General features: G+C 45.5%; 52 protein-coding genes, 3 tRNA genes and 1 riboswitch (1 of these 56 running past the window's edge). Of the genes, 19 read left to right on the top strand and 36 right to left on the bottom strand.

Annotation, left to right across the window (positions count from 1 at the left end):
- Nucleotides 1-1035, bottom strand: the 5' end (the start) of a protein-coding gene (locus H8K52_RS11825) for an Rne/Rng family ribonuclease (RefSeq protein WP_186923112.1). Its footprint begins 2034 nt before the window's first position; the window shows 1035 of its 3069 coding nt (coding positions 1-1035); its start codon is at nt 1033-1035; its stop codon lies beyond the left edge, outside the window.
- Nucleotides 1036-1723: 688 nt separating this feature from the next.
- Between H8K52_RS11825 and H8K52_RS11820 the strand changes: the two genes are divergently transcribed.
- The 6 genes from H8K52_RS11820 (at nt 1724) to ccoS (ending at nt 7004) form a co-directional block, all read left to right on the top strand.
- Nucleotides 1724-2731, top strand: a complete 1008-nt coding sequence (locus H8K52_RS11820; RefSeq protein WP_186923111.1) for an RluA family pseudouridine synthase — start codon at nt 1724-1726, stop codon at nt 2729-2731.
- A gap of 59 nt (nt 2732-2790) precedes the next feature.
- Nucleotides 2791-3450 (top strand): HAD-IIIA family hydrolase, encoded by a 660-nt coding sequence (locus tag H8K52_RS11815; protein ID WP_186923110.1) that lies wholly within the window; start codon nt 2791-2793, stop codon nt 3448-3450.
- Between the two features lie 26 nt (nt 3451-3476).
- Nucleotides 3477-3842: a Rieske (2Fe-2S) protein gene (locus H8K52_RS11810; protein WP_186923109.1), complete on the top strand. Its 366-nt coding sequence runs from the start codon at nt 3477-3479 to the stop codon at nt 3840-3842.
- Between the two features lie 446 nt (nt 3843-4288).
- A complete protein-coding gene (locus tag H8K52_RS21975) occupies nt 4289-4534 on the top strand; it encodes a heavy metal translocating P-type ATPase metal-binding domain-containing protein (protein WP_425507535.1) in 246 nt (81 codons plus the stop codon).
- Entirely contained in the window at nt 4534-6819 is a 2286-nt protein-coding gene (locus H8K52_RS11800; protein ID WP_222613764.1) for a heavy metal translocating P-type ATPase, read from the top strand. The genes H8K52_RS21975 and H8K52_RS11800 overlap by 1 nt, the downstream gene beginning before the upstream one ends.
- Nucleotides 6820-6860: 41 nt before the next feature.
- Nucleotides 6861-7004 carry a cbb3-type cytochrome oxidase assembly protein CcoS gene (ccoS, locus tag H8K52_RS11795; protein ID WP_186923106.1) on the top strand — a complete coding sequence of 48 codons (144 nt, stop codon included), beginning with the start codon at nt 6861-6863 and terminating at the stop codon, nt 7002-7004.
- A gap of 5 nt (nt 7005-7009) precedes the next feature.
- Here the strand turns inward: ccoS and mnmH are convergent, their stop codons facing one another.
- Nucleotides 7010-8080, bottom strand: coding sequence for a tRNA 2-selenouridine(34) synthase MnmH (gene mnmH / locus H8K52_RS11790; RefSeq protein WP_186923105.1), 1071 nt, complete (start codon nt 8078-8080; stop codon nt 7010-7012).
- Nucleotides 8081-8087: 7 nt separating this feature from the next.
- Nucleotides 8088-8744, bottom strand: a complete 657-nt coding sequence (locus tag H8K52_RS11785; RefSeq protein ID WP_246464473.1) for an arylesterase — start codon at nt 8742-8744, stop codon at nt 8088-8090.
- Between H8K52_RS11785 and H8K52_RS11780 the strand changes: the two genes are divergently transcribed.
- A complete protein-coding gene (locus H8K52_RS11780; protein ID WP_186923104.1) occupies nt 8743-9429 on the top strand; it encodes an ABC transporter ATP-binding protein in 687 nt (228 codons plus the stop codon). The genes H8K52_RS11785 and H8K52_RS11780 overlap by 2 nt on opposite strands.
- A 50-nt stretch (nt 9430-9479) precedes the next feature.
- Here the strand turns inward: H8K52_RS11780 and H8K52_RS11775 are convergent, their stop codons facing one another.
- The 16 genes from H8K52_RS11775 to fumC all read right to left on the bottom strand — a co-directional run bounded on the left by H8K52_RS11775 (nt 9480) and on the right by fumC (nt 24006).
- Nucleotides 9480-10277, bottom strand: coding sequence for a porin family protein (locus tag H8K52_RS11775; protein WP_186923103.1), 798 nt, complete (start codon nt 10275-10277; stop codon nt 9480-9482).
- 15 nt (nt 10278-10292) lie between these two features.
- Nucleotides 10293-10862, bottom strand: coding sequence for a DUF4337 domain-containing protein (locus H8K52_RS11770; RefSeq protein WP_186923102.1), 570 nt, complete (start codon nt 10860-10862; stop codon nt 10293-10295).
- Nucleotides 10863-10869: 7 nt separating this feature from the next.
- Entirely contained in the window at nt 10870-11364 is a 495-nt protein-coding gene (locus tag H8K52_RS11765) for a dihydrofolate reductase (RefSeq protein WP_186923101.1), read from the bottom strand.
- Nucleotides 11365-11384: 20 nt separating this feature from the next.
- The gene (locus H8K52_RS11760; RefSeq protein ID WP_186923100.1) at nt 11385-12179 is read right to left on the bottom strand and encodes a thymidylate synthase; all 795 of its coding nucleotides are present in this window, start codon (nt 12177-12179) and stop codon (nt 11385-11387) included.
- A 96-nt stretch (nt 12180-12275) separates the two neighbouring features.
- Complete coding sequence (locus H8K52_RS11755; RefSeq protein ID WP_186923099.1) at nt 12276-13883, bottom strand: sensor histidine kinase; 1608 nt, start codon at nt 13881-13883, stop codon at nt 12276-12278.
- 277 nt (nt 13884-14160) lie between these two features.
- Nucleotides 14161-14499 (bottom strand): ISC system 2Fe-2S type ferredoxin, encoded by a 339-nt coding sequence (fdx, locus tag H8K52_RS11750; protein ID WP_186923098.1) that lies wholly within the window; start codon nt 14497-14499, stop codon nt 14161-14163.
- 57 nt (nt 14500-14556) lie between these two features.
- Nucleotides 14557-16422, bottom strand: coding sequence for a Fe-S protein assembly chaperone HscA (hscA, locus tag H8K52_RS11745; protein ID WP_186923097.1), 1866 nt, complete (start codon nt 16420-16422; stop codon nt 14557-14559).
- Nucleotides 16423-16560: 138 nt separating this feature from the next.
- Nucleotides 16561-17064: a Fe-S protein assembly co-chaperone HscB gene (gene hscB, locus H8K52_RS11740; RefSeq protein WP_186923166.1), complete on the bottom strand. Its 504-nt coding sequence runs from the start codon at nt 17062-17064 to the stop codon at nt 16561-16563.
- 23 nt (nt 17065-17087) lie between these two features.
- Complete coding sequence (gene iscA, locus H8K52_RS11735) at nt 17088-17411, bottom strand: iron-sulfur cluster assembly protein IscA (protein WP_186889176.1); 324 nt, start codon at nt 17409-17411, stop codon at nt 17088-17090.
- A 49-nt stretch (nt 17412-17460) separates the two neighbouring features.
- The gene (gene iscU / locus H8K52_RS11730; protein WP_186923096.1) at nt 17461-17847 is read right to left on the bottom strand and encodes a Fe-S cluster assembly scaffold IscU; all 387 of its coding nucleotides are present in this window, start codon (nt 17845-17847) and stop codon (nt 17461-17463) included.
- 25 nt (nt 17848-17872) lie between these two features.
- Nucleotides 17873-19090: an IscS subfamily cysteine desulfurase gene (locus tag H8K52_RS11725; protein WP_281387952.1), complete on the bottom strand. Its 1218-nt coding sequence runs from the start codon at nt 19088-19090 to the stop codon at nt 17873-17875.
- Nucleotides 19091-19171: 81 nt separating this feature from the next.
- A complete protein-coding gene (gene iscR, locus H8K52_RS11720) occupies nt 19172-19654 on the bottom strand; it encodes a Fe-S cluster assembly transcriptional regulator IscR (protein WP_186923094.1) in 483 nt (160 codons plus the stop codon).
- Nucleotides 19655-19840: 186 nt separating this feature from the next.
- Nucleotides 19841-21967: a TonB-dependent siderophore receptor gene (locus H8K52_RS11715; protein WP_186923093.1), complete on the bottom strand. Its 2127-nt coding sequence runs from the start codon at nt 21965-21967 to the stop codon at nt 19841-19843.
- Between the two features lie 57 nt (nt 21968-22024).
- Nucleotides 22025-22125, bottom strand: a riboswitch (TPP riboswitch).
- A gap of 96 nt (nt 22126-22221) precedes the next feature.
- Nucleotides 22222-22297 (bottom strand) — tRNA-Asn (locus tag H8K52_RS11710).
- Between the two features lie 65 nt (nt 22298-22362).
- Nucleotides 22363-22438 (bottom strand) — tRNA-Asn (locus H8K52_RS11705).
- Between the two features lie 173 nt (nt 22439-22611).
- A complete protein-coding gene (fumC, locus tag H8K52_RS11700) occupies nt 22612-24006 on the bottom strand; it encodes a class II fumarate hydratase (protein ID WP_186923092.1) in 1395 nt (464 codons plus the stop codon).
- 178 nt (nt 24007-24184) lie between these two features.
- Between fumC and H8K52_RS11695 the strand changes: the two genes are divergently transcribed.
- The 3 genes from H8K52_RS11695 to H8K52_RS11685 all read left to right on the top strand — a co-directional run bounded on the left by H8K52_RS11695 (nt 24185) and on the right by H8K52_RS11685 (nt 26232).
- Nucleotides 24185-24343 (top strand): DUF3309 domain-containing protein, encoded by a 159-nt coding sequence (locus H8K52_RS11695; RefSeq protein ID WP_186923091.1) that lies wholly within the window; start codon nt 24185-24187, stop codon nt 24341-24343.
- A gap of 92 nt (nt 24344-24435) precedes the next feature.
- Nucleotides 24436-25008 (top strand): hypothetical protein, encoded by a 573-nt coding sequence (locus H8K52_RS11690; protein WP_186923090.1) that lies wholly within the window; start codon nt 24436-24438, stop codon nt 25006-25008.
- A 30-nt stretch (nt 25009-25038) separates the two neighbouring features.
- Entirely contained in the window at nt 25039-26232 is a 1194-nt protein-coding gene (locus tag H8K52_RS11685; protein WP_186923089.1) for an AI-2E family transporter, read from the top strand.
- 175 nt (nt 26233-26407) lie between these two features.
- On the opposite strand, the gene H8K52_RS11680 is transcribed toward H8K52_RS11685, so the two are convergent.
- The 5 genes from H8K52_RS11680 to H8K52_RS11660 all read right to left on the bottom strand — a co-directional run bounded on the left by H8K52_RS11680 (nt 26408) and on the right by H8K52_RS11660 (nt 33219).
- The gene (locus H8K52_RS11680) at nt 26408-29185 is read right to left on the bottom strand and encodes a TonB-dependent receptor (protein ID WP_186923088.1); all 2778 of its coding nucleotides are present in this window, start codon (nt 29183-29185) and stop codon (nt 26408-26410) included.
- Between the two features lie 355 nt (nt 29186-29540).
- Nucleotides 29541-30827 carry an NAD(P)/FAD-dependent oxidoreductase gene (locus H8K52_RS11675; RefSeq protein ID WP_186923087.1) on the bottom strand — a complete coding sequence of 429 codons (1287 nt, stop codon included), beginning with the start codon at nt 30825-30827 and terminating at the stop codon, nt 29541-29543.
- Nucleotides 30824-31078: a (2Fe-2S)-binding protein gene (locus H8K52_RS11670; protein ID WP_186923086.1), complete on the bottom strand. Its 255-nt coding sequence runs from the start codon at nt 31076-31078 to the stop codon at nt 30824-30826. Before H8K52_RS11670 ends, H8K52_RS11675 begins: the two co-directional genes overlap by 4 nt.
- A gap of 44 nt (nt 31079-31122) precedes the next feature.
- Entirely contained in the window at nt 31123-32253 is a 1131-nt protein-coding gene (locus tag H8K52_RS11665; RefSeq protein WP_186923085.1) for an NAD(P)/FAD-dependent oxidoreductase, read from the bottom strand.
- A 12-nt stretch (nt 32254-32265) separates the two neighbouring features.
- Entirely contained in the window at nt 32266-33219 is a 954-nt protein-coding gene (locus H8K52_RS11660) for a 4-hydroxyproline epimerase (RefSeq protein ID WP_186923084.1), read from the bottom strand.
- A 268-nt stretch (nt 33220-33487) separates the two neighbouring features.
- Between H8K52_RS11660 and ltaE the strand changes: the two genes are divergently transcribed.
- Nucleotides 33488-34507: a low-specificity L-threonine aldolase gene (gene ltaE, locus H8K52_RS11655; RefSeq protein WP_186923083.1), complete on the top strand. Its 1020-nt coding sequence runs from the start codon at nt 33488-33490 to the stop codon at nt 34505-34507.
- A 63-nt stretch (nt 34508-34570) separates the two neighbouring features.
- Here the strand turns inward: ltaE and H8K52_RS11650 are convergent, their stop codons facing one another.
- Nucleotides 34571-35722 (bottom strand): VCBS repeat-containing protein, encoded by a 1152-nt coding sequence (locus H8K52_RS11650; protein ID WP_186923082.1) that lies wholly within the window; start codon nt 35720-35722, stop codon nt 34571-34573.
- Between the two features lie 829 nt (nt 35723-36551).
- Between H8K52_RS11650 and H8K52_RS11645 the strand changes: the two genes are divergently transcribed.
- From H8K52_RS11645 to H8K52_RS11625, 5 genes are all read left to right on the top strand, one after another.
- The gene (locus tag H8K52_RS11645) at nt 36552-37178 is read left to right on the top strand and encodes a glutathione S-transferase family protein (RefSeq protein WP_186923081.1); all 627 of its coding nucleotides are present in this window, start codon (nt 36552-36554) and stop codon (nt 37176-37178) included.
- A 370-nt stretch (nt 37179-37548) separates the two neighbouring features.
- A complete protein-coding gene (locus H8K52_RS11640; protein WP_186923080.1) occupies nt 37549-38208 on the top strand; it encodes a LysE family translocator in 660 nt (219 codons plus the stop codon).
- Between the two features lie 125 nt (nt 38209-38333).
- On the top strand, nt 38334-40268 hold the full coding sequence (locus H8K52_RS11635; protein ID WP_186923079.1) for an energy transducer TonB: 1935 nt from the start codon (nt 38334-38336) through the stop codon (nt 40266-40268).
- Nucleotides 40269-40277: 9 nt separating this feature from the next.
- The gene (locus H8K52_RS11630) at nt 40278-41177 is read left to right on the top strand and encodes a TIGR01777 family oxidoreductase (protein ID WP_186923078.1); all 900 of its coding nucleotides are present in this window, start codon (nt 40278-40280) and stop codon (nt 41175-41177) included.
- Nucleotides 41178-41195: 18 nt separating this feature from the next.
- Entirely contained in the window at nt 41196-41825 is a 630-nt protein-coding gene (locus tag H8K52_RS11625; protein ID WP_343044190.1) for a tRNA-uridine aminocarboxypropyltransferase, read from the top strand.
- Between the two features lie 14 nt (nt 41826-41839).
- Here the strand turns inward: H8K52_RS11625 and H8K52_RS11620 are convergent, their stop codons facing one another.
- Both H8K52_RS11620 and H8K52_RS11615 read right to left on the bottom strand, forming a co-directional pair.
- A complete protein-coding gene (locus tag H8K52_RS11620; RefSeq protein WP_186923077.1) occupies nt 41840-43828 on the bottom strand; it encodes an OPT/YSL family transporter in 1989 nt (662 codons plus the stop codon).
- Between the two features lie 130 nt (nt 43829-43958).
- On the bottom strand, nt 43959-44312 hold the full coding sequence (locus H8K52_RS11615; protein ID WP_186923076.1) for a DUF1428 domain-containing protein: 354 nt from the start codon (nt 44310-44312) through the stop codon (nt 43959-43961).
- Nucleotides 44313-44841: 529 nt separating this feature from the next.
- Here H8K52_RS11615 and H8K52_RS11610 point away from each other — a divergent pair.
- The gene (locus tag H8K52_RS11610) at nt 44842-46035 is read left to right on the top strand and encodes an amino acid aminotransferase (protein WP_186923075.1); all 1194 of its coding nucleotides are present in this window, start codon (nt 44842-44844) and stop codon (nt 46033-46035) included.
- Nucleotides 46036-46137: 102 nt separating this feature from the next.
- Here H8K52_RS11610 and H8K52_RS11605 read toward each other — a convergent pair whose 3' ends face one another.
- Nucleotides 46138-46776, bottom strand: coding sequence for a response regulator (locus H8K52_RS11605; RefSeq protein ID WP_186923074.1), 639 nt, complete (start codon nt 46774-46776; stop codon nt 46138-46140).
- Nucleotides 46777-47019: 243 nt separating this feature from the next.
- Here H8K52_RS11605 and H8K52_RS11600 point away from each other — a divergent pair, with 243 nt between their 5' ends.
- Nucleotides 47020-48630 carry a M1 family metallopeptidase gene (locus H8K52_RS11600; RefSeq protein ID WP_186923073.1) on the top strand — a complete coding sequence of 537 codons (1611 nt, stop codon included), beginning with the start codon at nt 47020-47022 and terminating at the stop codon, nt 48628-48630.
- A gap of 81 nt (nt 48631-48711) precedes the next feature.
- Here H8K52_RS11600 and H8K52_RS11595 read toward each other — a convergent pair whose 3' ends face one another.
- The 8 genes from H8K52_RS11595 to H8K52_RS11560 form a co-directional block, all read right to left on the bottom strand.
- The gene (locus tag H8K52_RS11595) at nt 48712-50541 is read right to left on the bottom strand and encodes a M61 family metallopeptidase (protein WP_186923072.1); all 1830 of its coding nucleotides are present in this window, start codon (nt 50539-50541) and stop codon (nt 48712-48714) included.
- A gap of 676 nt (nt 50542-51217) precedes the next feature.
- Nucleotides 51218-51463 (bottom strand): hypothetical protein, encoded by a 246-nt coding sequence (locus H8K52_RS11590; RefSeq protein ID WP_186923071.1) that lies wholly within the window; start codon nt 51461-51463, stop codon nt 51218-51220.
- A 229-nt stretch (nt 51464-51692) separates the two neighbouring features.
- A complete protein-coding gene (locus H8K52_RS11585) occupies nt 51693-52190 on the bottom strand; it encodes a hypothetical protein (RefSeq protein ID WP_186923070.1) in 498 nt (165 codons plus the stop codon).
- 139 nt (nt 52191-52329) lie between these two features.
- A complete protein-coding gene (locus H8K52_RS11580; RefSeq protein WP_186923069.1) occupies nt 52330-52665 on the bottom strand; it encodes a helix-turn-helix domain-containing protein in 336 nt (111 codons plus the stop codon).
- 9 nt (nt 52666-52674) lie between these two features.
- A complete protein-coding gene (locus H8K52_RS11575; RefSeq protein WP_186923068.1) occupies nt 52675-52869 on the bottom strand; it encodes a helix-turn-helix transcriptional regulator in 195 nt (64 codons plus the stop codon).
- A 120-nt stretch (nt 52870-52989) separates the two neighbouring features.
- Nucleotides 52990-54117, bottom strand: a complete 1128-nt coding sequence (locus H8K52_RS11570; protein WP_186923067.1) for a hypothetical protein — start codon at nt 54115-54117, stop codon at nt 52990-52992.
- A gap of 100 nt (nt 54118-54217) precedes the next feature.
- Nucleotides 54218-55483, bottom strand: coding sequence for a tyrosine-type recombinase/integrase (locus H8K52_RS11565; RefSeq protein ID WP_186923066.1), 1266 nt, complete (start codon nt 55481-55483; stop codon nt 54218-54220).
- Nucleotides 55484-55649: 166 nt separating this feature from the next.
- Nucleotides 55650-55740 (bottom strand) — tRNA-Ser (locus H8K52_RS11560).
- Nucleotides 55741-55907: 167 nt separating this feature from the next.
- On the opposite strand from H8K52_RS11560, the gene murJ reads away from it, so the two are divergent.
- Nucleotides 55908-57461, top strand: coding sequence for a murein biosynthesis integral membrane protein MurJ (gene murJ, locus H8K52_RS11555; protein ID WP_186923065.1), 1554 nt, complete (start codon nt 55908-55910; stop codon nt 57459-57461).
- Nucleotides 57462-57671: the final 210 nt, after the last annotated feature.

Here is a 57671-nt window from a genome sequence, read left to right as displayed (position 1 = left end):
AAAATCGATCACGATCAAACCACCCAAGTCACGCAAACGTAATTGACGCGCAACTTCTTCAGCCGCTTCACAATTGGTGTTGAATGCCGTTGTTTCGATGTCGCCACCACGTGTTGCACGGGCGGAGTTGACGTCCACTGAAACTAACGCTTCTGTATGGTCAATTACGATCGCGCCGCCAGATGGCAAAGGCACAGTGCGTGAGTACGCTGTTTCAATCTGATGCTCAATTTGGAAGCGTGAAAACAATGGCACGTCGTCGCTGTAGCGCTTTACACGGTGCACCATGTCGGGCATCACGTGGCTCATAAACTGCTGTGCTTGTTCGTAGATGTCGTCGGTGTCAATCAGGATTTCGCCGATATCCGGTTGGAAATAATCGCGGATCGCACGGATCACCAAAGAGGATTCTTGATAAATCAGGAAAGCGCCTTGTGCAGATTTGCCAGCGCCATCAATCGCGCGCCACAGTTGCATCAGGTAGTTGAGATCCCACTGCAATTCATCGACATTGCGGCCAATACCAGCGGTACGAGCAATAACGGACATGCCTTGTGGTAAGTCCAACTTGTCCATGGTTTCGCGTAATTCTTGACGATCTTCGCCCTCAACGCGGCGGGAAACACCACCACCACGCGGGTTGTTTGGCATCAAGACCAAATAACGACCAGCCAAAGAAATAAAGGAAGTCAAAGCCGCGCCTTTATTGCCGCGTTCTTCTTTTTCTACTTGAACGATGATTTCTTGGCCTTCGCGCAAGGCATCTTTAATCGATGAATTGCGGACGTCGATACCTTCTTTGAAGTAACTGCGAGCAACTTCTTTGAAAGGTAAAAAGCCGTGACGTTCTTCGCCATAATTGACGAAACAGGCTTCTAAGGAAGGTTCGATGCGTGTAATAACACCTTTGTAGATATTCGATTTACGGAGTTCGCGTCCAGTAGTTTCGATATCGATGTCAATCAGTTTTTGCCCATTGACGATTGCTACGCGCAACTCTTCTTGCTGCGTAGCATTAAACAGCATACGTTTCATATTTTTCTCCATGGCATCTAAGCCATATTTCACTACTGCCAGCTAGGCTGAACAATCGTGACGTGCTTACATTGGATGTATGCGAGAGCGGAGAGTTTGAGGGGGCGGGAAATGCCACTGACACAAAGAAATTTAAAAAATAATCCTAAGAGCGATCAGCATAAAGCTGGAATCATTCACGGAAATCCATTAACTCTTTTGTGCGCTTGGCGCGGATGGCTTTTTACCTGGGGCGAGTGCACATGTCTCCGAATGTTCTGGCTTGCATTTCGCCATCCTTGGATACGAAACAGAGTTACATCAAGCAAATAATCATTCAGGCGATGCGCAACTTTCTAATACTTATTAGTGTCAAAGCGCTTGCTGTTCAATGTCAGGCAAAGCGTACGACTAAATCGACCGGTACTGTTAAAACCATCAACCGGCAAGCCAGCGAATTTATGTCAATTCGCATCTCTTGCCAGACTTATCCTTATATTTCAAACTTTCTGATCCAAATCGCTTTGCATGAGTCCGATTGCCACAATTGGTTGCAACCTTGACCTGCAAAAAACGATGTGCATACACATCTTTTCTATCGAATTTGCAAAATGGCGAGGCCGATAGACACGCCCCTGTGTAGAATAGTCGTCTTTCTTACACATGCTGAAGCTTTGTGAGCTCTAGCCTCAGGGATTATATATTCAAAATGAAGGACTTAGCGATAAATATGGGTGGAAACTCTCAAAAACCATCCAAAATAGCTGAAGGGCAGACCGCCTCGCAAACTTTTGCACAAGTGCAACTCATTACAATCACTGAAGAGGATGCTGGTCAGCGTATTGATAACTTTTTGTTGCGTATCTGCAAAGGTGTACCAAAAAGTCATGTTTATCGGATTTTGCGGTCTGGTGAAGTGCGTGTGAATAAAGGGCGTATTGATCAGTTGTATCGCTTGAAAGAGGGTGATGTTGTACGCGTTCCGCCGACACGAATTGCTGAAAAAGAGACGACGCATGTTCCAGGAGCGGAATTTGCGATTGTGTTTGAAGATAGTCATTTGTTAATTATTGATAAACCAGCCGGTGTTGCGGTGCATGGTGGTTCTGGCGTCAGTTTTGGTGTTATTGAGCAACTTCGTGCCTCACGCCCTGATGCCAAGTTCCTTGAATTGGTACATCGTTTAGATAGAGAAACCTCAGGAATACTGTTGTTAGCAAAGAAACGTTCGGCTTTGGTTAATCTGCATGAACAAATGCGCGATGGTGAAACGGACAAGCGCTATCTCACTTTGGTGGCGGGCGATTGGAAAAACCAAAGGCAGCACATTAAATTACCTTTACATAAATATACGACGGCAGACGGTGAACGCCGCGTGCGCGTGCAAGCCGATGGCATGGAATCGCACACCGTATTTACCTTGAAGAAAAAATATACCGATTTCGCACTGTTAGAGGCGGAACTAAAAACCGGTCGCACCCATCAGATCCGCGTGCATTTGTCTTCCAGCGGTTTTGCGATTGCAGGCGATGATAAATATGGCGATTTTGCTTTGAATCGCGCCTTGTTAAAGGCGACTGACAGTCGTGGCGCATTAAAGCGTATGTTTCTGCATGCGCATCAAATCACGTTTATCCATCCAGATAGCGGTAAACAAATGACTTTGAATGCACCCTTGCCCAAAGAATGTGAAAAATTTTTGCAAAGCTTGAGCTGATGTTGAATCAAAATTTTGACTAAGGGTTTTAAGTTTGCAGTTTAGAAAAATACGGAAATATGGCAAAAAAATTATTTGATTTTATTGTATTTGATTGGGATGGCACCTTAATGGACAGCACAGCCACGATCGTCAAATGCATACAGGCGGCCGCTAGAGATTTGCATCTTCCTGTACCTGATGACGTCGCTGCAGCGCACGTAATTGGATTAGGGCTGGGCGATGCAATGCAAGCAGTCTTGCCGGATGTCGACCCCAAGTATTATCCAAAAATGGTCGAGCGTTATCGTTATCACTATTTGGTGCGTGATCATGAACTGCCGTTATTTCCTGGTGTGAAAGAAATGTTGAGTGACTTGGCGCAGCAGGGATATTTTTTAGCGGTCGCCACTGGCAAGAGCCGTGTTGGCTTAAATCGGGCGATGAACAGTGTTAATGTGCTGTCGATGTTTGATGCTACGCGTTGTGCTGATGAAACTTTTTCAAAACCACATCCTGCCATGTTGCAAGAGTTGACCCGCGAGTTGGGGCAAGATATGCAGCGCACCTTAATGATTGGCGATACAACGCACGATTTGTTAATGGCAGCCAATGCAGGTGCAGGTGCGGTAGCGGTCGAGTATGGTGCACACGACATTGGTTTATTAGCGAGTGTTCCAACTTTGTATTCAGCAAAAAATGTCTTGGATTTGCATCAGTGGCTATCGGAAAACGCCTGATGCAAATGAGAAAAAGAGAGTGATTTATGACAGCGATATTTATTTGTAATTCGGATGAATTAGCAGAAGGTGGAAAAGGAATTCGTTTTCCATTGTTGGCTGGTAGCGATGAAGCGACTGGCTTTGTCGTGCGCTACGACGGTGGCGCCCATGGCTATCTCAATCGATGCTCGCACGTGCCGGTTGAATTGGATTGGTCGCCTGGGGAATTTTTCGAAAGCAGTGGCTTGTATATTATGTGCGCAACCCATGGTGCGATCTATGTTCCAGAAACCGGACATTGCACTGGAGGACCTTGTCGCGGTGGACGTTTGCGCAAAATACAAGTTACCGAGGTGGATGGAAAAATATGCTGGCAGCCGGATGATTACTTAACTGCAAAGCCAACGTAGTCCAATTAGGCAGGCTTTAATTTCTTTAATCTTACAAATCATTTAGATAGTTAAAATTGTCTTTCTATTGCGCTGTGACTCGTCTATATTGAAGCTGTAACTGGTTCAAACGAGGAGGTCAATATACATAAATATTTTTGTATTTCAGACGAATGGCATTTGAGCTCCGGTGTAGTTTCTTTACCGGTTATGTGCGAAGTAGAAGGTCGATTTTGTACGTTAGTTATCATGAATGCGAAGAAATCACCGAGTGAATCTTCCTCGGTTTAGAGGCTTCTAATAAGCCCCAATGCGATAAAAACGATGGCTGATTGCCATCGTTTTTCATTTGTGCTTTGCGAACAAATGATTTGTTGGTTTTAATGAATTTGCTTGCGTCAAATCAATAAAAAAAGTCTGTTGTCCGTTATCATGCGTAGAATAATCGTTTGCACTTTCATTACTCTATGCAATTAGCGCTCTCCCAATTTTATGGCAACCATATTTCGCGTTTTTTTAATCGCGAGAAATGTCTGTGCTTTCATTGTGGTGAACGTATGCGTAAAGAAGGCGCGTTGACTACAGTGTTTCAACATCAATCGCAGCCTGTGTGTTGCCACGGTTGTCTTGCCGTACTAAATGCCATCGAAAAAAATGGTTTGGTTGATGAATATTTACAATCGAAACACGTAGATCAAGGAAGTGCACTTTGATGACAACGGCCAACGTGCAGCCGTCTGCAAATGAATCGCCTGACACCGTAGAACGATTGCAAACCGAGACATTAAGTGTTGCTGGCATCCGTTGTTCTGCTTGCATTCAATTAATTGAATTTCGGGTTTCACAATTGTCTGGCGTCAATTCGTTTCGAATTAATCCTATCTCACAAAAAGCCCAACTTAGTTGGCAGCCAGATCGTTTGAGTTTAAAGAAAATTATTCAATCAATCGTTGAACTTGGTTATGCCGCATTTCCGGCGAATCAATCTTTAAGTGAGTATCAGGCAAAGGAAAAGAAGACAGCACTGTGGCGTTTGTTTGTCGCTGGTTTCGCGATGATGCAGGTGATGATGTATGCGTTTCCGGCTTATTTGGTTCCTGTGCCGGAGATTGACGGCGATTTGCCGCCTGACCTTGATCGTCTGTTAAAAATCGCCAGCTTGGTAATTACTATTCCTGTTATTGGCTTTTCTTCGTTGCCGTTTTTTCGAGGCGCGATTCGTGATTTGAAGCAGCGCTATATTGGTATGGATGTACCGGTTTCCTTAGGCATATTGCTGACTTTTTTTGCCAGCTGTTGGGCAACTTTCTTCGGTGGCGCGGTGTATTTTGATTCAGCAATCATGTTTGTTTTTTTATTGTTGGGAGCTCGTTTTATTGAGGACAACGTAAAACGAAAAACATCTGCCGCGCTCTCCGTGCTAACTCAGATTCATCCTACCATTGCCCAGAAATTAGTGGCTTATCCATCGCGTGAACAACTCATTTCCTGTCGCGCAGATGAAATTTCGGTTGGTGACTATTTATTGGTTCCCGCCGGTCAACAAGTTCCTTGTGATGGTGAAGTGGTAGAAGGCAGTAGTGAGTGTGATGAGGCCTTAATGACTGGTGAAGCAAAACCTGTTCACAAAAAAATGGGTGATCAATTGATCGCTGGGGCAGTGAATTTGCATAGCGCTGTCGTGATGCGTGCGACACAGGTTGGTAATCAAACGCAATTAGCGACTTTGATTGCCATGATGGAATCGGCGACTTTGGAAAAGCCACGTTTAGTTGCGCTCGCCGATAAACATGCTAGCCGATTTTTATTCGCAATTTTATTGATCGCGATTTTGTCGGGTATCGTTTGGGCTTTTATTGACGCCGAGCGTGCCCTTTGGATTGCGATCAGTGTCATTGTAGTCACTTGTCCTTGCGCCCTTTCTTTGGCAACGCCAGGCGTGATGTCGGCGGCAATTGGTCAATTAGCGAAGTTTGGTATGTTGCTTACTAAAGGTTCTGCGATCGAAAACCTGGCAAATCTAACGCACGTGGTTTTTGATAAGACCGGCACCTTAACCTACGGCAAATTGAAAGTGTTAAAAGCCGTCTATTTGAATTTGGATCAAACAGAAAACGACGATATTAATAGACAAAAGAAAGTTATTGCCATCATCGCGGGTATGTCCTTGCATCCAGCCTCTAGGGCAATCGCAGAGAGTTTTATTGATCCGCAATTGGCACCTATTTTTACAAGTAACGAAGTGGTTTTGATGAGTAGCCATGAACTTGCCGGTGCCGGTGTTGAGGCCACGATTGGAGCTCAAACTTATCGTTTAGGTCGTCTTGATTACGTGAAAGATTTGAATCAAAGCGATTGGCAAATACCGACTGAATATCGCAGTAAGTCTGTCTCAGTGTTTGGTGATCAGCAGAACATATTGGCTTACTTTGTGATGGAGGATAGCTTGCGCGAAGAATCAATTCGGGCTGTGCGGGAATTGCAAGATCTGGGTAAAACCGTCATTCTCTTGTCCGGTGACAGGCAAGAGGTCGTAGCGGAAGTTGCGACCCAATGTGGTATCGCCGAATTTAGAGCGGAGCTAAAGCCCGTCCAGAAGTATGCATATATTCTTCAACTGCAGCAGCAAGGGGCAATCGTCGCCATGGTTGGCGATGGTATGAATGATGGTCCCGCATTGTCTTTGGCAAATGTGTCGGTTGCCATGGGGCAGGGAGCGCCAATCTCTCAGACGCGTAGTGATTGCCTATTGATGTCGAATCGCTTAAGTGATTTCAGTTTTAGTGTGGAGTTGGCAAAAAAGGCCTATCGTTTGATACGCCAGAATTTGGCTTGGGCATTGCTTTATAATGTGATCGCGATTCCGGCAGCCGTTTTAGGTTACTTAGCGCCTTGGCATGCGGCGCTGGGAATGTCCGTTAGCTCTCTGCTTGTGGTTGTGAATGGTCTGCGACTATTAAACTTGAAGCCGGTCGACTACGATTTGTCAATTCCCTAAATTTCGGTTTCTATTTGACCTTACATTGCAAAGTTAAATGCATGGATATTCTGTACTTGCTGGTTCCTCTCAGTGTGATTCTAGTGTTTGCGATTGGTGTCATTTTTTGGTGGGCATTAAATCATCGTCAGTTTGAGGAACTAGATGAAGTTGGACAAAGTATTATCGATGACAAAGATGCTTAGTTAATTTATTCAGCCAGCTCGTCGTGAATAATTTGCTTCGCAAGCACTTCGTATGCGTTGTCTGTGATGTTTTCAATTGTGTATGATTTTGCCTGCGCAATTAAAGCGAAATTGCGGGCGATTGCTTTTTGATATGCTGGGTCATAATGCTTTTGCAGCAGTTGCTCGATCAGTTCATTGACCTGTTTGTTTTTTGCAAGTTCCGACCAGATATGGATTTGTTCTTTTCCATGAAGATCGGTCAGGCACGATAGTTGTTCGCTCAAGAGAGCGGTGTCATCAATGAAATGGCGATAGTCATCACTAAGTAGGGCAATACGATTTGTCAATGAGAGTTGTAGTTGAATGCAGGACGATCGCCGCATTTTTTCCATCATCGCGTCTGGCACCCTTAAATTCCCCACCTTCTTGCTTTCCGCTTCGACGTAAACCGGTCTATTGAAATCAAAGTGGCTCAGATGTTGCCAAATCGCGGTTTCAAAAGATTTTTGTGATGGCTGTCTATTGTTGGGTAGCTTCCCAAGTACTGAGCCACGATGATGTGCGAGTTCCTCCAAGTCGATGACTTGCGCGCCTTGCGAGCGTAATTGTTGCAGTAAGCGGCTTTTGCCAGTGCCAGTCTCTCCACATAACACCACCCATTTGGCTTGCGCTGATAATTCGGGCAGCTGTTGATTTACGAAGCGTCGGAAAGCTTTGTAGCCACCATCCAATTGAATCGCATGCCAGCCAATTTTTGCCAAAATGTGTGTCATTGAGCCGCTGCGATTACCACCACGCCAGCAGTAAATCAGCGGTTTCCATTCTTTTGGTTTATCGAGAAAAAGTTGCTCAATGTGTTTGCCGATATTTTTGGCAACCAAGGCAGCACCAAGTTTCTTCGCTTCAAATGGACTGACTTGCTTGTACATCGTGCCAACAGTGATTCTTTCCTCATTATCCAGAACTGGACAATTGATGGCACCAGGAATGTGGTCCTCTGCGAATTCGTCAGGGCTGCGAACATCAATGACACAATCGAAAGCGGAAAGGGACGGATAGGCTAGTTCAAAACTGATTAGACGCGAAGTACTCAAAATATGCTCATCTTCTTAATAATTTTTGTAATGGACCCCAAACATTTTCCAGCATGACAGGATGTGCTTCCGCGGTTAAATGAATGCGGTCGGGTTGGAAGAGTTCCGGCTTGTCAGCCACACCTTTTAGGAAAAATGGCACAAGTGCTGATTGCGTTTCTTTGGCTAATTTGGCGTACATAGAAAAAAACTTATCCGTGTAGGCTTTGCCGTAGTTAGGTGGAATTTGCATCGCGACTAACAAGGGCTTCGCTTTGCTGTCTTTGGTCATGTTGAGCATTTCGCGAAAGTTTTGTTCCGATACGTTCAGATCCAATCCACGTAGAGCATCGTTGCCACCCAACTCGATGATTACAATAGTGGGTTGATGGATTTTTAGTAATGCAGCCAAACGAGCTTTGCCGCCACTACTGGTTTCCCCACTGATGCTCGCATTGATGACACGCATGTCTATTTTTTTGCTTTCCAGCTTTTTTTCCAGCAAAGCGACCCAACCTGTCCCACGTGTGAGGCCATATTCTGCCGACAGGCTATCGCCAAGCACGAGTATAGTTTTTGATGCAGAATGGGCATAGCCTGAGGCTAGCAAAAAATAGAGTACGATAAACAGTGCGCTGAAGATGTTCAGTGTTTTCTTAAAATTTAAAAGCATAAAATTCAACATGAGCCTTTCTGATCAAAGCAATATTCCAGCAATACATGTGAAAAATCTAAGCAAGCGGGTTGCTGATGCCACTGGCGAGCTCACTATTCTACATAATATCGAATTTACGGTGGCAGCGGGGGAGACTCTGGCAATTGTTGGCGCTTCTGGATCCGGTAAATCGACTTTGCTTGGTATCTTGGCCGGTTTGGATACCCCGACAGAAGGTACTGTAGAGCTGGGAGGCGTCGATATTTTTGCATTAGATGAAGATGGTAGGGCATTGCTGCGAAAGAACCAGCTCGGGTTCGTGTTCCAATCCTTTCAGTTGTTGATGCATTTGAACGCACTCGAAAATGTCATGCTTCCGCTTGAATTGCGCGGTGACAAGGAAGCGAAACAAAAGGCGGAACAGATGCTAGCCAAAGTTGGTTTGTCTAGTCGCTTAAAACACTATCCTAAATACTTGTCGGGCGGCGAACAACAGCGGGTTGCCCTCGCGCGTGCGTTCGTCACAGAGCCTCCATTATTGTTTGCCGATGAACCGACAGGCAGCCTAGATGCCGCCACAGGCGAGTCGGTGATTCAGCTCATGTTTGAACTTAATCGCGAGCGCGGTTCGAGTCTGGTATTAGTAACGCACGATTTGTCGATCGCTGCACGTTGTGGGCGTACCATATCAATTGCTGCAGGTCGATTGATCTAGTGTAATAAGGGAAGTACGACAAAATGGCTCAATTTACCGAGCCATTTTTTTTAGAATCGATAGGTCGCAACCGAGAAAATTGTGACCGGTGTTCGTTGTGTCATGAACGGATTTTTCGCAGATGAATTGAGCATATGACGTGCGCTAATTCCGGTAGATAAAGACCAATTAGTATCAATATTCCAGTTCCAGTTTGTACCAATTCGTAATTCCGTTCGATTGAACTGATTTCCCCTTACTGATAAATAATTTTGTGACTGTTGCCAGTCAAAAGCGGTGAGCGCATTTTTTGTACTGTTGGAAGGACTGTTCCAATTCACACTAAAGACAGCAGTCAAATTGTGACGTTTTCCGAAAATCTTATTTGCTTTCGCTCCAATACTGAGTTGCGTGCCACGCTCATTGCGACTGCTATATCGAATCGACGAATTCAAAGAATAAACAGGATTAACGCGATAATTTAGAAAGGCTGCTGTCGATAAATTCGATGTAAGTTGTTGATTCGTGGAGATACTCAAGGGATCAGAATTGAATGACTCAGTTGTGCGCTCTGTGCTGAAATCGAGGCCGTAGTCTAGCTTACCTGTTGGTGAAAAATGAAGCTTGGTGGAATTTAACTGGCGAATTTGTAAGCCGCGTTTTTCCTGTTTTCCAGGAATGTATCCCATATCAAATGGCGAGCTTAGATTGAGGCTTTGAGTTCGACTAAGACTCAATGAGGGAGTCTGATATGAATAATTTAATTTGTTGGCGCTGGTGAATTGCTCAGAACTAAAATCTTGCGCCAAAACAGGTAGGCTCGCGACGGCGAACGTAGCAGAAATAACCATGCAAGCAATTTTATTCATGATGCTAAATCCTCTTTAAATATGCAGCCAAGCTAAAGCAGCGATACCCAGACCAGCGGTTGCTACGCCATATGAAGCGTATTCTAGCCATTTCTTTTTCGTTAATAAGGCAATCGCCGCTAATGAGATGGCAATTTGTACTGCGGTCATAGATTGCGCCCAACGATGATGTTGGTGTAAGGCTGCTTCCGACAACTTTTCTAATTCTACTACCTGTTTCTCAAATGCCTCGGCTTCTTTCTTGATGACTTCTTTCTCTTTTTTGTAACGTTCTATGTCTAACTTGTATTTTTCACCATCGACACCTGGAATAGACAAGGCTAGTTCCGCTAAGTTCTGCTTATTTGATTTCGATTGATAATGACTCCAGCTATTGGCAGCATCCGTCTTTGTGATCGCGGCACTGTTTTTTAACATGGCAGATTGATTTTGTGTTGCGCCGCCTTCGTAACCGATCAAGGCACCAACGGTCGCCATAATCGCAGTCATGACCGCAATTTTGCTGGAAAAATCATCATTGCTGTGTGCTGCATGCTCAAGTTCATGGTCATGTGGTCCGTGAACGTGGAATCCGTGTCCTGACATTTTCGCCCTATTTTCTTATGTAATTAACAATTGCGTAGTGTAACTGATTCGATTCTGCTACGAAATACTCTCGACTCTTTTCTTGCCAAACCGTTGGATCTATTTCGGGAAAAAATGCATCACACTGATATATCTGTTGGATTTCTGTCACAATCAGTTCCTGTGCAAACGCTAAAGCTTGCCGATAAATTTCCGCGCCACCGATCACAAAAGCGGCTTTGTCTGCAACCAAGTCTAAGGCATCTTGTATCGAGGTGACTGCTTCAACGCCTGAATGAGACCAGTCCTCATTTCGGGTAATGACGATATTTTGGCGATTTGGTAATGGGCGGCCGATGGAGTCAAAGGTTTTTCTTCCCATCACAATTGGATGACCAGAAGTGGTGCGTTTGAAGTGCGCTAAGTCTTCGGGCAAATGCCAAGGCAGTTGATTATTAATCCCGATGCCATGATTTTTATCGGTCGCAACAATGATGCTGATGTGTGATGCTGATTCAGACATATTTTAATGTAAGTATGTTTTTATACCGCAACAGGGGCTTTGATATGTGGATGGAACTCATAATTTTCAATGACAAAGTCTTCGAATTTGTAGTCAAAAATAGAGTCGGGCTTGCGCGAAATTTTTAGAGTTGGCAAAGGAAAAGTGCTGCGCAAAAGTTGTTCTTTGACTTGGTCTAGATGGTTGCTATACAAGTGGCAATCGCCACCAGTCCAAATGAAATCACCAACTTCAAGACCTGTTTGTTGCGCCACCATATGGGTCAATAAAGCGTACGAGGCAATATTGAAAGGCACGCCTAAAAAGATATCTGCACTGCGTTGATATAGTTGACAGGACAGCTTTCCATCGGCCACATAGAATTGAAAGAAAGCATGGCAAGGCGGCAATTTCATCTGAGGAATTTCTGCCACATTCCACGCAGACACGATCAAGCGACGCGAATCTGGATTGGTTTTGATTTGCTCGATCAATTGGCTAATTTGATCGATATGACCACCGTCAGGTAACGGCCAACTACGCCATTGTGAACCATATACCGGACCTAGGTCACCATTTTCATCTGCCCAATCATCCCAAATGGATACCCCATTTTCTTTGAGGTAGCCAATATTGGTCGAGCCCGCCAGAAACCAGATTAGTTCATGAATGATAGAGCGCAGATGTAATTTTTTTGTTGTCACCAAAGGAAATCCTTGGCTTAGATCGAACCGCATTTGATAGCCAAAAACAGAAAGAGTACCAGTGCCAGTACGATCGGTTTTGACAATGCCATGATCTTGTACATGACGCATGAAGTCGAGATATTGTTGCATATGCGGTGCTTTAGCTGAGGGGGGTGATGAAGCACAATGCCTTGTCGTTTGAAGCGACAAGGCATTGAATTAGGTGCAGGCTATAGTATAGCAGGCTCAGACATCAATAATTTGTCCAGAGTGTTCTGTGCTACCTGGAGCGACTAAGGGAATTGTCATTTCAAAACGAGCGCCATGATTAGGTTCGCTGGTGACTTTAATTTCACCACCAAGAACATTCGTAATAATATTGAAAGTGATACTTAGTCCCAAGCCGCTGCCACCTTTACCAAATTTGGTCGTGAAAAACGGCTCGAAGATGCGCTTAATAATATTCGGAGGAATACCCTTACCTGAGTCTTCAAAAACGATTAAGACATGGTCATTTTGGCGTCGTGCCATACAACGCATGTAGCCCTGACTCATGCCATCTAAGCCGTGCACCACCGCATTATTGACCAGATTGCTAAAAACCTGTCCAAGTGGGCCTGGATAACTGTCGAGTTCAATATCATCCGGAATATCTAGTTCTAAGTTGAATGGTGTTTTGCGTAAGCTAGAATGAAGCAAGGCCGCCAATTCTTGGAATACCACAACCAGAGTAAATTTCCTGCGCTGCGCGCTGGATTGATCTACCGCGACCTGTTTAAAGTCGCCAACCAGTTGTGCTGCTTGTTGTAAGCCGCGCATCAGTAATTTGCTTGATTCCGTTGCTGCGTCAATATAATGGGATAATTCAGAGCGACGCATATTCCCTTCAGTCATGGCTTTACTAATCTGACGAGTTTCATCGCTCAAGGTGCTGGCAACTAACAAGCAATTGCCTAAAGGTGTGTTAAGTTCGTGCGCGACACCAGCAACCATAGAACCTAAAGCTGCCATTCGTTCAATGCGGGCCAATTCATTTTGAGCACTGTTGACGCTAGCAAGCGCGGCTTCCAAGTGATGATTTGCGTTTTCTAATTCTTGCGTACGCTGGCGTACTTTTGATTCCAGCGTGCCAGAGTATTCCAATAGTTGCTGATTCTTAATCTCTAGCTCATTGAAGGATCGCTGCAGTGCTTGTCGTGTTGCTTCTAGGCTGACTGCGAGGTGACCAATTTCATCCTTGCGATCAAAGGAGATGACCTCGTTGAGTTCACCATTAGCAAGTAAATCTGACTTTTCAATCAAATCTTTAATTGGTTGAACAAGACGCCATTGCAATACGATGTAAATGCAAATAACTGATAGCAGGAAAGACGTTGCCGTCACAAAAATTGCGCGATAAAAGTTATCTTTAATTTCTCTGCGCATAATTTCTTCGGTGAAGGTCAGTTGGACCTCACCAATGACTTGTTCGCCGTGAGAAATTTGACGGGATTCGGTTCTGAATGTCCCCTGTTGTGTATCTTTTCGGGAATTGGTGATGAAAGTTTTCTTGTCGGGCAGTGTTATGACGTGAATCTCGGACACATTCGGGTTAGAGAAAACCACTTCGCTCGACAGTTTGGCGATTTCAGGCGTGATCTGCCACACAGGTTCGCTCAAGATGACAGCAAGAATTGCTGCTGAACGCAGGTGGTCATCTTCCAGTTTTTTTAGGCTATCCGCTTCGATGGTTCGAAGCTGGATCGGAATCAATACGAGAGAGGTAACGAGTAGGCCGAAAAAAACCGCAAGAACAACCGCGAGGCGTAAGGTAATGCGACTAAAAATGGAAGCAATTAAAGACGGTGGCTTCATTACTTATGCTCCTTCTTTTTTTTCCATTGGCTCAGTCGCATACGTCGTCTTTCGGTGCACAATGACTTAGACAATCAATCTGCTAAGACCTGTGTTAGTTATTGGAAGGCGGGCTTGATCTTCGTTTATACAAAGCAATTATTTCTGATGGTAGAAGGTTTTAACAATTTGCACAAGTAAGACTGTTAAACTTGTGCAAATTCTATTCAATGGCAGGGTAAAAACATACAGATTTGAGACTAATTCTTCGAATAGTGAAAATTTATTAATGCGTGAATTAGTGATTTTCGCGTGCGTGATTAATTGTGTACTTTGGAATTTCGATCGTAATGTCTTGCTCGCCCAATTTGACTTGGCAAGACAAGCGTGAAGTCGCCTCTAAACCCCAAGCAGCATCGAGTAAGTCTTCTTCGTCATCGGTAGACTCATTGAGTGAATTGAACCCCTGGCGTACGACGATATGGCAGGTGGTGCATGCGCAAGACATTTCACAAGCATGTTCGATTTCAACCTCATTTTCGACCAAGGCCTCGCACAAAGACTTTCCTTCTTCGACTTCGATTGTTTTGCCGGAAGGACAAAGTTGAGGGTGCGGTAATATCGTAATTTTTGGCATGATGGTTTCTTCTTTAGATTTTTTAATTTTTGCTTTGCAATATGGGGCTAGTCTAGTCTATTCAAATTCATTCAGATTCTTACCAGCGAGTGCACTACGCACACTTTGATCCATGCGTCGAGCGGCAAATTCTTCAGTGCCATCGGCCAGTGCTGTGATCGACGCCTTGATCGCGTCATGGTCATCACCTTGTTTTGTGGTGCGTAAATTCGTAGTCAATATCTCGATTTTTTGCAATTCTTCAGGGCTTAACAATTGCCTATCACTCGCTAACGCGGATTCAATCGCCAGCAACAATCGGTCAGCTTCGACTTGTTCTTCGCGCAAAGCACGTGCTTGCATATCCGCCTCTGAAGAGCCGAATGAGTCTTGCAGCATGCGCGCAATGTCGTCATCGGCTAAACCATAAGACGGCTTAACCACGATTGACGCTTCCACGCCCGAGCGCATTTCGCGCGCCGAAACAGACAGCAAACCATCTGCATCAACTTGATAAGTAATGCGGATGCGTGCCGCACCAGCGGCCATTGGCGGAATGCCACGCAACTCAAATTTTGCTAGGGAGCGGCAATCGCTGACGAGCTCGCGCTCACCTTGCACAACGTGAATTGCGAGTGCGGTTTGACCATCTTTGAAGGTCGTGAATTCCTGCGCGCGAGCGCAGGGAATGGTGGAATTTCGGGGAATGACCTTTTCGGACAAGCCACCCATGGTTTCTATACCCAGCGACAAAGGAATGACATCTAACAACAGCCAATCATCACCTGCGGCGCGATTGCCTGCTAACAGGTTGGCTTGAATAGCGGCGCCGAGCGCAACGACTTTATCAGGATCGATATTAGCCAGAGGTGTGGTTTCAAAGAATTCGCCAACCGCTTTGCGCACATGCGGCATGCGGGTCGCGCCACCAACCAAGACAACCCCATCAATATCATCAACGGATAACTTGGCATCGCGTAGCACTTTGCGGCAAGGGGTGATGGTCTTAATGACGAGATTCTCAGTAATTTCGGTAAAGATATTCTTGGTGATTTGCAGATGAACGACATCACCACTCGACAACTTTGCATCGATGTAAGTCGAAAGTTGCGTTGAGAGAATTTCCTTGGCTTCACGCGCTTTGACCATGAGTACGCGGGTATCGGCGTCATTCAATAAAGACAGACCAGCCTCCTGCAAAATCCAGCAGAATAAGCGATGATCAAAATCGTCACCACCAAGAGCAGAATCGCCACCCGTTGATAACACTTCGAACACACCTTTACTCATACGCAAAATGGAAATGTCGAAAGTGCCACCACCTAAATCATAGACCGCATACACACCTTCGGATCCATTGTCTAGGCCATAGGCAATCGCCGCAGCAGTCGGCTCATTCAATAGCCGTAAGACATTTAATCCCGCTAATTTGGCAGCATCTTTGGTGGCTTGACGTTGTGCGTCGTCGAAGTAAGCTGGGACGGTAATCACGGCACCGACTAAGTCGTCACCTAAGGCGTCTTCCGCTTGTTGGCGTAATGTCGCTAAAATTTGTGCTGAGACTTCAACTGGGCTTTTGATGCCAGCGACGGTTTTCAATTGCACCATGCCTGGCTCATCATGAAAATCGTAAGGCAGGTTTTCAGCATGCGGGATATCTTTTAGCCCGCGCCCCATAAATCGTTTAACGGAGACGATGGTGTTTTTCGGATCAGTCGTTTGTTCGGCTTGGGCTTTGAAACCGATGTGTGCATGACCATTCGGTAAATATCTAACCACCGACGGTAATAATGAGCGGCCTTCTTCATCGTTGAGAATTTCAGGAATACTATTGCGTACCGTGGCAACTAAGGAATTGGTCGTTCCCAAATCAATGCCAACCGCTAAGCGATGTTGGTGCGGGGCAGTGGACATGCCAGGTTCTGAAATTTGCAGTAATGCCATAATCTTGTCGTGAGGAAGACGCTAAATGTCGTCGGTTTTGGTAAATCTAAATTCTGCTTGTCTGCGCCGAAACCATGAAAACATCAATTTGGCGCCATTCGAATTTAGCAGTGCGTTTTAGAGTGCTTGCTAGATTTTTTATTCGTCAAAAACAGCAATGTCAGCTAGAAATTTTTCCAAAAACAGACAAGCGCGAATCTCTTGCGCCGCGGTTTGAAAATCAGCTTTTGAAATTGCATTACCTGCATTCGCTGTTTGGGTTTTCAAGCCAGCCTGAACCTCTTTTTCAAGCTGCATCATGGCTTTCATGTCTTTACCGTGTCGCGCATCGTCGAAGGCTTCACGCCATTCCATCTGCTGCATCAAAAAACTGACGGGCATGCTGGTATTTGATTCAGTTTGCAAGTCAACGCCATTCAAATTGCATAAATAAGTCGCACGTTTTAATGGATCTTTCAGCGTTTGATAGGCTTCGTTGGCTTGTGTCGCCCACTGCATGGCGACACGTTTTTCTGCGTCGCCAGCTTGTACAAACTTGTCTGGATGCACGCGCGATTGCACTTCGCGATATGCGGTATCGAGTTGCGAACGATCAAGCTCGAATTGCATAGGCAAATGAAACAAAGCGAAGTGATTCTGCATCGTCATCGTCAGGCTACCTTAGATTAAATTCGGAAGCTCTCGCCACAGCCACATTCGTCTTTGACGTTAGGGTTGTAGAATTTAAAGCCTTCGTTCAAGCCTTCACGTGCGAAGTCCAGTTCTGTGCCATCAATATAAGGCAGGCTCTTCGGATCGACGAACACTTTCACACCGTGGGTTTCGAAGATTTGATCTTCGTTACCGACTTCGTCTACATATTCCAATTTATACGCCATACCCGAGCAACCCGTAGTACGGACGCCGAAACGCAAGCCTATGCCTTTGCCGCGACGCTCCATATAACGGATGACGTGTTTTGCTGCTTTTTCTGTCAGAGTAATCGCCATGATCTATCCAAATTGCGCTAAAACTGCGCGAAAAATAAGTTGAATAAAATTATTCAGCGCTATGCTTGTTTTTGTAATCAAGTACTGCTGCTTTGATCGCATCTTCTGCCAAAATAGAACAGTGGATTTTGACTGGTGGCAACGCCAATTCTTCAGCGATTTCCGTGTTCTTGATACTCATCGCTTGGTCTAAAGTTTTACCTTTAACCCACTCTGTTACCAGAGAGGATGAAGCGATTGCAGAACCGCAACCATAAGTTTTGAACTTGGCGTCTTGAATTACGCCATCCGCGCCAACTTTGATTTGCAATTTCATGACGTCGCCGCATGCTGGTGCGCCGACCATGCCAGTACCGACAGTGTCATCACCTTTTTCAAATGCGCCAACGTTACGTGGATTCTCGTAGTGATCCAATACTTTTTCTGAATATGCCATGATGTTTCCCTCTTAAATTAGTTAATTAATGCGCAGCCCATTGAATTGTAGAAATGTCGATACCGTCTTTGTACATATCCCATAATGGCGACAATTCGCGCAATTTGCCGACTTTGGATTTCAAGAGTTCAATGGTGAAATCAATGTCTTCTTCTGTTGTAAAGCGACCGATGGTAAAACGAATCGAGCTATGGGCTAATTCATCGCTGCGACCCAGAGCACGTAAAACGTAGGATGGTTCCAAACTGGCAGACGTACAAGCTGAGCCTGAGGATACCGCGATGTCTTTAATCGCCATGATCAAGGATTCGCCTTCAACATAGTTGAAACTCACGTTCAAATTATGTGGAACGCGGTGATCCATGTCGCCGTTGATGTAAGTCTCTTCGATTTCGCTCAAGCCTTTTGCCAAACGATCACGCATGGCGCGAACGTGTGCTAATTCGCTAGCCATTTCTTCTTTCGCAATACGGAAGGCTTCGCCCATGCCGGCGATTTGATGCGGTGCCAATGTGCCAGAACGCAAACCGCGCTCATGACCGCCACCGTGCATTTGCGCTTCTAAACGTACGCGTGGTTTGCGACGAACATACAAAGCACCCACGCCTTTTGGACCATAGGATTTATGGGCAGAGAAGGAGACTAAATCGACTTTTACTTTTTCCAAATCAATTTCGACTTTGCCTGTTGCTTGTGCTGCGTCAGAATGGAAAATGATGCCTTTTTCACGGCACAGTTCACCGATCTCAGCGATCGGTTGAATCACGCCAATTTCGTTATTTACCCACATCACAGACACTAAAATCGTATCAGGACGGATGGCTTCTTTTAATTGCTCGATGGTGATTAAGCCATTGTCTTGTGGCTGCAAGTAAGTCGCTTCAAAGCCTTGACGCTCTAATTCACGTACGGTGTCTAATACTGCTTTGTGTTCAGTCTTAACGGTAATGATGTGTTTACCTTTGCCTTTGTAAAACTGTGCGGCACCTTTTAATGCAAGGTTATTACTTTCTGTCGCGCCAGAGGTCCAGATGATTTCACGAGAATCAGCATTCACCAAAGCGGCAACGTGACCGCGTGCCGCTTCGACTGCTGCTTCGGCATCCCAGCCATAGGCGTGACTGCGTGACGCTGGATTGCCATATTGCGCGCGTAAATAAGGAATCATTACGTCGGCAACGCGCGGATCAACTGGGGTCGTCGCTGAGTAATCCATGTAAATCGGAAAATGCGGTGCTTTCAGCGTGTCGATCAAAGCTTTTGTCAATGGTACGGATACGTGAGTAGATGCGGTAGTTGCGGCAGTCATTCAAAACTCCAAATTTTAGGAAATAGTGCGTTCGGCGTGTCCGTGGCGAACGATAACAATAGGTTTATCTTGGGCTTTTTGTTTTTGTTGGTTGACCAAGTCTTGCAGAGAAACAGAGTCTAAATAATCGACCATTTTGGCGTTTAAAGTCGCCCATAAATCATGTGTCATGCAATGGATGCCATTGTCATGATCACCGCCATGGCAATTACCTTTGCTGCCACATTGAGTCGCATCGAGTGGTTCGTCGACCGCGATAATAATGTCCGCCACAGTCACATTTTGCGCTTTGCGGGCGAGATTGTAACCACCGCCTGGGCCACGCACGGATTCGACGATTTCATGGCGACGCAGTTTGCCGAATAATTGTTCCAGATAAGACAAGGAAATATCCTGGCGTTGGCTAATGCCTGCCAGCGTGACCGGTCCATTGTCTTGACGTAAGGCAAGATCGATCATGGCTGTCACAGCAAATCGGCCTTTAGTGGTTAGACGCATGAGTCAATACTCCAAACTTGTTTAGTGATGCTTGGCGAAAGTCATGAATAAACTTTAATCCCGAGCATTTGACTCAAGTATAGCAAAGTTGAGTAATCTTGTCAGGTACTGCCTGATTTTGCAGAATTGGGAAGTGTGAGGGGCGTAGAGGCGAACTTAGTTGTTCGCCTCCATGAAAAATAACGCTTAAAAGTCGAACTGTCCCGATATTTTATAAGTACGCGGTGCGCCTGGGAATAAATAGCCTCCCAAACTTTGTGTTACATCACGCCAATAGAATTTATTGAAAGCATTGTTAACATCGAAACGGAAGGTGCTGACGACACCATTTAGTTGCGTTGTGTAGCGGGTGCCGAAATTGACCACGTTGTATCCAGGTACAGATACCTTATTGTCTGGGCTAAATGATTTGCCGCCTGAATATTGCCAAGATGCCGTCAGGTGTGTGCCATTCAAGATGCTTGGCGCGTAATCGGTGTAGACCGTGGATTTGAAGTTTGGCACGTTGGTTATACGTTTGCCTTCAATTGCTTGGTCGCCAGTATTATTTTGACGCGCATTGATTGCGGTAGCGCTGACGCCGAGTGTCCAGTCTTTGCTTAAGTTTCCTTGTGCTGATAGTTCTATTCCACGATGTTCGGCCTCGCCAGCACTAACGTAAAAATTAGCAGCATTGGTGTACTCGAAAGGTTTTGTGGTGCGGAATAATGCAGCTGAGTAGTTAAAGTCACGGCTTATTGCTGCCTTGACGCCAATTTCAAGCTGCTTCGATTTACCTGCATCGAGCATAAGATTTTCATTTTTAGTGCCGAATGGTGCAACGCCGCCATGTTCTAAGCCTTCGCTGGCGCTAACATAGGTGCTGATGACATTGTCAAGTTTAAATACCAATGCCAAGTTCGGTAGATTGTAGCTTTGTTCAAAGTCAGGGCTGCCTGCTTGCTTGCGGTCAACCTTCAGGTGACGTAAGCCTACATGTAGATCGAGCTGATTGCTCAAACTAATGATGTCTTGTGCGAAGAGTGAGGTTTCTTTATCGGTCCGATGTAAAGAAACTGGTCCAGATTTGCCATTTGTTAGCGGCACTGAAACCGGATGGAATAAGTTGCTGCTGCCAGCGTAGTCATACAAGTAGTCGCCAAAATAATCGCGACGTTGGGAGTTGCTTAAGCCGATCGCTAACTTATGTTGCACATCCCCTGTATTAAATTTGCCGTTCATCAGTATTTGTGCGCCGCGTAGTGATTTGGACTCATTTAGGCTGCGATAGTCGTACACGTCGTAATCACCATTTGCGCAGTAGCCTGGAAATAGGTTTTGCGCACTGCAACCATATGGAAAAGCCGTGTAATCATCGCGTTTGAATTCGTGATGGTTGCTGGAAATGGCGGCGATCCAATTACTGTTTAGTTGATATTCAAAGCGAAGGCCAATATTGCGATTAGTAGTATCAACTGGCTTTGCCCATTTTTGATCGTTCAACATTAAGTCGGCAGAAATACCGCGCGGCAGATCCGTGCCATTAAATAATTGAAAGCCGGGTACTGATAATTGTGATTTGTGTTGATGGTCGAGATCGATCTGGAATAGGGCAAGTGGCGTAATTTGCCAGTCAAACGCGGCGGATATGAATTGGCGTTCACCATCCGCACCTTTGACGTAAGAGCGTAATTTTTCACCTGCTACGTTGATGCGATAACCGAATTGTTTGTCATCAGATTTGCCGCCTAGATCCACTGCACCGTACAAAGTGCCACGCTCACTCGCTTCCACAGTGATGGCGCGTAGTGCGGTATTGCTCGGGCGCTTCGTAACATAATTTAAGATGCCGCCTGGTGTTGTAAAGCCGGCTTGTAAGCCGCTGACGCCTTTCAAAATTTCTAAGCGTTCTTTGTTTTCTAGGGGAATCGATGCATCACCTGGAATGGCAAAGCCATCTTTGCGATAACTCGATGCGTTATCGAGCGTAAAGCCGCGAATGGAAAACTGTTCTGCGTAGCCGATAGCGTTATAAGCCTCATTTACGCTAGTGTCGAATTTCATCGCATCGGTAGTTTGGCGGATTCGCAAATCTTGCAATTGGCTTGCAGAGAAACTGGTGATTGAGAGTGGTGTGTCTTGCAAAGGATTTTCAATAAACCCGCCGACTTTACTTGTTTCAGTTTTACCGCTGCGGCTACCGCTGATGACGACTTCTTGCAATGTTTGCTCTTTGCTTTGGGCGTAGGCTGTCGTGGAAGTAGTGAATGCCTGTGCAATTGCGATGGCAACTAAACTTAGGCGGAAATTAATGCGAAAACGTGGATTTGACATGATGCGTTCTTTTACTTGGTTAAGTCTGAACGTGCCAAGCAAAAGAGGGCGGATGAGCGGAGTCATCTTGCGCTTCCCTTCGCTGGCATTATCCAGATCAGGTTCAAGGGACTATCTCACCCGTACAGAAAATGTGTACAGGACCCCTAGCGAAGGCGAGACTGTAACATAAAACCAGTTGGAACGTTTTTGAATGGGGACGGGGATTGTGCTGAAATGAAAAAAGCCTTGTATCTCTACAAGGCTTTTTAATTTGGCTCCTCGACCTGGACTCGAACCAGGGACCTGCGGATTAACAGTCCGTCGCTCTACCAACTGAGCTATCAAGGAATAGAAGATCAACTTCTAAACTTTTTATTGCACTACATCTCTATTTCTAGAGCTACAAAATTCTGTGGCTCCTCGACCTGGACTCGAACCAGGGACCTGCGGATTAACAGTCCGTCGCTCTACCAACTGAGCTATCAAGGAACAGAGACAAACATTATAGGGAGCTTTCCTAAACTTGTCAAAAGTTTTTGCGGCAGATGCTTATTCTGGTCTGGTTTTTTTGTTGTGCAATTCAATACAATTTATACGCAAATGAAGTGCAGGCCTGCTTTTTCAGAGCTCACCTTTCATTTTTCTAAATTCTCGAATTCCACTCATGCTTTCGCTGCCAGCATGAATTGTGGGTTCATCCATAGGTCAAAGTCGGTTTCCGTCACAAACCCTAAAATTATCGCTGCTTCTCGTAAAGAGCAATCCTCATTATGTGCATACTTTGCAATTTGGGCGGACTTGTCGTAACCAATGTGGGGAGTCAGTGCTGTTACTAGCATGAGTGAATTCTTGAGTAAGTCATCGATGCGTTGTTGTCGCACTTGAATATCAATCAGACAGTGATTGCTAAAACTGCGCATCGCATCGCTGAGCAGACGTATGCTATCTAGCGTATTGAGTGCAATCAAAGGTTTATACACATTCAGCTCAAAATGCCCTTGGCTCGCAGCAAAGCCAATCGCAACATCATGTCCCAGTATTTGAGCGCATACCATACTAAGGGCTTCAATTTGAGTCGGGTTAACTTTGCCTGGCATGATAGAACTTCCAGGTTCATTCGCTGGTAATTGCAATTCTCCCAGACCCGCACGTGGGCCGCTGGCCATTAGGCGGATGTCGTTTCCAATTTTGGTCAGCGCGATTGCTAACATTTTTAGTGCTCCATGAAAAGCAACAATGGCTTCATGCCCAGCCATGGCAGCGAATAAATTGCTGGCCGGCGTGAAGGGCAGTGAAAATTTCTCTGCTAATAAATGCGCGACCCTAGTGCCAAATTCAGGATGTGTGTTTAATCCTGTGCCTACCGCAGTTCCACCGATCGCCAGGTTGTAGATGGCTGGTAGCGACTGATCTAAGCTGTTCTTGCACAATTCGATTTGTGCAGCATAGCCGCTAAATTCTTGGCCAAGTGTGATGGGTGTTGCATCTTGCAAATGGGTGCGCCCGACTTTGATCACGTCTTTAAATTCCACCGACTTGTCCTGCAAAGTTTTATGCAAATGTGCTAAAGCTGGAATCAATGTTTGGTGAGTTTGACGTGCAATTGCAATGTGCATGGCGCTAGGAAAAACATCATTTGAGGATTGGCCTAAATTGACCTCATCATTTGGATGTATTTTTTTAACGTTCTCCACTTCACCTTGCAAATCCTTGGTGGCTAAGTGGGCGATGACTTCATTGACATTCATATTGCTTTGCGTGCCAGATCCTGTTTGCCAAACCGAGAGGGGGAATTCTTGATCGAACTGGCCTTCCGCAACACTTAACGAGGCGTTTGCGATTGCTTTTGATCGGTTCTGTGAAAGGCGTTCAACAGCGTAATTGACACAAGCGGCAGCCCACTTGATGGCGGCTAAGGCATGGATGATGTCGATAGGCATACGTTGCTCACCGATGGCAAAAAAATGCAAGCTTCGCGCAGTTTGCGCTCCCCAAAGAACATGATTCGGCACTTCAATATCACCGAAGCTATCGGTCTCGGTTCGTGTTGATTGCATGTGAATACCTTTGATGTGGGGTGTTGGTGCAAGGCGCACGAGATGCGAACAGAATACTGCGATTTAAAGCAAACTGCATTGCGTATTCGGGTGCGTTTTCTGTGTGTGCTGGCGAACGGACTATCAGCTGAATCTTAGTTCTAATGTGGCTTACTTTAGTTTCTTGAGGAACGCGAATATGAGTATCGCTACTATTTTGTTGATTGTCTTAATTATTATGTTGATAGGTGCGTTTCCACGATGGCCTCATAGCCGAAACTGGGGGTACGGACCTAGCGGTGGACTTGGCTTGGTTTTTGTCATTCTGTTGGTCTTACTTTTAATGGGGCGGATTTAGTTTTTTTCTTATTGTTCGGAAAAGTAAATTCGTTTGGTTTATCTGTTTTCGCTGTTCCATGAAGTGTTTGGTTTTACGAAAGGCAATTAATTATGTCGCACATCATCGCAGGGTTTGTGCAGCAACAGGACCAAGTCGCAAAACTTATGTTGGCATTGCAAGCTGCTAAATTTGATGAAAAACGCATTAGCGCATTTTATGTAAACCCGCCCGGTCAACATGACATATTGCCTCAAGGCGGAGATCGGTTTGACTCGCCTGGAACGAAAGAGGTACTGACTGGCGTTGCGATCGGTGCGAGCGGAGGTGGTTTGCTCGGTGCAGCACTCGGCGTTGTTGCAATCCCCATCGGCGGCCCTTTTGCGCCGGTACTAGCTACCGCTGCAGGCGCTCATATTGGGTCCTTGATTGGTAGCGTGTCAGAAATGAAGGATAAAGGTCAGCCTGAAGTTGGCGGTGAGAATGCCTCAAGGCAGCGCAAGACCGGCATGATGGTTGCGGTTTACGTAATGGATGCGATTGAGGAAGTCGAGGTCATTCAGATTCTTAATTCTTTTGGCGCTCTCGATATTGAGACGAGTGTTGGAAAGATTGTGGATGGAGACTGGCACGATTTTGATCCTTTGACTACGCCGCATTTAGTCAAAAAAACGCCTCTTCAATAAATCTGAACCGAACTTAAAGTGCCGATTCTCATGGATATACAAGTCACCGAAAATGAAGTGCAAGATATAAGTACATCGCCGTTACCTATCAGTAATGAGCAGGTAATTAATAGTGCTAGCAACAGTCCAGTGACTTTGCCAATTCATGTAAATGCCCGCGGTTTAGCGTTAGGTTTAATCGCGAGCATTACCTTTATTTTTGCACTCCAGTGGGCGCAGAAATTTTTGGTTCCTCTGATCCTTGCTATTTTTATTGCTTATACGATTAATCCTCTGGTGAAGGGATTGCAAGCGATAAAGTTTCCACGCTTGCTAAGTTCCGTGCTGGTGACAATCGTTTTGTTATCAAGTGGAATTGGAATTGCAATCGCATTACAAGGCCAATTTGTGTCCATTATTGAGGCCTTGCCAGAAGCAAGTCATAAATTATCGCGCTTGATTGAAACTACGCCAAATGGCCAGCCGGGTGCATTAGAACAAATGCAAAGTGCTGCCACTGAAATTGTGCGCGCGGCAAACTCTGGTTCGATGACCGTCAGACCGGTAAAAAAAGTGGTCGCGGCTGAGGCCGCTGGTTTCAAAGTCATCGACTGGGTGTGGGCAGGCTCTTTAGGTATGTTGGGCTTCGTTGGTCAAGCGACCATGGTGATATTTTTAGTGTTTTTCCTGTTGGTCTCAGGGGATGCATTCAAACGCAAATTGGTGAAACTCACCGGACCGTCTTTGCATCAAAAGAAAATTACGGTCCATATTTTGGACGAGATCAATACCTCGATCCAAAATTACATGTTTATGCTACTAGTAACGAACGTAATGTTGGCCTTGTGTATGTGGTTGATGTTGCACCTGCTCGGTGTGGAGAACGCTGGTGCTTGGGCTGTCGCTGCAGGCCTGCTGCATATCATGCCTTATTTCGGATCTTTGATCGCCACAGCAATGATAGGTTTGGCGGCATTCTTGCAATTTGAATCCTTGCAAATGTTGTTATTGGTCGCAGGGCTTACGATAGGGATCGCCAGCTTGATTGGTACCGTGGTTACAACATGGATGACGGGACGTATCGCAAAAATGAATTCTGTCGCGGTATTTGTCAGTCTCTTGTTTGGCGCATGGTTGTGGGGTGTGTCGGGAATGTTGCTCGGAGTGCCGATGATCGTGATTTTGAAGGTGGTGGCTGAAAGGCTGGAGGGATTGGAATTTATTGCAGAGCTGTTGGCCGAATAGCTGAATTTGAAACTAGAGCACCAGAAAATTAGGTGCCCTAGCTTGATGCTGAAGATTGAATATCAGCAAGGTTTTCTTTGTGCTGATGCTATTGGAGGTTGAGTTTTTACACTTACCTCTCAATAGTCATCTAAAACCCTACCAATTATTTCAAAACTTTGACTACTTGTTTTACTTAGAACTGGTAACGCGCACCAACTTTAAAATAGCGTCCAATCGCACCGCTAGCATCCATTGGGTTATAGCTTAGGCCACCGTAAGTCAAAGGATCGAGTGGTGCAATTTTGTCTGTCAAGTTGGTGATAGACGCAAAAATTTGCAGATTTTTGGTGTAGTTCCAACGTGCAGACAAGTCCAGGGTTGTGAAAGATGCCAAGGTGCAGCCGTTAGGAGCGTCTTTGCCATCTGCAAATTTTGATGCACATAAGTCGCCTGCAAATGCGACGTTCTTCAAATCCGAGCGGTAGTTGAACGTGCCTGTTACATTCCAATCGCCTTTATCCCAAGATGTTGCGAAGTTAATCTTATCTTTCGGCGTACCTGCGCAGTTAGATGTATCACAATTACCATGCGTGCCGGCAAATTGATATTTTGTTGTTACTGATTCAGCACGCAACCAAGATGCGATATGAGTCCATGTCAAACCTAATGTTGTACGGCCATAATCACCCATGCTAATGCGGTATTTTGCATCCAGATCCAATCCTTTGATCTCTGTGTAGCTTGAATTGCGATATGGTGCTTTGGAAATGAGCAAGGTGCCAGAGTTAGGAACCACAACACCATTGATGACTAAGTTATTGTCAGCACGAATAGCAGTTGGTAAGGCTGCGGCTTCGTTGTACGGTAAAGGGTTAATTTCATTGCTGCGTTTGATTTGCCAAGCATCTAAAGACATAGATAAATTATTGATCGGCTCCCAGATCATGCCCAGCGTATAGCCCTTAGACTTCTCCGGTGACAGATTAGGATCGCCAACTTTGACAGCAGCAACCGACGCTGCGCAATCTGTGCTGGTTGCGCCAGGTGCAGGCGTGCCGTTTGGACAGCGAATTGGATCGCGTGCCGTTGCGGTACCTGTACTTTGACTTTCAGCACCAGATTCCGCCGGTCCTGGAGCACGGAAGCCTTCGGAATACGTGCCACGTAATGCAAATGATTTACTTGGCGTCCATTTTGCACCGAATTTTGGCGTGGTTGAGCTGAAACGATCATACTTGTCGTAACGCACAGCGGCGGATAACTCTAGATCTTTTAAGATAGGCGCCGCCAATTCAGCAAATACCGCGGATACTTTGGTGTCACCTTTAGCCGCAACATAGCTTGCATTAATGGAGCCGTTTGACGTGCCGCTCAACGATGGATTGTTGAGTTTTTCTTGGCGATGCTCAGCACCTACGGCGAGTCCTAACATACCTCCTGGCAATTCGATTAACTCACGAGAAGCTTTGATATCGACGATGTCGATTTGAGTTGTCGAGTCAGAGGTGGCAGTACGTACCATTGCAGAGTACAACGATGCTGGATTTTTGCTTGCTTGGGCACCAATATAATAAGGGAAATATGGGCTAGTTGAATCACCTAAGCTTGCTTTTACGACAGCCATATTCAGCATATTGGTATAAGCGAGTTGTAATTTCGATTCTGAATGTACGTAAGCAGTATCAAAGTCCCAGCCCGCAGCAACACCTTTAACGCCGACGACGAAACGATTGAATTCGTTATTGGCATTTCGTACGCTAGGGCCGATGTCGAATGCAGAGTAACGAACCCGCACCGGAACGCCATATGGATTTTGTGGGTGATTCGCGGCCATCATGATGGCTGTACCTGCACCAGTACCAAAATTAATTACGCCACTTGGTGTTGCCGCATTTGGCGGAAACGCGACGGTTGGAGTGATCGTTGGCGGAACCAATGCAAAATGCGTGTCACGTTTGGAATAACCCATTTCAGCATAGGCTTGCAGATCATTGTTCAGCTGCCATGTGCCGCGTGCGTATAAATTAGCGCCGTCAATTTGTGGCTGCATGGAGCGGAATTGATCTTGATGCCATAAACAGCCGCCTTTTGGATCTTGCGGACTTGACGTTGACAGTGCAGAGCACCCTGGCAAACTCACATAGGCCTTGGAGACAGGATCGAGCAAGGATCCCGTTGGACTTGGGGAGCCAGCTGTTGTTATATGACCAGCCGCGAATTGCGTCGTCATAGGATAACCCCATGGACGAATGTCGCCATGGCCTATCCATGCACGATCGGCACGATCTTTATTCATGATTTCATCCGACTTATAGGCTTCGGCATTAAATAAGAAGTTGTAGCCATCTTTGTTTAAATTCCCCAATCCAACTGTCAAAGATCCTTTGGCTTGTTGTTGATCTGAGTATTTGGAAATCCCATAATTGCCTTTGAGAATGACACCCTCAAAATCTCGGCGCAAAATAATGTTGACCACGCCAGCAATGGCATCAGCGCCATAAGTCGATGATGCACCGTCCTTCAAAACTTCGATACGGTCAACCGCTTCCATCGGTACAGTGGATAAATCGGTGAAACTTTTTTGTCCATCATCAGCACGCGCAAACGGCGCCATGCGACGACCATTTAATAAGACTAAAGTGGAAGTTGCGCCCAAGCCGCGCAAGGAAATTGCTGTTGAGCCCGCTGCAAAACCGTTCCCGAATCCAGTTGGCAAAGAGCCTGCGCCATCTGCTGTTAACGTCTGTAAATATTCAGCGACGGTGGCTTTGCCTGACTTGGCCAATTCTTCACGGCCAATGACTTGGATCGGCGAGGCGGATTCAGTTTGCGTGCGCTTGATGCTCGATCCGGTGACCTCTACCCTTTGCGTCGCAGTGGTATCTTGCGCAAATGTCGGTTGCGCAAAACTCGCGACGGCGGCGGTAAACGCAACAGACAATGCTTGCGCTAAGGCAGTTTTTTTAAACATAGTTGACTCCGAAGAAATGTTGTTTCAGTGAAAAAAATCTTGTTTCCTCAAATCCTAAAATGAAAACTACGACTGTAAATATGTCTTATTCGCCGTATTTAGGTGAGTGAAATTTGAATATATTTTCTTGAAGATATAATTTATGAAAAATAATTTTCAATTTATGTATAAGACCATTCGAAGCAGGAACCTGTCAATTGAAAATCAAATTTATTGCAAATAAACAACATTTTTCTCGGATTTGAAATTTGGGGGGAGGTTCTTTCAATACGCATTATTTGGATTTGAAACGCGGTATTTTGTTGTTGAGGGGTGCCGCTATTTTTGTCTTTTGACTGCCCAAATTTTTGATAATTTATTTTTCACTTGTGTGTAAGTTCAGCAAGCTAGCGATTTTTGCCGTGCTGATAGGAAGGCGACCTGCATCTTTTTCCCATGAAAATAAAAAGCGATTGGCACTGCCGCAGATGCGGCCTTGGCAAGCTCCCATGCCACAGCGTGTGTGTAGCTTAGCATCGCGCCAATCCCGATATTGTTGTAATTGCCCGTAACTCACATCCTCACAGCGGCATACGATCGTGTCGGAGTTGCACAATTGGCGCAACTCCGAGCGTAAGCTAAAGGCAGTATGCAGGCGAATTGCGAAGCGCTGCCAAGTTGTTCGTTCTGAAAAGTACTGTTGGGCTTTTGTTAGGTTGGAGCTTGCCGCATAGCCGGCAATATAGCCTTCTGCGAGTGCTAAATCCACACCACCGATGCCAGTTCCTTCACCTGCACAATACACACCAGCCTGGCTGCTTTCTTGCCATTCATTCACAGCTACTTTCTGGTTCGCATTGTCATCGTTGAGTTGACAGCCAAACGCAGCGGCTAATTCTATATTCGGAATCAATCCATAGCCGCAGGCGAGCATGTCGCAGGTGAACTCTTGAATTTCACCTTGGACCGAGGCCCGCACATTTTGAACTTGAGTGTCACCATGTGCGGAGAGTACATAACTGTCTGCGTGGTAGATGGTTTCCTTCAGAGCTCGACCTAATGTGAACGCTTGCTTTATTTTTCTTGGGGTCGCGAGCAAGCCGAAGGCAAAGCGGCTGAGTTTAGTAAATGTTGCCTGTTCTATGATGTGTGTAACTGTGGCACCACGTTCTATCAATGTGGCTGCTACCGCTAACATTAATGGTCCAGTGCCAGCGATAATCACCGATTTTCCTTCGACCGGATAGCCTGCTTTCGTGAGTGCCTGAAGTCCGCCTGCACCAGTCACCCCGTTTAGAGTCCAGCCAGGAAAGGGCAGCAATAGTTCACGAGCGCCAGTACAAAGTAGAATTTTTTTTGCCGAAAATATTTGTGGTTCTGACACACCTTGGGTTTCGACCACGACCGTGTACTCGTCATCTTTTTGCGTGACGTGGACCACTTTCGATTGGAAATGAAAGCGTACATGATCACAATTACTCAGCGTTTTCCACAAGGCTTGTGCTCGTATATCGCTTTGTGATTGTGCTCCGCCTCGCCAAATTTGGCCACCAGACATAAAGTTGTCATCGATGATGTCGATTTGAGCGCCTGACTCGGCAGCTGCCGACGCTGCTGCTAGACCGGATGGCCCCGCGCCGATGATGAGAATGTCGCTAATCATGCAAAATTTCCGGTGAGGATAGTCATGTCATTGCTGCATAAAGTTTGGCAAGCGAGTTGGTGCGCATGTCCATTAATTGTAACGCGACATTCTTGGCAAATGCCCATGCCGCATAAAGGTGCTCGCGCCATACCCGTAACGGAGATGCGTGTGCTTGTGATGCCGCAGCGGGCTAAAGCTGCCGCCACGCTAATGCCAGGCTCGACTCGATGTGAGGTGCCATTAATTGTCAGGGTGATTTGTGCGGTCATAACATTGTCTATTTAAGATTCGGAGTATCGCCGTTTTAATGACATCAATGTGAATTCATTGCGCGCGTTGGCCAATAGGCTGCGACATCGATTTGACTCGGTAGTCCGCAGATTTGATCTTTTAAAATTTCGGCGGTCGCTAATGAGGTTGTGATGCCCAAGCCTTCATGACCAGTTGCCATCCAAACATGGGGTCTATTCGGGTGTGGTCCTATGTATGGCAATCCATCAGGAGTGGCTGCGCGAAAACCGGTCCAAGCGCGGATCGTCTTGAGATTGGCTAATGCAGGAACATAGCTGCATGCCTGCATTAACATTTTGCGCAAGATGTCGTTGTCGATTTCTTTGTGGGTAATGTCAAATTGGCGTGAGGATCCAACAAATACCTGACCGGTCGGACGAGGTTGGAGATTGAAAGCAACTGAATCGCCGTCAGAGGCGTGGGCGCTTTTGATATAGCCTAATTCTACCAATTGATGGCGAATAAATTGCGGATAGCGATCCGTAATCAACAAATGTCCCTTTTTATGGCGCAGGGGCAAATCACCGATTAATTGATTCGCAGCTATGCCATTGGCGACAATGACGTGATCCGCAGCCATCTCGCTGCCGTCGGCTAATTTGACGCCACGATCGATTAACTTAGTGACTGTGCTACGCTGCCAGATTGCATCGTGAGCGAGTGCAAGGTCGAGCAAAATTTGGGCGCTTTTGGGCGGATAGACCAGGGCATCTTGATGCACTAACAGTCCTCCCGCGAGGCCAGCACGTAATTGAGGTTCGCGCTGTTGTAACTGTGCAGAATTGAGAATTTCACAGCTAATATCATGTGCTTGTAGAATCTGCAGTTTAGCTTGTGCTGCGGCCATTTCTTCGTCATCTGCCGCGACCCAGATGGTGCCGCATTGACTGTATTCATGGCGATTAGATTCACGTACATCTTCAGTGACAAGGCGTCGCCATAGTTCCAATGAATAGCGACTCAATGCCAATTCCGCAGGGTTGTCATCCATCACCACTAAATGTCCCATGCCTGCCGCAGTCGTGCCGCCGCCTATCGTGCCCGGTTCGATGATACAAACTTTAACGCCAGCCTGAGCTAAGCTGGCGGCACATGCGCAACCGATGATGCCGCCACCGATGATAATGGCATCGAATTTTTCGTGGATAGTCATAATCGATGTGATTTAGCGTATGCCATAAACGAAGGGATCACGCTCATCTAAAATCAGGCTGGCTTCCGCATTCACAAAAGCGGTGCCGCGCAGTGTAGGATGTATTTTTCCATGGTCTTGGCTATGCCGAAAACTACCTTCAAAGACGCTGCCAATGATACTTTCTTGGCGCCAGATTTCCCCTTCAGCGAGTTTGCCGTCCGCTGCCAGACATGCAAGCTTAGCGCTGGTGCCAGTGCCGCATGGTGATCGGTCATAGGCTTTACCCGGGCATAGCACAAAATTTTGGCTATCGTTTTCAGGCGACGATGGCGGTGCAAATAATTCGATATGGTCGATCTCGCCTCCATTTTCGCCAGTGATTCCTGCAGCCGCGAGGGCTTCCCGCACTCGCCACGCAAAGCTGGTCAGTGCTTCCACATTCGCCAGACGCATATCTTGACCATGATCCGCAATTAGGAAAAACCAATTTCCACCCCAGGCAATATCACCAGTAACCGGTCCATGATCTTCAACTTCTATCGTGACAGCATGCTGTGCACGGTAAGCGGGTACGTTATGTACGCTCACACTTTGGTCTTCATGTAGTTCGACTTCTACGGGCCCGACCGGCGTATCAATGTGATGACGCCCTTGCGCCAAAACACCTTGATAGGCCAGTGTTGCGACTAAACCGATAGTGCCGTGCCCGCACATACCAAGATAACCTACATTATTGAAGAAAATTACCCCCACTGAGCACGCAGGGTTATGTGGCTTGCACAATAATGCGCCAACCAAAACATCGGAGCCTCGTGGTTCGCACACCACAGCACTGCGTATATGATCAAACTCTTCCTTAAACCTGTTCACCCGTTCTGATAGAGGGCCATTGCCCAAATCAGGGCCGCCATCGACAATTAAGCGTGTTGGTTCGCCGCCGGTATGTGAGTCGATAATATGGATTCGTTTGTGAGAATTTGGCATAGTGCAATCTCCGTCTGTGCTGAAGTCTGGAATAGGGCAGAGTGTAGCCAAGTTTTTAACGACTTGTCTTGCTAAATTACAGTTTATCGCACGCAGAATTCTGCATAGTCAAATAAGGTAGTGGAAATCACATTGTTGGTGGAGTAATTTATAACATTTCTTATATGTCGCGGAACCAAATTGCAGAAATCTCTTCCAACGCATTCCTTCGTTTGGAATGGCAAGCGAGTAGACTCTATTCACTATAAAAAATTGGAATACAAAAAACATGACAGCTTTGATCGATTTTAGAAGTGATACCGTGACCCGACCAAGTCAAGCGATGCGCGCTGTAATGAGTGCAGCCGAAGTTGGCGATGATGTTTATGGTGATGATCCCAGCGTCAATGCGCTTGAAGCAAAAGTGGCGAACATGATCGGGATGGAATCAGCGATGCTCGTAGCGAGTGGCACGCAGAGTAATTTGGCCGCATTGCTGACACATTGTGGACGCGGTGATGAATACATTGTTGGGCAAAATTATCATACCTATTTGTATGAGTCGGGCGGCGCTGCCAGTCTAGGTAGCATCGTCCCGCAACCAGTGCAGGTGGAGGCTGATGGTAGTTTAGACTTAAACAAAATCGCAGCAGTAATCAAGCCCAATGATTTGCATTATGCGCGTTCAAAGTTACTCAGTTTAGAAAATACCCACTCTGGCAAAGTCTTGAGTAATCCTTATTTGCAGTCGGCAATTACCTTTGCTCGTGAACACAAGCTAGCGGTGCATTTAGATGGTGCAAGAGTGTTTAATGCCGCGGTTGCCCAGCAGATGTCGGTCAAAGACATATGCGCTGGATTCGACACGGTGTCAGTTTGTTGTTCAAAAGGACTGGGAGCACCTATCGGTAGTCTCTTGTGCGGGACACATGAATTCATTCAAGAAGCCCGCCGTTGGCGAAAAATGCTTGGCGGTGGAATGCGGCAGGCGGGGATTATCGCTGCCGCAATTGACTACGCACTGGATCATCATGTCGCTAGACTAGCCGACGATCATGCCAATGCGCAGCGGTTGCAACACTTACTATGTGACATGTCAGAGCTGCAGGTGAGCGAAGCGAATACCAATATGTTATATATCGAATTCCCATCGCAGGATGTCGGTGTGCGTGCAGGTCAATTTTTGCGTGAGCATGGTATTTTGATTTCAGCCGCTAAGCGCGTGCGTTTAGTGACCCACCTCGATATCGGCGCCAACGACATCGATCGATTTGTTGTCGTATTAAAGCAATTTTTCCATACGCGTTGAAACGTCTTCAACAAGCAGCATGCGAGGCTTGCTGCTTGTTTATTCCAGAGATTGCTGCCGTCGCTATACGGTCAAATCTACCTGTTGCAAGCTCTTGGCTTGGCCATCCTCAGTCAACCACAGTCCGGATGATCTGATTTTTCCGTCGCTTTGATTGTTTCCACTCTTTAATTCAAATGGTGTTTCAACATTGCCTAGAAACAGGGCGCCGACATTGGCTTGTTTTAGCTTTTGTAATTGATCTTTACCAGCGCCATCTTTGGTCCATACTTGCAGCTTGTCGAAGATCGCATCATTCTCATCGATCCAGTGATTGCCATCGCTATCATAGGCAGCGAGTTCGGCAAAACCATTCCCTGTACCTGGGCCAAATAGTTCGGAACCATCATTGATCTTGCCATCGCCGTTTTTGTCGAAGGCAAGGAAACCAGCGCCCTGAACAAAGGAAATGTTTTCCTTTTTGCCGTCAGCATTGAGGTCAAAAGAAAATTTCTGCGAAGTCAGTTGCGCGCTATTACCTGAAAAATTCAAGGTCAATGGGTCAACCTTTTTGCCATCCCCTTGACGTATCTGGGTGTGGCTCTCTTCATGGTAGCTGCGGCTTAGTTCAAAATTGAGATTGAATTCGATCTTACGATTGTCGGCAGTCGTGATGGTCCCACTGGATTGAAATTTGATTTGTTCGGTTTCGGTGTAGCTATGATGGACATCGATCTCGACACCCCAGCCGGCGTTCGTACGTGCATTTTGTGCGGCGCCGCCAGAGTTCGCAGGGGCTGTCGTCGGTGCTGTGGTGGGCATGTCGATGTTGGCGCTTGTGTCGTTGCTCTCTAAGTCGGCAGTTCTCAGATTTTCAATCTTTCGACCAGTTAATTGTTCTATTAAATACTTAATCACCATCATGCGTGGGTCATTATCAATATCGTCCTGCACTTTGTCGACAGCTTGACTGGCTTGCGCTTCCTCGTTCTGCGCTCGTAGTGCGGCTTCTGAAAGTTGAACCATATCGATTGGTAATTGTCGACGTTGATTCGGTGCCGGATCTACATTCGTCACGCGAGAATTCCCATCAACAGACCCACGCAGGCGGGCTTCCATTCCTTCAAAATCAGGACGCTTATTTCCTACCCAGGCACGTGTCCTTTCTTGCGTTTCTAGTTTTTGAGTCGCCAGATAGTTGGAATTCATTTGTATGTCGGAAGTCGCGATTTTCATTTGCCTGTCCTATCAAAATACGCATTTAAGTTCATCGGCCGAATTTATTCGAGCCCTATTGCTGATTACATTTTTTTCGCACAGTTATGTGGTTGGGTGATGTCGTTGTGTGTACAAATTTGATCTCATTCGTTTTAAGGCTCGTAAAAGACCTACGTGTTTAGCGCGTGCACCATCACAGGCCTGACAATCACAGACATACTGTTTGAGAATTTGGCTTGTAAACGCAGACCGCGATCATTCCAGACGAAATGTCAGTCCTTGCTGATGATGAATACGAGCGGTAGATGTGGCGCTCGTTGCTAAAGGGTATCGGTTGATTTTCTGAAAGCTTGATTTTTTCTCTTAGATAGTTTCATCGTGAAAAATCATAAAACTAATGCTTTTTTATCTGAAGACTTAAGTTAACTGACAAGCCGAAGCGCGACTTGACAAAATCTACAGAGGTGCTGAGTTTTGAGTCGCACATCGCCATTTTGTTGGTTCTCAAGAGACGGGGGGCAAAGAAGAATCGTCGAATTTGCCAATTCGAATTGCTGCGTTCAAACCTTCTTCCATCACGTCGGCAAGACGATTGCTTAAATCGAATTCGACTGATGCACACGGTTTTAAGGTGCTGCGCGGCGCAGCACTACACTGTCGTTATCGATCACGCTCAATAAGACCTTCATATTGTGTAATTTATCCATGGCTTGTATTGATGATTGTTTTCTACTGGATAGTGATGAATTAAATGACCATGTATCCTTTCTTATTGTGGTTAGAATTATGCTGGCTGTTCCTGCTAACTACATTATCATTGCTGATTTTTAGATATGCGGGGTCTTACATGCTAGTCATTCTCGGTAAAGCGAGTTCAATTAATGTGCGAAAAGTACTGTGGGTCTGTGAAATTATTGGTATTCCTTATCAGCTAGAGCCGTATGGTTCTGGCACCGCGAATTCTGTAGAAAGCGCAGAGTTCTTGGCCTTAAATCCACATGGCATGGTGCCAGTGATGATCGATGATGATTTTGTGTTGGTTGAATCGAATACCATTTGTCGCTATTTGGCTGCGAAATATCAACGTAGCGATTTGCTGCCAGCAGGGCCAGCCGAACGTGCGCAAGTTGAAAAATGGATGGATTGGCAAATCAGTGATTTGAACAGTGCTTGGCGTTACGCTTTTATGGCGATTGCACGCCAGAGCCCATTGCATCGGGATGCCGAGTTGTTGCATCGCAGTTGCGTCGAGTGGAATCACCACATGCGCGTGATTGAGCAGCATTTAGAAACGCACTCTTCGTTCTTAACTGGATCACAATTGAGCTTGGCAGATATCGTGATTGGTTTGTCGATACATCGTTGGAAGTCGACAGCACTAGACCATCCATCATTTCCAAACATCGAGGCGTACTACCTCAGATTGAGTGAGTTACCTGGTTTTGTGGCACATGTCGCCAACGGTTATCCCTAGTGTTGAACATGTCATCGTATCCGTATCGGCGGCACATAATCCAGAGCGGACTGTTTCAATGCTAACGATTATTGCGTGAAGACTAAGTCCGGACCAAGTCCTGGAATGTTGTTGTTTAAAATCTTGTGCGCGATGAACCTGATTAGCATTCGTGTTAGGAATATTGGCAATGGCTTCGCGTTAGTTGAAGATGCGCTTGAAGTAAAATCAGGTATCCTACTGCCAATTCCGGTAGGGTTATCATGAACAAGAGGTTTTTGATCGCTTAGTTCAATCCAAGAACAGTCTCATTTCTTAGTGCAGTGAATGTTGTCATCACGAGATGATCGCAGGTTTGCAACACAATTCAATATTTTTGGCGTTATCAATTATGAGCTTCACAACCTGGTTTTCCTTCTTCTGCGCTGCTAGTTTAATCGCAATCTCACCTGGCTCCGGCGCGATACTTTCGATGTCACATGGTTTGGCGTATGGCGTCAAACGCGCCAGTGTCACGATTCTCGGTTTGCAGTTTGGTTTGTTACTTGTTTTAATTATCGCTGGTGCCGGCGTAGGCTCATTGCTATTAGCTTCTGAAGCGGCATTTAGTGTCGTGAAAGTCCTTGGCGCTTTGTACTTGATGTATCTGGGTGTGACGCAGTTTTTTAGTCAGGGAGGAAACGACGTGCCGCTACGAAATCAAGGCACGGAAGAGTGTAGTCATGTTCCCAGTTTTCGACGCCGTGTGTTGACTGGATTCTTAACGAATGCGAGTAATCCTAAAGGTATTGTGTTTATGGTCGCGGTCTTACCGAATTTTATTAATAGCCAAGCTGCATTGTTACCACAACTAACGATTTTGGCGATCACGATGGTGATCGTCGATACGGCGGTGATGCATAGTTATGCTTTTTTAGCAGCGTCAATGCAAGATCTGCTGCGTGACGCTAAAGCGCAGCGTATGCAGAATCGGGTGTTTGGTGCTGTATTGGTGTTGATAGGTGCTAGTTTATTCTTTGTAAAGCGCGATGCCGCTGCTAGTGTTTCCTGATTTTTGTAGCGCCATGCAAACTGATGACAGATTTTATTATCGGTAATCCATGCAACATCACTCATAAGAAGCGTAAAAAATCTGGGATAATGAATCTTTACTTCTTCTTATGAATTGCCATTTGCATGCGTTTTGAATCCAATCTAGATGAACCCCAAGTGTTAAGCGATGCTGCTGTCGCAAATCGACGCTTGATCGGTGGCATTTTGGTTTCTTTATTGTTTCACGCGCTGATTTTATCATTGCAATTTGGTATCCCCGGGCTAGATCTTCCAAGTTTGGAAGTTCCTTGGAAAGAACGACGGACACCGATAGAGTCCCTCCGCGTCGAGATTGCAAGCCCCGCACCAAAAGCGCTACCACTGCCACCGACACCAGCGGTCACTTCTCCCGAATTATTTAAGCTGCCAACGCCAATTTTGCCGCCACCGGTCCCCAAGGATAGTTTTCCAGTCAGCAGTGCGATACAGATTTTGGCCGCGAAGCCTAGTAGCGCACCATTGCCTGAAAAAGTCGACTCAAGAAAAACAGCCAAGATTAGAGCGCCAAAGCTTGTCCCACAAGTGGTGAGAGTCGTGCCGCCTCCAGCGCAAGCACCGACTCGCATCATCGCGCAAGAGCTCACAAAAAATGATGATTTCGTCGTTCCTTTGACTAGTGAAGAAGATGTGCTCAGAAACGTCCAAGATAAAAAAGAGGTGAATCAGAAATTGGAAGCAATCCCTGCTGATGCAGTGATCGATAAAAATGCGGAAGCGGAAATGAAGTTGGAGCAACAACGTCAAGAGGAATTGAAACAACAAAAAATAGAGCAAGAGAAGATTTTGGCTGAACAAAAACAGCAAGTAGAAGACAGTCAGAAACAAATCGTGAATGCAAGCCTAGCAAAATTGAAGCAACAAGAAGATCAACTGGCGGCAGAGTTAAAGCGACAACAGGCGGAGCAAATCGCTCAAAATAAATTACGTTTGCAGCGCGAACGCGAACAGGCACTCGAGGAGGCCTTGCGGGAAGCTAAACGACAAGAGCTATTGACTCAAGAAACTTTAAAACAGGAAGAGCAACGACGTCAGGCGGAGCAAAAACGCGTGCGTCAGTTGGCGCAAGAGCAGGAACAACAAAAACAAGAAGCGTTGGCACAAGCCCAGTTGCGGCAAAAACAGTTGGAACAAGAGAGTGAAAAAAAACGTGCTTTAGAATTGTCGGAGCGTCGACGTCAGGATGAGCTGGAGCTGCAAAGAATAGAACAACAACGTCAGGCACAATTAGCGCAGCAAAAAGAACTTGAGCAAAAAGCAGCAGAACAACGCGCGCTTGAACAAAAGCTTGTGCAGCAGAAGTTATTGGAGCAAAAAATAGCCGAGCAAGCATTGGCAGATCAGCGCGCTGCTGAGCAAAAAGCACTAGCGGAAGCGGTTCGAGCGAACGCAGCAAAAGAAGCTGCTACGCTAGCACAAACGGCTAAGCTGGCTGGGGCGCAGACGGGGAATCAAACCAGCACGCAAGCTGGTGCAGGGAATGCGAAAGACGCTTTGGGACAAGGTAAAACCAGTACTGCTAATGCTAACTCTGGATTGCCGCAAAGCTTGGGGTCTGGAGATTTGGCAAGTCGTTTGCGAGAGCAGGCTCGTAATAGTGATTTATTTAAGTCGGCACCCTCTACCGGTAAATTAAGCGATGACAAGCCTGCGCGACGTCGTAGTTTCCTTGGCGCTTATGACAAAGAAGTACCTTTACGTATGTACGTTGATAGCCTTAAACAAAAGGTAGAGCGCAATGGTAATTTAATTTATGAACGGCGTACCTTGAGTGACGTCGAACATAATGTCTTGGTCAATATGGTTGTCCGTAGTGACGGCAGTATCGAAGACGTGACGATCTTGCGTAGTAGCGGGTCAAGAGCAATAGATGAAAAAGCGCGCAATATCATTATGGCGAATGCCCCGTATTCAGCCTTTCCTCCTGCTTTGGCATTGAAATATGATGTCATCGAGATTCAGCGAGTGTGGAGTTTTGGTGATCGTCTACGGATCTTGGATAATTTGCCGTCTTCATTTTAAGATAGAAAAATGCGTATATTAATTACTGGTGGTACTGGATTGATCGGCCGCACGTTGTGCGCGGCATTGAGTGCGCGAGGCGACGAGCTGACCGTATTAAGTCGTCGTCCACAGCAGGTTGCGGATTTATGTGGAAGTGGCGTTCATGCTATTCAACATCTGGATGAGTGGACTCCAGAAATGCAATTCGATGCAGTCATTAATTTGGCTGGTGAACCGATTGTGGATGCTTATTGGACTAGCAAACGTAAGCAGGTTTTGCGTGATAGTCGCATTCAATTAACCCAGCAATTAGTCAAAAAAATTCAACAGGCCAAAACGAAGCCCCGTGTACTCATTAGTGCTTCTGCCATTGGTTATTACGGTATGGTTCCAGACCTAAGTTTGGATGAGCACGCGCCCTGCGGTAAGGATTTTTCGGCGCAACTTTGTGTCGATTGGGAACGGGCAGCAAGTGCCGCAAAAGAATTTGGTGTTCGAGTCGTACTTTTACGTACCGGTTTAGTGCTGGATGAAACGGGGGGGATGTTAAAGAAAATGTTGCTGCCGTTTCGGTGTGCCTTAGGTAGTCGCTTGGGTGACGGAAAACAATGGATGAGTTGGATACATTGGCAAGATTATCTGCTTGCGGTCTTGTATTTATTGGATCATCCTGAGGCGAATTCTGCCTTCAATCTGACCGCACCTGCGCCTGTTACCAATGCGGAATTTACCCAAGCATTAGCCCATGTTGTTGGTCGTCCTGCGGTGTTTGTGGCACCAGCTTTTATCTTGAAGCTGGCGATGGGGGAGCGTTCTGATTTACTTTTAGGTGGTCAAAAAGTAGTACCGCATCGTTTGCTGCAAAGCGGTTTTCATTTTGAATTTCCTGATTTGCCATCGGCATTTCAAGAAATTTTGAAATCCTGATTCAAGCGCATTTCGTTCGTGAGCACTCCCCTCAATACGAATAAGCGTGCAGTCTGCTCGCGTTGTTTACGGGCTATGCGTGCTTGTATCTGTGGATGTGTGAGACAAGTGGAAAGTCAGATTGAGGTTCTGATTCTCCAACACCCAGCCGAAGTCAATCATGTGAAGGGTAGTGCGAGATTGCTGCACTTGTGCCTGCCGCGCAGTGCGATTTTGGTAGGTGAACGATTCACTGAAGAGGACTTACATCCCTTTTTTGCACAAAATCCGAGAACTAATGTCTTGTTGTATCCTGATTTTGAAGGTGCCGATAGTCCTTCAGCGCAAGGTTTCCTCGCCGATGAAAAGCAATCAATTCGTTTGGTCTTGTTAGATGCCAGCTGGCGTCATAGTAAACAGATGCTGATGCACAGTCCTGCGCTGCAACGAATTCCTCGTTATGCTCTGCATCAAACGCCACCTTCGCGCTATCAGATTCGGCATGCCTATACTCAAGAGCAACTATCGACTCTGGAAGCCTGCACTTATGCCTTGATGCAGCTGGAATCACCTCCCGATAAATTCAACGCTTTGTTGCAAGCCTTTGATGCATTCAATGACTTGCAAATTAGCTTTGGAGCAAATAAATTATTAAGGGCAAAAAAATAAATTAAGCCTTGGGTCTACATCAAAACATTGATCATGGCGTTGCCAATCCCGATTAAGGCAGAACCAGCCAGCAAGCCTGCGGCGACAGCCTGCATTCCATCTACCCAAATGCGATAGCCATTGCTCTCGACCGGGCTGTTCTTGTGCTTTTTGTCCATGATCCAAAATACGAATGCACCTATCCACATAGCTAATACGGCTTCGGGTGGGAGCACTACGCCAAGCCCAATTGAAATCGCAGAGATCGGAAATTTTCCTTTACTGAGTTTTCCGGCCGTTTCAAAAATGATCGCCGCAAGTGCGGCAATGATCATGGAAATGATGGCGCTGTATGAAAGGTTATTGAAACCATTGCCGATGAGCTCAGCGACACCTTTCCACTGCATGGCGGCAGGGAAGGCGAATTGATCGGAGATAATAGTCGCGCTATTGCGTACACCGTTGGCATCAGGCGGTAAAAATAATAAGAAAAACACAGGAATGCAGGCGAGGGTGCCAGCGAAGATACCAATCAAATGACCGATGACTTGATGGCGGGGTTTGGCACCGAGCATGTATCCCGGTTTAATATCCGACAATAAGCTGGCGGCGCTTGACGCGACTTCCGCTGACATCCCGGCTGGAATCAAATTGGTTGCGGGATTGCTTCGATCCAAAGCCCCCATCGTGAATTGCGTGATTTTCGACAATCCACTGGTCGGAATCCATGAAGTCAGCGCCATCGAATTGATGCAAATCACGGCCAACAAATACACCAGTGCCAATGAAACAAATGCGAATATCCAGGGAACGCCAAAAAAAGCATGGGTCGTCCAAACGCCTAACAAGCTAAAGATCGGCACACCAAAGTAGGAAATCCATAAAGGAACCTCGATATCAGCCAAAACATCTTTGCCATGATCAATAAGCTTGTCTGTTTTGAATAATCGGGATAGGCCTTTGAAAATTTCGGGCTTTGCGAGCAGGCCAATCAAAGCAGCGACGACCATTATGACAATACCCCACCAGAGCGACCATTGATTGACAATTTCCACACGAGAGAGTGGCACCAATTTCCCATCTAAGCCCATGCGCGGGGCAATATCGCCTCGGTTAATCATAACGGGAGCGAGAATCGCAAAGTTAAGAATGGCACCAATTAGGCAACTAGTCGCAACCCGAATTCCCATCAATGCACCGACACCGAACATTGCGGCATCTAATGTCAAACGCAGACCCAGCGTTCGAAAATCGACACCAAGAATTTTAGGTATCCATAACTCATACTTAACTGCCGCTAAATAATAATACGTATCCAAGCGCTCCTTTAGATACCAAGGCTCGTTTAATCCTGCCCATTGATTGAGTCTGAGTATTTTAAATTGGATGAGTTTCATCCAACCATCGCTTAATAGAATTTGTAAAGCGGCGGTCCATAGTCCAACTTTGGCGAGCAATTTTGCTTTGAAAATACCGCTATCCGCATCACCGTGGTACAAGGTATCAAGCACCACGCCGCAGGCATTCCCTTCGGGGAAGGGGAGCTGATCTTCATTGATGAAGCGGCGTTTCAGTGGAAAGGCAAGCAAGACGCCAAGAATGGCGATGATGACGAGCCAGATTAACATTTGCCACCAAGACGGGATGATCTTGGTAATCATCATGTAGGCAGGTAAGCACGCGACCAAAGGCATGGTCATGTAGCCAGCAGAGGTGGCAATGGACTGTGTGCAGTTGTTTTCGAGTACGGTAAAGTTGTTGGTAATGCCGGCATTTTCTAGAGCTTTGAACAGGCCAAAGGCCAATATCACAGAGATCAAATTGACGCCAATGGAAATGCCAGTTTTCGCACCAATGTACATGGCGGTGGAAGATAGGACTCCACCCAATATAAATCCAGTCAAGCCTGAGCGCCAACTTAATTGTGGCATGTCCCCACGGTAGATATTATCCAGCCACCATTGATCTTTTTGCTGACGCGACCAGGTTTTGATCTGTTCGTCGTTGAGTTGTTGAATCGCCACGATAGCCCCCTGAATTTTTTATTATCTAGGAAGTATCAATGCCTGTTGTTTTGGTGTCAAGATGACTTTTGCAGTCTCGATCTCTAACCATTCGAGTCTGTCTTTATAATTCAACTAATCGAGTCTGTCTTTATAATTCAACTAATTTTTCAAAGCCGCCATAAATTAAGCGTTTGCCATCGAATGGCATAGGCATATTTTCGGGTGCAAAACGCGGATCCGCCATCATTTTCTCCCAAGCGGCATCGCGCACTTCCTTGGATGGCCAAGTCATCCAGGAAAATACGACAGTCTCGTCTTCTTTGCACATGACAGCTTGAGGAAAGGATGTCAGTTTGCCAGGCTGCACATCATCGCCCCAGCCCTCAACAATTTGTAATACACCAAATTCTTTGAAGAGTGCAGACGACTTCTCAGAGTAAGCCTTATACGCCTCTTTGTTCGCGGTTGGGACTGCAATAACAAAACCATCTATGTAGTTCATATTTATTATCTCTTTAAATGTGGAAAGACGTTTGGATTGAAACTGGCTAGCTAAAAACAGTGTAGAGAGCTCTTATTGGTGGATCAAGCAAAATTTAAAACGATAGATGAAAAGTTCCGCCAACATTCATTTTGAAGGTAGCCAATTTCCCAAAAAATAGTCATTCACACGGCTTTTGCTATTCATAGTGTGTCAAAATAACGCCTTTACGAAATTCTGCTTTATTCGTCTTTTTTGTTGGTTTGTCTCAAAACATGAGCACGAACTTCGCGGAAAACACCATTTTTCCCCTGACATAAAATCATGACATCGGTGTACCTACACTTTCTGGTTAGCGTCTACTTGGGCATTCACCACGCCAGTATTTGCTGAACCAAAATTGTCTACATGTGAAAAGCCTAGAACGCAGAGTGATAGTGATGCTCGCCGAATAATGTAAAATATAGCAACGGTTTGAGCGCACTTAAGTTTTTAGCAGTTTATTCTTTCTTGTTTTTTATTACGATTTTTCTCAACTTGGAGTTTTAACATGTTTCAGCACGTCGAAGCCTATGCAGGCGATCCTATCCTCTCCTTGAATGAAGCGTTTGGTAAAGATACCCGCCCAAACAAGATCAATTTGTCGATTGGGATTTATTTTGACGACAACGGCAAAATTCCAATGTTGCCATCGGTTCGTGCTGCGGAGTTAAAAGTGGTGGAAGCCGCAGGTGCTCGCCCATACTTGCCTATGGAAGGTGCAGCCAACTTCCGCACAGCGGTTCAGCATTTGTTGTTTGGTGCCGATCGTCCTGCGGTTAAAGAAGGCCGTGTTGTGACTTTGCAAACAGTTGGTTCTAGTGGCGGTTTGAAAGTTGGCGCTGATTTTGTTAAACGTTATTTCCCAGAAACGACGATGCTGGTGAGTGATCCAACTTGGGATAATCACCGTGCCGTGTTTGAAGGCTCAGGTTTAACTGTTAAAACCTATCCATATTACAACGCTGAAACCGGTGGTTTGCGTTTCGACGACATGCTCGCCAGTTTGAAGCAGGCCGAAGAAAAATCCGTCGTACTGTTGCATGCGTGCTGCCACAATCCAACTGGTGTTGATTTGACCCAAGCACAATGGGAGCAATTGATTCCTGTATTCAAAGAGCGCAATCTGATTCCTTTCTTGGATTTAGCGTATCAGGGTTACGGTGACGGTATTGAAGAAGATGCTTTTGCCATCCGTTTATTAGCGGATCAAGGCTTGAGCTTCTTCGTCGCAAATTCTTTTTCTAAGAGTATGAGTTTATATGGCGAGCGTTGTGGTGCATTGAGTGTGGTGTGTCCAGATGCCGCGCAGGCCGTGAATGTGTTGGGGCAAATGAAAGCAATTATCCGTCGTAACTATTCCAATCCACCGATGCACGGTGGTCAATTGGTTGCAACGGTATTGACTGACCCAGCATTGCGTCCTATGTGGGAAGCTGAAGTGGTGGCAATGCGTGACCGTATTCAGGCAATGCGTAAGGCTTTGCATGACGTATTGGTTGCTAAAGTGCCAGGTCGTGATTTTAGTTATTTCTTGACCCAACGCGGCATGTTTAGCTACACCGGTTTGACAGCTGAGCAATGTGATCGCTTGAAAGAAGAGTTCGGTGTTTATCTGGTACGTTCTGGCCGTATGTGCGTAGCTGGCTTGAATACCAGAAACGTTGAGGCAACGGCAGCAGCAATGGCTGCGGTATTGGCTTAAAAGCTTAGGATGTAGTTAAGACCGAATCGCTTAGTCTTGACCAAAAAAAACCGTCTTCTCGGAGACGGTTTTTTTATAATGGAATCAATCTTGAATGAATTCTTAATTTGGTAAAGTATCTTTAGTTTCACCAGAATCAAGGACTTCGTTTAGCATGTTGATCAAAATCGAACGAGTCAATTTGGATTTTGTTGCATAACCGTCAATGGCGTAACTACCCATAATGTTTTCTTTGGCGTAGCCTGGTTGTCCCGTTCTCAGAACGATACGCAAATTTTTACGGGATAAATCATCGCGTAGAACATTCACCAATTTTAAGCCCGCGTCGACTGTCTCCATTACCACATCTAGCAATATGAGTGATGTATCTGGGTTACTCTCTGCAACTTCTTTTGCTTCTTTAGCAGAAAAAGCATGAAGAAATTCTAATGGTTTTCCATGAATCTCAACGCCACTTAACGCCAAAACCGTTGTGTCATGGACATTGCTATCATCATCAGCAATCAGTATTTTCCATGGACTAACGGCGGTTTTACCAGCGCTGCCGTCTTCAGCCTCATGGAGAAAAACAATGCTGTCTTCGCTATCATCGTCTGACAAGAAAATATTATTTTTATTTGAGTCTTGTTGAGCTTGAAATGGGCGATATTTGCCACTAGCAGTCACACTTAGCCAGGCTGATGCTGAGCTTGATTTGTGCGAGTTCCGGTAGGGCTGTTTACTGCTATGGTGAGATTCCATCAGTAGCTCCCTGTGCGTGTATGTTTTACAAACTTCCATTGAATAATATGTGATACATCGTTAGGAGACAAGCCCTTACATGTGAAAAAAAGTGAAATTTGAACATATTGTGCATCAGAAGAATTGATGATTCCGATAGTCGATACTTTTTGTTATGCTTAGATAATCATTTGTGCAAAAGACTTCAATCAAACTCGATATTGTTTATCGTAAAACCTAATGACCCACGACATGTGCTCGCTTATGAAAAATTTTTTGTGTTTTTTAACTTTGGTGTTGGCTTCAAATTTGGGAGCCGCTCGAGATTTTTATACTAAAAATCCCGGTATCGACGTCGAGCGCTATCGCTACTTTATCGAATTAAATGACGACAATGCGCGAATACAAGGCAGAGCCATTATCACGATTCATGCACTGATACCAATCGCCGAGCTAGAACTCGATTTAGCGCAATTGAATGATGCCGGAAAGGGAATGCGAGTATTGGAGGCGACTATGCTTGGACAGCATTTGTCGATACAACATCAAGGTGAAAAGTTAAAAATACAATTGCCTCAGTTACAAGCAATCAATTCTGTCTTTGAACTGCAGATAGCCTATGAAGGTGAGCCAAGTTCAGGTCTGCACATTAGTAAAAATAAATTTGGTGATCGCGTGTTTTTTGCTGACAATTGGCCAGATCAGGGGCATCAATGGCTTCCTGGGATTGACCATCCGAGCGATAAAGCAGCTGTGGAATTTATCATCACCGCACCGTCTCATTATGCCGTCGTGGCGAATGGTTTGAAGATTGAAGAGAGTAGTTTGGATGGCAATCGTAAATTGACACATTGGCGGGAAGATGTGCCAATTCCTATGAAGGTCATGGTGATCGGTGTCGCTCGTTTCGCCATGCAGGAAAGTGCGAAATTGAATGATGTCTCAATTACTAGTTGGGTATTTCCTCAAAACAGAAATGAAGGATTTCACGATTACCGTGTAGCGATCCGTGCTTTGGATTATTTTCAAAAAAATATAGGTCCCTATCCGTACAAAAAACTCGCCAATGTGCAGTCAAAGACCCGTTTCGGCGGATTGGAAAATGCCAACACCATTTTTTATTTTGAAAATTCGGTAACAGGTAAAGGCGAGCAAGAAGCTTTGATTGCGCATGAAATTGCTCATCAATGGTTTGGTAATTCTGCCACTGAGAATGATTGGCATCATGTTTGGCTAAGTGAAGGTTTTGCGACCTACTTTACCAGTTTGTATATTGAGAATACGTTTGGACGAGAGGCGTTCGTTAAACAGATGTTGGCGAATCGAGAGAAAGTCATTCGTTATCACCAAAAAGTGCTGCGCCCGATTATTGATACAACTTTGCAAGATCCGAAGTTAGTGTTAAGTCCGAATACTTACGAAAAAGCGGCTTGGGTTTTGCACATGCTTAGACAAGACTTGGGTGATGCCGTGTTTTGGCAAGGAATACGTCACTACTATGCAAATTTTGGTGGGAAAAATGCGATGAGTGTCGATTTTCAGAAATCTATGGAGCAGGTTTCAGGTAAAGATTTATCTCATTTTTTTCAACAATGGCTATATCAAGCCGGGTATCCCAAGTTGGCAATTCAATGGTGGTTTGATCGCAGCAAAAAAGTAGTAAAGCTCAAAATTGAACAATCACAATTGCAAGCCTTATTTGATTTTCCTTTGGATCTGGCAGTGCAGGGCAGTGACGATCAATTTGAATTGCACTCCATTCGTATAAACAGTAAATCGACGGAATTTAGTTTGCCTCTGCAACTGACGCCTAAAGCGGTGAGCCTTGACCCTATGGTGAAACTGCTGTTTGAAGCTAAAGTGGAACGGAAATAAGCTCATCAACAAAAAACGCCAGCAATTTGCGCTGGCGTTGTTTGGTGAAGTGAATAAAGATAGAAAACAGATCTCTTATAATTATTCTTTGGCTTTTTCCGCGTTAGCCGGTTTGGTTGCAGGCCAAGCGACGCCAAGCCAGTTAGCATTTAAGGCTTTTTGCTCATCGTTAACTGCATCGACCGCTTTTAACTTTGCTTTACCCTTGATTTGACGATTCGCTGTTAATGCAATTTCACGTAATTCATCGCGACGGAATACGGTCAATTTAATCGGCATTTCCTGTAGTAACCACAGTTTATCGTTGATGTCTTTTGGTGTTAAACGCAGTCCATTTGCTGCCACCAAAATATCTCCCGCTACTACGCCTGCTTTCCATGCTGGGCTGTCACGTTCAACCTCAATCACCACAGGGTGATCACTGGTGTCGCGAGTGCGCCAGCCAGTGAACCACTCTTCTTTTTGCTCGTCGTCTTTACCACCTTCAATCACATAACGCAAGCCAACCTTGTTGAACAATTCTGTAAATGGGATCTCGCCCATGCCATCAACATATTTTGCCCACCAGCCTGACCAATCGTTACCAGTGACGGTTTTTAACGCAGTACGCACGTCTGCTTCTGAGTAACCACCTTTATCAACCGTATGATGTTGATACAGATATTGGTGCACATGTTCAAAGCCTTTAGCGCCTTTAGTTTGCTCGCGGATTTCGATGTCTATTGCTGTCGCTAACAACATACCTTTGCTATAAATATTGACGGAAGCATTGCGTGCGCGTTCGCCGCCTGCATCGATCCAGGCATCAAAACTGGACTCCGCAGCACTTTGTTGGAAACGACCAGGCTGATGTTCATACGCGAACACGGCTTTTGACATTTCTTCCATGAATTCATCACGCGTTTGGATGCCAGCCCGTAAAGTCAGTAACTCTTCAAAATAAGAGGTATTGCCTTCAGCCATCCACAATAAACGTGTGTAATTTTCACGTTGATATTCGTAAGGCACCATCTCTTTTGGACGATACGCTTTCACATTCCATGTGTGCACAAATTCATGGGCAGCGGTGCGCAAGAAACCGAGATATTCTTTACGCGGAGAGAAACCCCAGCGATTTTTTTGAATGACTGTCGAGTTTAAATGTTCAGTTGCGCCACCAACGCCATCCGTCGCATGAACGATAAATAAATAGCGTTTAAATGGATAAGGACCAAATAATTTACGACCACCTTCAACGATCTTCTTCAAATCGCCGGCCATTTTTTTGCCGTCATAATTACCACGACCCCAAATCGCTAATTCGATCGTGTGTCCATCTACATCAAAGCTATGAAATTCATGTTCGCCAGTTTCAATCGGTGAGTCGATTAAGACGTCATAATTTTTAGCAACGAAGCAATTATCGCAATTGCCCTTATCCATACCAGAGCGCGAGATCCAGTTTTTCGGCGTGTCTAAGGTGACTTTGACAGGCTGACTGCGAAATGGTGCTGCATACATCAAGACGCCACTGGCATCGAGATAAGCATGGGTGTCATCAATATGTTGCGTACGTTCGCCCAATGCATTTGCAAAAATCTCATACGAAATCTTTACCGTATCACCTGGCTGTGTTTTTACTTGCCAGGTGCCCTTGTCGGTTTTAGTAAATGCCAGCGCTTTACCCTTGCCATTTGTTGCCGCAAATTGACGTACATTTTTGCCTAAATTAAGAATTTCGTAACGGCCAGTACGCCAAATCGGCATTTGTACATCCAAGCTTTTGCCTGACACAGCAGGGAAGTCTATCTTCACTTCTGCTAAATGTTGCGCTGGATTGGTGATTTTGATTTGATAACTGACATCCGCAAAAGCGAATGGAGAAGCCATCGCGCAAACGAGCGCTAATGATCGTAAGAGAGTCTTTTTCATTGTCTAAGATGTTATGTTTGATCAAGCGATTTTAAGAAAAAAGCACCGCGCGGCAAGCATGAATGCAAAATTATGGCTTGTCAACGAAGATGCGATTTGAAAAATTATTTCTACGGATTGAATTGCCTCTATTTTCTGGATGATTTGAAATAAAGCATATTTTTAAGTCTTTCAATCGATTTATTCTGACTTCAACATGGATATATGCCGATAAATGTGTGTTTAAAATTTATGGCATTGTCGCCGTGCATAGACCAAGATTATGAGGATTGGTTCTTGTTGGTGAAAATATCTTTTCATTATTTTGAAGGTGCTGATGCAAGAGTTGATTTGCACGCATTGTGTGTTTTTTTCAAATTCGAAAGGGGTAGTCGTATTGTCTCTTGAAAGCCTTATAAATAAAAGATTTAACTAATTCGAATTGTGGAAATGCCCCCAAAAATGCCCCCAAAAATTATTGTGATCCCTTTTTGTTATATCTAGCTAAGGGTGTCGCAAATGCCCATGGAAACTTGAAATAAATCATTTTTGCTTGTGTTGTATTGCCTCCATTTGATTAACAGATTCAAAAAAAGGAATTTTTTCTCCACGTGAAAGAACGTGTGGTGTCCTCGGTAAATAGGTCTGAATGTTTTACCCAGCCCCTACTAGGGAGATCGAGCCTTTCGCTATTTTCTTAAAGATGCGTTTTGTTGTAGCGCCTTTCAGTGAGCTTTATCATTCGGTTTAATGCGGCAAAAAATTCAATCTTGGCTTGCTCTATCTCGCGTTCTCGTTTGGTCGCGCCGATAGCCCAGTTTTTAGAAATAATCGCTTTTCCTTTTAGCGTCTTCGCCCCTGTGCTTTTATGCCATGGTTTCCAATCATGAATTTTTGCCGCCTGTTGTTCCCTTTGTTCAAGCGTCCATTTTCGAGCAGCCATTTTGCACCTCTAATAGTTTGGTGATGCTTGGAAATGCGTACTTTGCGTAGTTGCATCGGTTTAATCGTCGGTAATTTGTTCTATTTCGCAAACCCCTTTTTCCTTTAACAGCTCTCTAAGTTCCAATACTAGAGATGGTAAATCTATAGAGGTGTACAGTAGGTGTACCAGACAGAGCTGAAAAATAGCCCGTTTAGGTACACGTACTGTACTTAAATCACTTGTTTCACTATCCGTCTAGTACACGTGGCGTACCTAAATCGGTGTTTTTAACTAGCTTAGGTACACGTGCTGTACTGGGCGCTTTAATTTTGGGTTGAATCGGATCAAGCCAATTATTGATTGGTCGTGTGGTGGCGCGCATTTCTAATTTGCCGCCACATTCATCGATAGCTAACCATCCCAAACCAAACAAACTACATTGATGCAATGAGCCTTGTCGAGTCTTGATAATTAACCCTGATTCTAAAAGTTCATTGATCGATTTTTGTAGTGTGGCTTTTGATTTCCAACCACGTTGCCTAAGTACTTTTTCAAATGCCGCGCTTGCATCGCCGTTGTTACCCATTCGCCATTGGCTTGCGAGATCGAGAAGCAACTTGCAAGCATAGGGCGATAGTTTGGCGAGTGCCTGACTTTTTAAGACATCAAGCCGCAAGGGAAGAAAAGCGCCGCCGCCCCTTGCTTCCTTTGCTGCTTTGAGTGCTCTGTCTTTTGAGCGGCTCATGCTCTCGCTTCCTTTAGTCGATTTAGGTGACGATACAAGCCCCATAAATCGTGTAGGCTCATACATGCCACATCATCAAGCCCCATTGCGGAAAACTCTGCCAAAAGCCCGTACAGTTCAATAATCCAAGTATCATTGCTCATTGGGGTTTGCCTTCATCAAGATCATCAAATAAGGGATAGGAAATTTTGCCGACATACACGTACTTTTTGACGTGGTGCAAAATGCCGCAATCGGTCGGTGCATAAACCCACATGCTTCTGATGTCGTTACCTTTGGCGATGAGTTCCTTAATCCTGCCAGCGGGGTGCAGTACGTCTAAATGCTTGCGAGCTTCCAAAGTCGAAATGCCGCCTTCATGCATCATCGCGTCTAGTAGTCGATTGCCTTGCGTTCCAATGTTATTGCCGATATGCTTGTTACGAATTTTTTCTAATGCCCTGATGCGCGAGCGAGGGGTATTTTTTTTGTCCATGATTCCCCCTTATGCTTTGCGTGATGCTTTGATGCGTTCTTCGATGAACTCCGAAATATCGCTTTCAAGCCAGCCGACAGCACGCGCGCCAAGGCTGATCGGTGGTTTGAATTGCCCACCTTTGATGAGAGAATAGATTGTGCTGCGTGAGAGACCCGTGCGCTGTTTTACCTGCGGCAGGCGAATAATGTGTTGTTGGTTCATTTAACTTCTCCATAGTGATTTAACAAAGACTCGTGAGGTGTTTTACGAGTTGGAGAGATTTTATGAAGCTAGAGAAATTAAGTAATTGCATATGCAAATTTGAGGTTGCATATGCAATTTTTATTTGCTGGAGATTGATTTTTTCGCTGCGATGAATTTCTTTTGAAGGTTGCTTTGTGATAGACCTCCACTGTCTCCAAAATTGTTGTGAATTTCAGTTATTAGAGCCTCTTGGTTTGCGATGTTGGTGTATCGCTTTTCATCCTTATCTGTTTTTTCAAGAATCAATCCTAGTAAAGCCCCAATAACATTCAGATATGATTGCTCAGACTTGCCTTCAACCTGTTTTTCGGTGCGGAGCTTGGATTGATTGAAATAGTTGTTTTCGATCGCCCAATCAAGCCAATCTGGTGGTGATCCTTTTGATAGTGCCCAACTAATAAAATATTCAGGTGTGGCTCTCGACGGATGATTGCCGCTTTCCCATAGGCGCTCATAAGATTCATGTCTTCGTACGTGACTTGAGCCACTTCGAGGGTCTCCCTCAAAGCCATCAATAGTTTTCAAAAATTTAATTATTCGAATTGGCTCATCATATATGTTTTGATCGAAGTCAAAAAGGGTTTCAGGACTCAATCCAGATAAAAGCATTAGACCTTCCTCTTGCTTCCATGTGTCGTGTTTAAACCAATCGTGAAGGATTATCGGCACACCACGTCTGGACTCAATTTCTTCAAGATGTACAGCCATACTTTCTTGAAATTTAGGATCATTCATTGTTGCTGACATTGCGAGCGCTCTTTTGCGCATTTCCGTAGTTGGATTTTCGCTTTTTTCTTTCATTGAAAACCAAAAATTTGGCAGATGCTGATCAGTTTTTTTTAGCCAGTTTAAGAAATCATTTTTTTGAACGCAGATGTTTTCGAGGACGGTTTGAATTGGTACCGAACCCTTAAAGGCATATCCATAAAGAACAAATCCACGAATTGCGTCCCAATATTTTTTCTTAAAAATTAATTCTCCGCCATACTTAGAATAACAAACTCCATATTCTCCGTTTTCTTTTAGAAATTCCTCTTCTTCCTCTTGTGTATCTAGTACGGACATATCGATGTACGGGTCAATAACTTTGAGATTCTCAGCAAAAATTTCAGTTAGTAAGACCAACCGTAAATTTTCTTTGTCGGTTTCCTCTTCCCATCGATACAAAATATCATCCAGTGAATATGCTGTAATCAAGTGTTTCATTTATGCCCCTTTGCCCTTTAATCTGAAAACCACGCCAGCAAGCAAAAGGGGCAATGCTTGTTTTCGCTCCGTCGAGCTAGGCGCGGTTAAACTTGAATTGTTAAGCTACAGACTTCCTAAACTGTCCAGTAATGACTTTACCATTCCCCAATTGATCGAGATAGTCCGCCCAGTGCTGCATCATCTTTTTGCGTTCTTCGATAAACTTGGCGCGATCATAGGCACTTGCAACTTTATCTTCGTGGGCGTGGGCTAACTGCCTATCCACGATCTCGTGGCGATAGCCTAGCTTTTCTTTGAGTGTGGTCATTGCCAAGGCTCTAAAGCCGTGCGTGGTCATCTTGCCTTCATAGCCCATGCGATTTAGTGCCATGCGTATCGCATCGCCGCTCATGGGCTTTTCGTGGTTGCGTTGGTTGGGGAATAGATATTTGCTGCCACCTGTGAACTTGTGCAGCTCTCGCAGTAGCTCTATTCCTTGGCGCGATAAGCAAACGTGGTGATTAGTTTGGTCTGGGTTGGTGACGCGCTTGCCCATTTTCATGCGCTGCCATGGGATGATCCATTCGCCTGTTTCTAGATTGATCTCGCTCCATGGGGTTGTTCTAAGCTCGCTACTTCGGACAAAGATCAACATCATCAAGTGAATAGCGATGCGGGTAGGGAAGTAGAGACGGGCGTGATTCTCTTTTAGTGTAGCGAGGAAAACGGGAAGTTCATCGGGTGATATGGCGGGGAAGTGCGTTGATTTAACGGGCTTTAACACTTCTTTGAGGTCTGCTGCTGGGTTTTTGTTGTCGATGCCAATCTGGTTGGCATAGCTGAAAACACGCGCGCAGGTTGCCTTTAAACGATGCGCTACTTCTGCCGCGCCGCGATTTTCGACTTTGCGTAGGGCATCGATCACATGTTTGTGGGTGATCTTGGCAATCGGTAAATGTCCGATTTCTGGGAAGATGTCTTTCTCTAGTCGATTAATGGTTTCACGCGCGGTTGATTCGCTCCATGAACTTAAGCGGGTGTTATGCCATTCCCGTGCGACTTTTTCAAAGGTATTGCCCATCGCTTCGATAGTCTTTTGTTTGGTTTCTTCGCGCTGCTCCGCTGGGTCTTTGCCTGCTGCAATGAGTTTTCTAGCTGCATCGCGTTGATCTCTTGCGTCTTTTAGGCTGACATCGGGATATTTGCCAAAAGATAATCGATTTTCTTTGCCGTCCGCTTTGCGGTACTTCATGCGCCATAGCTTTGCGCCTTTGGGCGTGATTTCGAGATATAAGCCGCCGCCGTCTGATAGCTTGAAGGTTTTGCCAGTGGGTTTGGTGTTTAACACCTTGGTTGGGCTTAGTGGTTCAATGATCTTAGGCATTTTGGGGGCATGAGGTTGGGGGCATTTCGAATATGCCCCCAAGTGTGCCCCCAAGACTACTGGATGTCAACGAACACTAAAAACGCTTAAGAAACAAAAAACCCGCATCAGCACTGGGCTTGAGGCGGGTTCGGTGGACGCTTTTGGACGTCTTAAAACATGTTCTTGGCGGAGAAAGGGGGATTCGAACCCCCGGTAGGCTATGAACCTACGCACGCTTTCCAGGCGTGTGACTTAAACCACTCATCCATCTCTCCGAATTCGTCAAACGCCTTTAATTGCTTAAAGCCATTTGGGAAGCTCGAAAGTATAGCAGAGATTGTTTTGACGGTAAATGCAAAAATACGGAGTTTCTGGGGATTTGCTGGTGTTTCTTACATTGAGTACTCAATTTTGTCATGGGCAAAGGCTATAATCTCGCTCCATGAACTTATTAAAAACACTGGCTGCAATTAGCAGCATGACTATGTTGTCGCGTATTACGGGTTTGATCCGTGACATATTGTTTGGCGCTTATTTTGGCGCAACGGCGATGATGGACGCCTATGTACAGGCATTTAAAATTCCGAATTTTTTTCGCCGCTTATTTGCAGAAGGTGCCTTCTCCCAAGCCTTTGTGCCGATTCTTGCCGAGTATCGTAATAAGAGTTCGGATGCTGAAGTTAAAGAATTGGTCGATCACGTCGCGACTGTGTTGGTGTGGGCTTTGTTATTTACCTGCGTGATCGGTGTGATTGGTGCTCCTGTCTTGGTACTGATGTTTTCTTCTGGTTTTTGGGGAACGCCGAAGTTTGATCTGACAGTCAATCTTACTCGTATCATGTTTCCGTATATTGGCTTCATGTCCTTGGTTGCGCTGTCTAGTGGTATCTTGAATACTTGGCGCCGATTTAAAATTCCTGCTTTTACGCCAGTCTTACTTAATCTTTGTTTTATCGTCGCAGCTTACTTTTCCTTAGCTTGGTTCGGAAAAGAGAAGCAGATTTATGCATTGGGTTTTGCCGTTTTCGTTGGTGGCTTGCTCCAGTTGGCGATACAAATTCCCTCCTTGATACAAATTGGTATGTTGCCGCGAATTTCTTGGAATCCTGCATTTGCTTTGCGCGATCCTAAAGTTCGTCGTGTGTTGAAACAGATGGGGCCGGCAGTGTTGGCGGTATCTGCGACGCAAATCAGTATCATGATCAATTCAACTTGGGCTTCATTTCTGCCTGACGGTAGTGCGTCTCAATTGAATTTTGCGGATCGCTTGATGGAATTTCCTTCAGCGATGTTGGGCGTCGCACTCGGGACGGTTTTACTGCCTAGCTTATCGGCAGCCAAAGCGAATGCGGATAAAACAGAGTATTCATCCTTGCTTGATTGGGGTTTGCGCTTAACCTGTTTATTGGCGTTGCCCGCAGCGGTTGGCTTGCTGACTTTGTCGGATGCTTTAACCGCGACCTTATTTCATAATGGTAAATTTGATGCCCATGCAGTGAATGAAACGGCCAAAGCGGTTGCTGCTTATGGGGTAGGTTTAACAGGCTTAATCTTGGTGAAAATCTTAGCGCCAGGTTTTTATGCTCAACAAGATATCCGCACGCCTGTCAAAATCGCTTTGATCGTTTTAGTCATTACGCAAATCATGAATGTCTTGTTTGTGCCATTCATACAGCAAGCTGGTTTGGCCTTGTCGGTGGGTTTGGGTGCGTGTGTGAATGCAGGGATGCTTTACTACGGATTACGGAAGCGTGAGCTATACGTGCCTTCAGCCGGATGGTTGAAGTTCTTTGTTAAATTGGCTGTGGCTTTGTTGTTGATGGGGTTGGTTGGTTTTGGATTGGCTTCGCAACTCGATTGGATTGCATTGCAGAGTAATCGATGGATAAGAGCTGCCTATATGGGCGGCGTGATTGTCACTTGTATGTTGGTGTATTTCAGCTCTCTATTTGTGATGGGATTTCGCTTGCGTGATTTTAGAAAAGTTTCGCGCTAGTTCATTATTTGTAACATTAGATGTTCCCCAAACAAAAAAGAGAAGCTCAGCTTCTCAGATCGCTGACAAACCCCGTCTTTTATTAAAAGCGGGGTTTTTTATTGGGTAATGATTGCGTCTCTAGTAGGCACTTTAAAAATAAAAGAACTTCGCCACGTATTTTTCAAACGAAGACTCAATGCCTTCCATAGTCGCCATAGGTGCTTTGCT

It is taken from the genome of Affinundibacterium seohonense (assembly GCF_014284305.1).
GTDB classification, from domain to species: domain Bacteria; phylum Pseudomonadota; class Gammaproteobacteria; order Burkholderiales; family Burkholderiaceae_D; genus Undibacterium; species Undibacterium seohonense.
This window is presented reverse-complemented; position numbering and strand designations above follow the sequence as displayed.

Excerpts from the sequence above, each read along its gene's own strand:
- H8K52_RS11680 (WP_186923088.1), bottom strand. The coding sequence starts at position 29,185 with ATGTTTAAAAAAACTGCCTTAGCGCAAGCATTGTCTGTTGCGTTTACC.
- fdx (WP_186923098.1), bottom strand. The coding sequence starts at position 14,499 with ATGCCAAAAATTACGATATTACCGCACCCTCAACTTTGTCCTTCCGGC.
- hscA (WP_186923097.1), bottom strand. The coding sequence starts at position 16,422 with ATGGCATTACTGCAAATTTCAGAACCTGGCATGTCCACTGCCCCGCAC.
- H8K52_RS21975 (WP_425507535.1), top strand. The coding sequence starts at position 4,289 with ATGCAATTAGCGCTCTCCCAATTTTATGGCAACCATATTTCGCGTTTT.
- H8K52_RS11815 (WP_186923110.1), top strand. The coding sequence starts at position 2,791 with ATGGCAAAAAAATTATTTGATTTTATTGTATTTGATTGGGATGGCACC.
- hscB (WP_186923166.1), bottom strand. The coding sequence starts at position 17,064 with ATGCAGAATCACTTCGCTTTGTTTCATTTGCCTATGCAATTCGAGCTT.
- H8K52_RS11595 (WP_186923072.1), bottom strand. The coding sequence starts at position 50,541 with ATGAAAAAGACTCTCTTACGATCATTAGCGCTCGTTTGCGCGATGGCT.
- H8K52_RS11690 (WP_186923090.1), top strand. The coding sequence starts at position 24,436 with ATGTCGCACATCATCGCAGGGTTTGTGCAGCAACAGGACCAAGTCGCA.
- H8K52_RS11605 (WP_186923074.1), bottom strand. The coding sequence starts at position 46,776 with ATGGAATCTCACCATAGCAGTAAACAGCCCTACCGGAACTCGCACAAA.
- H8K52_RS11755 (WP_186923099.1), bottom strand. The coding sequence starts at position 13,883 with ATGAAGCCACCGTCTTTAATTGCTTCCATTTTTAGTCGCATTACCTTA.
- H8K52_RS11590 (WP_186923071.1), bottom strand. The coding sequence starts at position 51,463 with ATGGCTGCTCGAAAATGGACGCTTGAACAAAGGGAACAACAGGCGGCA.
- H8K52_RS11810 (WP_186923109.1), top strand. The coding sequence starts at position 3,477 with ATGACAGCGATATTTATTTGTAATTCGGATGAATTAGCAGAAGGTGGA.
- H8K52_RS11765 (WP_186923101.1), bottom strand. The coding sequence starts at position 11,364 with ATGTCTGAATCAGCATCACACATCAGCATCATTGTTGCGACCGATAAA.
- H8K52_RS11570 (WP_186923067.1), bottom strand. The coding sequence starts at position 54,117 with ATGAAACACTTGATTACAGCATATTCACTGGATGATATTTTGTATCGA.
- H8K52_RS11635 (WP_186923079.1), top strand. The coding sequence starts at position 38,334 with ATGCGTTTTGAATCCAATCTAGATGAACCCCAAGTGTTAAGCGATGCT.
- H8K52_RS11785 (WP_246464473.1), bottom strand. The coding sequence starts at position 8,744 with ATGTTGAATTTTATGCTTTTAAATTTTAAGAAAACACTGAACATCTTC.
- ccoS (WP_186923106.1), top strand. The coding sequence starts at position 6,861 with ATGGATATTCTGTACTTGCTGGTTCCTCTCAGTGTGATTCTAGTGTTT.
- H8K52_RS11575 (WP_186923068.1), bottom strand. The coding sequence starts at position 52,869 with ATGAACCAACAACACATTATTCGCCTGCCGCAGGTAAAACAGCGCACG.
- fumC (WP_186923092.1), bottom strand. The coding sequence starts at position 24,006 with ATGCAATCAACACGAACCGAGACCGATAGCTTCGGTGATATTGAAGTG.
- ltaE (WP_186923083.1), top strand. The coding sequence starts at position 33,488 with ATGACAGCTTTGATCGATTTTAGAAGTGATACCGTGACCCGACCAAGT.
- H8K52_RS11650 (WP_186923082.1), bottom strand. The coding sequence starts at position 35,722 with ATGAAAATCGCGACTTCCGACATACAAATGAATTCCAACTATCTGGCG.
- H8K52_RS11600 (WP_186923073.1), top strand. The coding sequence starts at position 47,020 with ATGAAAAATTTTTTGTGTTTTTTAACTTTGGTGTTGGCTTCAAATTTG.
- H8K52_RS11800 (WP_222613764.1), top strand. The coding sequence starts at position 4,534 with ATGACAACGGCCAACGTGCAGCCGTCTGCAAATGAATCGCCTGACACC.
- H8K52_RS11685 (WP_186923089.1), top strand. The coding sequence starts at position 25,039 with ATGGATATACAAGTCACCGAAAATGAAGTGCAAGATATAAGTACATCG.
- H8K52_RS11780 (WP_186923104.1), top strand. The coding sequence starts at position 8,743 with ATGAGCCTTTCTGATCAAAGCAATATTCCAGCAATACATGTGAAAAAT.
- H8K52_RS11670 (WP_186923086.1), bottom strand. The coding sequence starts at position 31,078 with ATGACCGCACAAATCACCCTGACAATTAATGGCACCTCACATCGAGTC.
- H8K52_RS11660 (WP_186923084.1), bottom strand. The coding sequence starts at position 33,219 with ATGCCAAATTCTCACAAACGAATCCATATTATCGACTCACATACCGGC.
- iscA (WP_186889176.1), bottom strand. The coding sequence starts at position 17,411 with ATGGCGATTACTCTGACAGAAAAAGCAGCAAAACACGTCATCCGTTAT.
- H8K52_RS11615 (WP_186923076.1), bottom strand. The coding sequence starts at position 44,312 with ATGAACTACATAGATGGTTTTGTTATTGCAGTCCCAACCGCGAACAAA.
- H8K52_RS11665 (WP_186923085.1), bottom strand. The coding sequence starts at position 32,253 with ATGACTATCCACGAAAAATTCGATGCCATTATCATCGGTGGCGGCATC.
- iscU (WP_186923096.1), bottom strand. The coding sequence starts at position 17,847 with ATGGCATATTCAGAAAAAGTATTGGATCACTACGAGAATCCACGTAAC.
- H8K52_RS11695 (WP_186923091.1), top strand. The coding sequence starts at position 24,185 with ATGAGTATCGCTACTATTTTGTTGATTGTCTTAATTATTATGTTGATA.
- murJ (WP_186923065.1), top strand. The coding sequence starts at position 55,908 with ATGAACTTATTAAAAACACTGGCTGCAATTAGCAGCATGACTATGTTG.
- H8K52_RS11640 (WP_186923080.1), top strand. The coding sequence starts at position 37,549 with ATGAGCTTCACAACCTGGTTTTCCTTCTTCTGCGCTGCTAGTTTAATC.
- H8K52_RS11675 (WP_186923087.1), bottom strand. The coding sequence starts at position 30,827 with ATGATTAGCGACATTCTCATCATCGGCGCGGGGCCATCCGGTCTAGCA.
- H8K52_RS11775 (WP_186923103.1), bottom strand. The coding sequence starts at position 10,277 with ATGAATAAAATTGCTTGCATGGTTATTTCTGCTACGTTCGCCGTCGCG.
- H8K52_RS11565 (WP_186923066.1), bottom strand. The coding sequence starts at position 55,483 with ATGCCTAAGATCATTGAACCACTAAGCCCAACCAAGGTGTTAAACACC.
- H8K52_RS11585 (WP_186923070.1), bottom strand. The coding sequence starts at position 52,190 with ATGAGCCGCTCAAAAGACAGAGCACTCAAAGCAGCAAAGGAAGCAAGG.
- H8K52_RS11715 (WP_186923093.1), bottom strand. The coding sequence starts at position 21,967 with ATGTCAAATCCACGTTTTCGCATTAATTTCCGCCTAAGTTTAGTTGCC.
- H8K52_RS11770 (WP_186923102.1), bottom strand. The coding sequence starts at position 10,862 with ATGTCAGGACACGGATTCCACGTTCACGGACCACATGACCATGAACTT.
- H8K52_RS11760 (WP_186923100.1), bottom strand. The coding sequence starts at position 12,179 with ATGCAACAATATCTCGACTTCATGCGTCATGTACAAGATCATGGCATT.
- H8K52_RS11580 (WP_186923069.1), bottom strand. The coding sequence starts at position 52,665 with ATGGACAAAAAAAATACCCCTCGCTCGCGCATCAGGGCATTAGAAAAA.
- H8K52_RS11645 (WP_186923081.1), top strand. The coding sequence starts at position 36,552 with ATGCTAGTCATTCTCGGTAAAGCGAGTTCAATTAATGTGCGAAAAGTA.
- H8K52_RS11610 (WP_186923075.1), top strand. The coding sequence starts at position 44,842 with ATGTTTCAGCACGTCGAAGCCTATGCAGGCGATCCTATCCTCTCCTTG.
- H8K52_RS11630 (WP_186923078.1), top strand. The coding sequence starts at position 40,278 with ATGCGTATATTAATTACTGGTGGTACTGGATTGATCGGCCGCACGTTG.
- H8K52_RS11820 (WP_186923111.1), top strand. The coding sequence starts at position 1,724 with ATGAAGGACTTAGCGATAAATATGGGTGGAAACTCTCAAAAACCATCC.
- iscR (WP_186923094.1), bottom strand. The coding sequence starts at position 19,654 with ATGCGTCTAACCACTAAAGGCCGATTTGCTGTGACAGCCATGATCGAT.